At 38.9% G+C, this 57,671-nt stretch carries 55 protein-coding genes, 1 pseudogene and 1 riboswitch (2 of these 57 only partly in view); of the genes and pseudogenes, 32 read left to right on the forward strand and 24 right to left on the reverse strand.

Going from position 1 to position 57,671, the window contains the following annotated elements; translation table 11 throughout:
• From ACZ5OK_RS06555 to ACZ5OK_RS06575, 5 genes are all read left to right on the forward strand, one after another.
• Positions 1-76: the final stretch of an LLM class flavin-dependent oxidoreductase gene (locus ACZ5OK_RS06555; protein WP_343843572.1), read on the forward strand. 974 nt of this gene lie to the left of the window's left edge; only the last 76 of its 1,050 coding nucleotides appear in the window; its start codon lies off the left edge, out of view; the stop codon is at positions 74-76.
• Positions 77-93: 17 nt separating this feature from the next.
• Positions 94-1,047, forward strand: coding sequence for an ATP-grasp domain-containing protein (locus tag ACZ5OK_RS06560; protein ID WP_343843575.1), 954 nt, complete (start codon positions 94-96; stop codon positions 1,045-1,047).
• A 140-nt stretch (positions 1,048-1,187) separates the two neighbouring features.
• Positions 1,188-2,699 carry a spore germination protein gene (locus ACZ5OK_RS06565; RefSeq protein WP_343843675.1) on the forward strand — a complete coding sequence of 504 codons (1,512 nt, stop codon included), beginning with the start codon at positions 1,188-1,190 and terminating at the stop codon, positions 2,697-2,699.
• 20 nt (positions 2,700-2,719) lie between these two features.
• A complete protein-coding gene (locus ACZ5OK_RS06570; protein ID WP_343843578.1) occupies positions 2,720-3,808 on the forward strand; it encodes a GerAB/ArcD/ProY family transporter in 1,089 nt (362 codons plus the stop codon).
• Positions 3,805-4,878 carry a Ger(x)C family spore germination protein gene (locus ACZ5OK_RS06575; RefSeq protein ID WP_343843580.1) on the forward strand — a complete coding sequence of 358 codons (1,074 nt, stop codon included), beginning with the start codon at positions 3,805-3,807 and terminating at the stop codon, positions 4,876-4,878. Before ACZ5OK_RS06570 ends, ACZ5OK_RS06575 begins: the two co-directional genes overlap by 4 nt.
• 74 nt (positions 4,879-4,952) lie before the next feature.
• Here ACZ5OK_RS06575 and ACZ5OK_RS06580 read toward each other — a convergent pair whose 3' ends face one another.
• Positions 4,953-6,191 carry an aminopeptidase gene (locus ACZ5OK_RS06580; protein WP_343843582.1) on the reverse strand — a complete coding sequence of 413 codons (1,239 nt, stop codon included), beginning with the start codon at positions 6,189-6,191 and terminating at the stop codon, positions 4,953-4,955.
• Between the two features lie 318 nt (positions 6,192-6,509).
• Complete coding sequence (zupT, locus tag ACZ5OK_RS06585) at positions 6,510-7,322, reverse strand: zinc transporter ZupT (protein WP_343843585.1); 813 nt, start codon at positions 7,320-7,322, stop codon at positions 6,510-6,512.
• Positions 7,323-7,745: 423 nt separating this feature from the next.
• On the opposite strand from zupT, the gene mntR reads away from it, so the two are divergent.
• The 4 genes from mntR (at position 7,746) to ACZ5OK_RS06605 (ending at position 10,558) form a co-directional block, all read left to right on the forward strand.
• A complete protein-coding gene (gene mntR / locus ACZ5OK_RS06590; RefSeq protein ID WP_343843587.1) occupies positions 7,746-8,177 on the forward strand; it encodes a transcriptional regulator MntR in 432 nt (143 codons plus the stop codon).
• Between the two features lie 140 nt (positions 8,178-8,317).
• On the forward strand, positions 8,318-9,313 hold the full coding sequence (locus ACZ5OK_RS06595; RefSeq protein ID WP_343843678.1) for an NADPH:quinone oxidoreductase family protein: 996 nt from the start codon (positions 8,318-8,320) through the stop codon (positions 9,311-9,313).
• Between the two features lie 106 nt (positions 9,314-9,419).
• Positions 9,420-10,016 carry a histidine phosphatase family protein gene (locus ACZ5OK_RS06600; RefSeq protein WP_343843590.1) on the forward strand — a complete coding sequence of 199 codons (597 nt, stop codon included), beginning with the start codon at positions 9,420-9,422 and terminating at the stop codon, positions 10,014-10,016.
• A gap of 89 nt (positions 10,017-10,105) precedes the next feature.
• Entirely contained in the window at positions 10,106-10,558 is a 453-nt protein-coding gene (locus tag ACZ5OK_RS06605; protein WP_343843593.1) for a DUF2269 family protein, read from the forward strand.
• A gap of 124 nt (positions 10,559-10,682) precedes the next feature.
• Here ACZ5OK_RS06605 and ACZ5OK_RS06610 read toward each other — a convergent pair whose 3' ends face one another.
• Entirely contained in the window at positions 10,683-11,186 is a 504-nt protein-coding gene (locus tag ACZ5OK_RS06610; protein WP_343843596.1) for a DUF6843 domain-containing protein, read from the reverse strand.
• A gap of 191 nt (positions 11,187-11,377) precedes the next feature.
• Here ACZ5OK_RS06610 and ACZ5OK_RS06615 point away from each other — a divergent pair, with 191 nt between their 5' ends.
• Entirely contained in the window at positions 11,378-12,700 is a 1,323-nt protein-coding gene (locus ACZ5OK_RS06615) for an alpha/beta hydrolase (RefSeq protein ID WP_343843599.1), read from the forward strand.
• A gap of 67 nt (positions 12,701-12,767) precedes the next feature.
• Here ACZ5OK_RS06615 and ACZ5OK_RS06620 read toward each other — a convergent pair whose 3' ends face one another.
• Entirely contained in the window at positions 12,768-12,965 is a 198-nt protein-coding gene (locus ACZ5OK_RS06620; protein ID WP_464758600.1) for a flavodoxin family protein, read from the reverse strand.
• Between the two features lie 60 nt (positions 12,966-13,025).
• Positions 13,026-13,361: a hypothetical protein gene (locus tag ACZ5OK_RS06625; protein WP_343843605.1), complete on the reverse strand. Its 336-nt coding sequence runs from the start codon at positions 13,359-13,361 to the stop codon at positions 13,026-13,028.
• A gap of 157 nt (positions 13,362-13,518) precedes the next feature.
• Between ACZ5OK_RS06625 and ACZ5OK_RS06630 the strand changes: the two genes are divergently transcribed.
• Both ACZ5OK_RS06630 and ACZ5OK_RS06635 read left to right on the forward strand, forming a co-directional pair.
• A complete protein-coding gene (locus tag ACZ5OK_RS06630) occupies positions 13,519-13,920 on the forward strand; it encodes a carboxymuconolactone decarboxylase family protein (protein WP_343843608.1) in 402 nt (133 codons plus the stop codon).
• Positions 13,921-14,163: 243 nt separating this feature from the next.
• Positions 14,164-14,670: a hypothetical protein gene (locus ACZ5OK_RS06635; RefSeq protein WP_343843610.1), complete on the forward strand. Its 507-nt coding sequence runs from the start codon at positions 14,164-14,166 to the stop codon at positions 14,668-14,670.
• 210 nt (positions 14,671-14,880) lie between these two features.
• On the opposite strand, the gene ACZ5OK_RS06640 is transcribed toward ACZ5OK_RS06635, so the two are convergent.
• From ACZ5OK_RS06640 to ACZ5OK_RS06660, 5 genes are all read right to left on the reverse strand, one after another.
• Positions 14,881-15,888 carry a DUF3231 family protein gene (locus ACZ5OK_RS06640; RefSeq protein ID WP_343843612.1) on the reverse strand — a complete coding sequence of 336 codons (1,008 nt, stop codon included), beginning with the start codon at positions 15,886-15,888 and terminating at the stop codon, positions 14,881-14,883.
• A gap of 114 nt (positions 15,889-16,002) precedes the next feature.
• Positions 16,003-16,998 carry a zinc-binding dehydrogenase gene (locus ACZ5OK_RS06645; RefSeq protein ID WP_343843614.1) on the reverse strand — a complete coding sequence of 332 codons (996 nt, stop codon included), beginning with the start codon at positions 16,996-16,998 and terminating at the stop codon, positions 16,003-16,005.
• On the reverse strand, positions 16,979-17,950 hold the full coding sequence (locus ACZ5OK_RS06650) for an ArsA family ATPase (RefSeq protein ID WP_343843616.1): 972 nt from the start codon (positions 17,948-17,950) through the stop codon (positions 16,979-16,981). Before ACZ5OK_RS06650 ends, ACZ5OK_RS06645 begins: the two co-directional genes overlap by 20 nt.
• A gap of 39 nt (positions 17,951-17,989) precedes the next feature.
• The gene (locus ACZ5OK_RS06655; protein ID WP_343843618.1) at positions 17,990-18,244 is read right to left on the reverse strand and encodes a cory-CC-star protein; all 255 of its coding nucleotides are present in this window, start codon (positions 18,242-18,244) and stop codon (positions 17,990-17,992) included.
• 258 nt (positions 18,245-18,502) lie between these two features.
• Positions 18,503-20,239: a carbon starvation CstA family protein gene (locus ACZ5OK_RS06660; protein WP_343843620.1), complete on the reverse strand. Its 1,737-nt coding sequence runs from the start codon at positions 20,237-20,239 to the stop codon at positions 18,503-18,505.
• Positions 20,240-20,503: 264 nt separating this feature from the next.
• On the opposite strand from ACZ5OK_RS06660, the gene ACZ5OK_RS06665 reads away from it, so the two are divergent.
• Positions 20,504-20,614 (forward strand): YjcZ family sporulation protein, encoded by a 111-nt coding sequence (locus ACZ5OK_RS06665; protein ID WP_304952207.1) that lies wholly within the window; start codon positions 20,504-20,506, stop codon positions 20,612-20,614.
• A 151-nt stretch (positions 20,615-20,765) separates the two neighbouring features.
• On the opposite strand, the gene ACZ5OK_RS06670 is transcribed toward ACZ5OK_RS06665, so the two are convergent.
• Entirely contained in the window at positions 20,766-20,978 is a 213-nt protein-coding gene (locus ACZ5OK_RS06670; protein ID WP_343843624.1) for a methionine aminopeptidase, read from the reverse strand.
• A 287-nt stretch (positions 20,979-21,265) separates the two neighbouring features.
• Between ACZ5OK_RS06670 and ACZ5OK_RS06675 the strand changes: the two genes are divergently transcribed.
• On the forward strand, positions 21,266-21,475 hold the full coding sequence (locus tag ACZ5OK_RS06675) for a heavy-metal-associated domain-containing protein (protein WP_343843626.1): 210 nt from the start codon (positions 21,266-21,268) through the stop codon (positions 21,473-21,475).
• Positions 21,476-21,543: 68 nt separating this feature from the next.
• Here ACZ5OK_RS06675 and ACZ5OK_RS06680 read toward each other — a convergent pair whose 3' ends face one another.
• Positions 21,544-21,711 (reverse strand): hypothetical protein, encoded by a 168-nt coding sequence (locus ACZ5OK_RS06680; protein ID WP_343843627.1) that lies wholly within the window; start codon positions 21,709-21,711, stop codon positions 21,544-21,546.
• A gap of 186 nt (positions 21,712-21,897) precedes the next feature.
• Between ACZ5OK_RS06680 and ACZ5OK_RS06685 the strand changes: the two genes are divergently transcribed.
• Positions 21,898-22,323, forward strand: coding sequence for an OsmC family protein (locus tag ACZ5OK_RS06685; protein ID WP_343843628.1), 426 nt, complete (start codon positions 21,898-21,900; stop codon positions 22,321-22,323).
• Between the two features lie 175 nt (positions 22,324-22,498).
• Here the strand turns inward: ACZ5OK_RS06685 and ACZ5OK_RS06690 are convergent, their stop codons facing one another.
• Complete coding sequence (locus ACZ5OK_RS06690) at positions 22,499-23,794, reverse strand: NCS2 family permease (RefSeq protein WP_343843629.1); 1,296 nt, start codon at positions 23,792-23,794, stop codon at positions 22,499-22,501.
• A gap of 97 nt (positions 23,795-23,891) precedes the next feature.
• Positions 23,892-23,993, reverse strand: a riboswitch (purine riboswitch).
• Positions 23,994-24,183: 190 nt separating this feature from the next.
• On the opposite strand from ACZ5OK_RS06690, the gene ACZ5OK_RS06695 reads away from it, so the two are divergent.
• From ACZ5OK_RS06695 to ACZ5OK_RS06715, 5 genes are all read left to right on the forward strand, one after another.
• Complete coding sequence (locus ACZ5OK_RS06695) at positions 24,184-26,244, forward strand: thioredoxin domain-containing protein (RefSeq protein ID WP_343843632.1); 2,061 nt, start codon at positions 24,184-24,186, stop codon at positions 26,242-26,244.
• A gap of 297 nt (positions 26,245-26,541) precedes the next feature.
• Positions 26,542-26,808 carry an AbrB/MazE/SpoVT family DNA-binding domain-containing protein gene (locus tag ACZ5OK_RS06700; protein ID WP_343843634.1) on the forward strand — a complete coding sequence of 89 codons (267 nt, stop codon included), beginning with the start codon at positions 26,542-26,544 and terminating at the stop codon, positions 26,806-26,808.
• A 181-nt stretch (positions 26,809-26,989) separates the two neighbouring features.
• Entirely contained in the window at positions 26,990-27,853 is an 864-nt protein-coding gene (locus tag ACZ5OK_RS06705; protein ID WP_343843636.1) for an MBL fold metallo-hydrolase, read from the forward strand.
• Positions 27,854-28,255: 402 nt separating this feature from the next.
• Positions 28,256-28,627 (forward strand): RidA family protein, encoded by a 372-nt coding sequence (locus ACZ5OK_RS06710; RefSeq protein WP_343843638.1) that lies wholly within the window; start codon positions 28,256-28,258, stop codon positions 28,625-28,627.
• Positions 28,628-28,747: 120 nt separating this feature from the next.
• Positions 28,748-29,041, forward strand: coding sequence for a DUF5658 family protein (locus ACZ5OK_RS06715; RefSeq protein ID WP_343843640.1), 294 nt, complete (start codon positions 28,748-28,750; stop codon positions 29,039-29,041).
• Between the two features lie 194 nt (positions 29,042-29,235).
• Here the strand turns inward: ACZ5OK_RS06715 and ACZ5OK_RS06720 are convergent.
• A pseudogene (locus tag ACZ5OK_RS06720) lies at positions 29,236-29,654 on the reverse strand (MFS transporter); the annotation flags it as partial.
• A 222-nt stretch (positions 29,655-29,876) separates the two neighbouring features.
• Between ACZ5OK_RS06720 and mobB the strand changes: the two are divergent.
• From mobB to dptH, 7 genes are all read left to right on the forward strand, one after another.
• Positions 29,877-30,374, forward strand: coding sequence for a molybdopterin-guanine dinucleotide biosynthesis protein B (mobB, locus tag ACZ5OK_RS06725; protein WP_343843642.1), 498 nt, complete (start codon positions 29,877-29,879; stop codon positions 30,372-30,374).
• Between the two features lies 1 nt (position 30,375).
• Positions 30,376-30,864: a molybdenum cofactor biosynthesis protein MoaE gene (locus ACZ5OK_RS06730; protein WP_044156920.1), complete on the forward strand. Its 489-nt coding sequence runs from the start codon at positions 30,376-30,378 to the stop codon at positions 30,862-30,864.
• The gene (moaD, locus tag ACZ5OK_RS06735) at positions 30,857-31,099 is read left to right on the forward strand and encodes a molybdopterin converting factor subunit 1 (RefSeq protein ID WP_343843644.1); all 243 of its coding nucleotides are present in this window, start codon (positions 30,857-30,859) and stop codon (positions 31,097-31,099) included. The genes ACZ5OK_RS06730 and moaD overlap by 8 nt, the downstream gene beginning before the upstream one ends.
• A gap of 115 nt (positions 31,100-31,214) precedes the next feature.
• A complete protein-coding gene (gene moaC / locus ACZ5OK_RS06740) occupies positions 31,215-31,688 on the forward strand; it encodes a cyclic pyranopterin monophosphate synthase MoaC (RefSeq protein WP_343843646.1) in 474 nt (157 codons plus the stop codon).
• A gap of 511 nt (positions 31,689-32,199) precedes the next feature.
• Entirely contained in the window at positions 32,200-34,497 is a 2,298-nt protein-coding gene (gene dptF / locus ACZ5OK_RS06745; protein WP_343843649.1) for a DNA phosphorothioation-dependent restriction protein DptF, read from the forward strand.
• Positions 34,498-34,502: 5 nt separating this feature from the next.
• Complete coding sequence (dptG, locus tag ACZ5OK_RS06750; protein WP_343843651.1) at positions 34,503-35,915, forward strand: DNA phosphorothioation-dependent restriction protein DptG; 1,413 nt, start codon at positions 34,503-34,505, stop codon at positions 35,913-35,915.
• Positions 35,896-41,148, forward strand: coding sequence for a DNA phosphorothioation-dependent restriction protein DptH (dptH, locus tag ACZ5OK_RS06755; protein ID WP_343843653.1), 5,253 nt, complete (start codon positions 35,896-35,898; stop codon positions 41,146-41,148). Before dptG ends, dptH begins: the two co-directional genes overlap by 20 nt.
• A 35-nt stretch (positions 41,149-41,183) precedes the next feature.
• Here the strand turns inward: dptH and ACZ5OK_RS06760 are convergent, their stop codons facing one another.
• Genes ACZ5OK_RS06760 through ACZ5OK_RS06770 form a run of 3 tightly spaced genes read right to left on the reverse strand, consistent with a single transcriptional unit; the run spans position 41,184 to position 43,757 of the window.
• The gene (locus ACZ5OK_RS06760; RefSeq protein ID WP_343843655.1) at positions 41,184-41,552 is read right to left on the reverse strand and encodes a hypothetical protein; all 369 of its coding nucleotides are present in this window, start codon (positions 41,550-41,552) and stop codon (positions 41,184-41,186) included.
• A gap of 4 nt (positions 41,553-41,556) precedes the next feature.
• Positions 41,557-43,566 carry a DNA sulfur modification protein DndD gene (gene dndD, locus ACZ5OK_RS06765; RefSeq protein WP_343843657.1) on the reverse strand — a complete coding sequence of 670 codons (2,010 nt, stop codon included), beginning with the start codon at positions 43,564-43,566 and terminating at the stop codon, positions 41,557-41,559.
• Between the two features lie 8 nt (positions 43,567-43,574).
• Positions 43,575-43,757, reverse strand: coding sequence for a DNA modification system-associated small protein (locus tag ACZ5OK_RS06770; protein ID WP_343843659.1), 183 nt, complete (start codon positions 43,755-43,757; stop codon positions 43,575-43,577).
• Positions 43,758-44,056: 299 nt separating this feature from the next.
• On the opposite strand from ACZ5OK_RS06770, the gene ACZ5OK_RS06775 reads away from it, so the two are divergent.
• Positions 44,057-45,286, forward strand: coding sequence for an ISL3 family transposase (locus tag ACZ5OK_RS06775; RefSeq protein ID WP_464758607.1), 1,230 nt, complete (start codon positions 44,057-44,059; stop codon positions 45,284-45,286).
• Between the two features lie 51 nt (positions 45,287-45,337).
• On the opposite strand, the gene ACZ5OK_RS06780 is transcribed toward ACZ5OK_RS06775, so the two are convergent.
• From ACZ5OK_RS06780 to dndB, 5 genes are read right to left on the reverse strand one after another with little or no spacing between them, the layout of a single operon-like run.
• The gene (locus ACZ5OK_RS06780) at positions 45,338-46,456 is read right to left on the reverse strand and encodes a cysteine desulfurase family protein (protein WP_464758609.1); all 1,119 of its coding nucleotides are present in this window, start codon (positions 46,454-46,456) and stop codon (positions 45,338-45,340) included.
• Positions 46,456-46,851 (reverse strand): DNA sulfur modification protein DndE, encoded by a 396-nt coding sequence (gene dndE / locus ACZ5OK_RS06785; RefSeq protein WP_343840362.1) that lies wholly within the window; start codon positions 46,849-46,851, stop codon positions 46,456-46,458. Before dndE ends, ACZ5OK_RS06780 begins: the two co-directional genes overlap by 1 nt.
• Entirely contained in the window at positions 46,848-48,854 is a 2,007-nt protein-coding gene (gene dndD / locus ACZ5OK_RS06790) for a DNA sulfur modification protein DndD (protein ID WP_464758611.1), read from the reverse strand. Before dndD (ACZ5OK_RS06790) ends, dndE begins: the two co-directional genes overlap by 4 nt.
• A gap of 7 nt (positions 48,855-48,861) precedes the next feature.
• Positions 48,862-50,448 (reverse strand): DNA phosphorothioation system sulfurtransferase DndC, encoded by a 1,587-nt coding sequence (dndC, locus tag ACZ5OK_RS06795; protein ID WP_343840366.1) that lies wholly within the window; start codon positions 50,446-50,448, stop codon positions 48,862-48,864.
• Positions 50,445-51,542 (reverse strand): DNA sulfur modification protein DndB, encoded by a 1,098-nt coding sequence (dndB, locus tag ACZ5OK_RS06800; protein ID WP_343840369.1) that lies wholly within the window; start codon positions 51,540-51,542, stop codon positions 50,445-50,447. The genes dndC and dndB overlap by 4 nt, the downstream gene beginning before the upstream one ends.
• A 461-nt stretch (positions 51,543-52,003) precedes the next feature.
• Between dndB and ACZ5OK_RS06805 the strand changes: the two genes are divergently transcribed.
• Positions 52,004-52,198, forward strand: a complete 195-nt coding sequence (locus tag ACZ5OK_RS06805) for a hypothetical protein (protein ID WP_343840371.1) — start codon at positions 52,004-52,006, stop codon at positions 52,196-52,198.
• A gap of 457 nt (positions 52,199-52,655) precedes the next feature.
• Here the strand turns inward: ACZ5OK_RS06805 and ACZ5OK_RS06810 are convergent, their stop codons facing one another.
• Positions 52,656-53,303, reverse strand: coding sequence for an SDR family oxidoreductase (locus ACZ5OK_RS06810; protein ID WP_343840374.1), 648 nt, complete (start codon positions 53,301-53,303; stop codon positions 52,656-52,658).
• Between the two features lie 92 nt (positions 53,304-53,395).
• Positions 53,396-55,534: a sigma 54-interacting transcriptional regulator gene (locus tag ACZ5OK_RS06815; RefSeq protein ID WP_343840375.1), complete on the reverse strand. Its 2,139-nt coding sequence runs from the start codon at positions 55,532-55,534 to the stop codon at positions 53,396-53,398.
• Positions 55,535-55,843: 309 nt separating this feature from the next.
• Between ACZ5OK_RS06815 and ACZ5OK_RS06820 the strand changes: the two genes are divergently transcribed.
• The 3 genes in view from ACZ5OK_RS06820 to ACZ5OK_RS06830 are tightly spaced (at most 22 nt apart) and all read left to right on the forward strand, a layout consistent with a single transcriptional unit that may run on beyond the window.
• Entirely contained in the window at positions 55,844-56,629 is a 786-nt protein-coding gene (locus ACZ5OK_RS06820; RefSeq protein WP_343840378.1) for an enoyl-CoA hydratase/isomerase family protein, read from the forward strand.
• A gap of 22 nt (positions 56,630-56,651) precedes the next feature.
• On the forward strand, positions 56,652-56,873 hold the full coding sequence (locus ACZ5OK_RS06825; RefSeq protein ID WP_343840381.1) for a biotin/lipoyl-binding carrier protein: 222 nt from the start codon (positions 56,652-56,654) through the stop codon (positions 56,871-56,873).
• Positions 56,860-57,671, forward strand: the 5' portion of a protein-coding gene (locus ACZ5OK_RS06830; protein ID WP_343840383.1) for an acyclic terpene utilization AtuA family protein. It continues 598 nt past the right edge of the window; 812 of the gene's 1,410 nt are visible here — the first part of the coding sequence; the start codon lies at positions 56,860-56,862; its stop codon lies beyond the right edge, outside the window. Before ACZ5OK_RS06825 ends, ACZ5OK_RS06830 begins: the two co-directional genes overlap by 14 nt.

Raw genomic sequence — 57,671 nt, forward strand, 5'->3', positions numbered from 1 at the left:
ATTAGAGGAACTGAAGCGATTTTCCAATCAGGTTATGCCACTGGTAGAAGAATTACGGGCAAAGGTTCAAAACTAATCTTAAGGAGTGTTTAGATGAGTAAGGTGTATGTCATCCATGAAAATGAAGAATGGACGGAGCATTTATTTAAGAGATTGGAAGAGTTGGAGATTCCCTATGAAGACTGGCTGCTTGATCACGGGTCCATTGATTTGACCGAGGAACCCCCTGAGGGCATCTTTTATAACCGGATGAGTGCTTCCTCGCATACGAGAGGAAATCGTTATTCACCTGAACTGGCCAGCGCGGTGATAGGATGGCTTGAAGCCTATGGACGCACGGTCATAAATGGGAGTCGTGCCTTACAATTAGAGGTTAGCAAGGTGCTTCAGTATTTGGAGCTTGAAAAACACGGGGTTCGAACACCCAAAACCATCGCAGCGGTTGGAAAAGAAGAGTTAATCAGGAAGGCGGAGGCATTTGAAGGACAGAAATTCATTACCAAGCATAACCGTGCCGGAAAGGGTCTTGGCGTCCAGCTCTTTCAATCTGTGGATGCATTGAAAGAATATGTGGAAGGTGAGGATTTTGAGGAGCCAGTGGACGGTATTACACTGATTCAGGAATATATCGAATCACCAGAATCCTTTATTACCCGCTGTGAATTTGTTGGTGGCAGGTTTTTATATGCGGTACGTGTCGATACTTCAGAGGGCTTTGAGCTTTGTCCGGCCGATGCCTGCACGATTGATGATTTATTCTGTCCGGCAGGGGAAGAACCGGCATCCCCGACGAAGTTCCAAATTCAAAAGGGCTTCGATCACCCTGTTTTGCAGCAATATGAGCAGGTGCTTTCAGCCAACAATATACAGGTAGCAGGTATTGAGTTTATTAAAGATAAAAGCGGAAATCTGTATACCTATGATATCAATACCAATACCAATTACAACAGTGATGCAGAGTCCGTTGCAGAGCAATATGGAATGCTGGAAGTGGCGAAATATTTGGGAGAAAAACTGAATCAGGCCAGGCAAAAGGCTTACGCGTAAAAGAAAAAGGCTATCTTCAAAAATTGAAGGTGGCCTTTTCTTTTTGTCATTTACCATTGAAGAATAAATCTGCCATGTTCAGGCAAAATATGAAGAGCAACCCACTGCAGAATTCTGATGGAAAATGTGAGGATTGGCCAATGAAACTATTCGGGAAAAAGAAATCAGCACAGAAAAAACAATCCAATACACTCCTGGAGCCTTCAAATATTATTGAACTCATAGATATCTGCAATACATCGAATGATTTTTTGCACTTTAAGGAGCCAATAAAAAAACAGAAGATTTGGATTTCCTTTTATAAATCATTGATTGATACAGAAATTCTTCACAGAGATATTTTGGAAAATATACAGGAGTATAAGCATTATTCCCTGGAAGAGATTAAAGAATCCATTCCAGTGGAAAAGGTACTGACAACAAAAGATGTTAAAAAAATGCAAACGAAATTGTTAAGAGGTTATATTCTGATCCGGCTGGATGAGTATGATCAGCAGGGTCTGCTCATCAATGCCCCTTTAAAGAAGACGAGAAATGTATCGGTACCAGAAGTTGAATTTTCTGTTATTGGACCAAAGGAAGCATTTATCGAATCCATTGACACGAATTTAAATCTGGTCCGTCATCATTTACCGATCCCGGAGTTAATGATCAAGGAAGTAAAGGTTGGAAGATTGACCAAGTCAAAGGTGGCGGTGCTATATATTGAAGGAATAGCCAATGAGGAAAACATCAACACAGTCATGCAGCGTGTAGAAGATATCGATATTGACCACCTTATTGATAGTTCCTACATTACACAAATCATTGCCGACAATCCAAAATCTCCATTTCCACAGTTGCTGGATACAGAAAGACCTGATCGCACTGCAGCTGTTTTGGCTGAGGGCAAAATCGTCATCATGGCTGACGGGTCTCCCCATGTCTTAATTGCACCAGCCAATCTTACTGAGTTTTTTATATCATTTGAGGACTACTTTTTAAATCCTTTTATTGCCTCTGCTTTTCGAATTATCCGTTTCTTTTCAGTTATCTTCTCCATTCTGGTGACACCGATATATGTTGCTGCTTTGACGTATCATTATGAGTTAATCCCGAAAGATTTAATGGGTACGTTAATTACCTCCAGGGAAGTAGTTCCGCTTCCGCCTATACTGGAAGCGGTCTTCTTGGAATTAACGATTGAATTGTTACGTGAGGCCGGGGCAAGACTGCCTACGAAGGTCGGGCAAACCATTGGTATTGTGGGTGGTATTGTGATTGGAACAGCGTCAGTTGAAGCCGGATTAACAAGTAACGTCCTGTTAATCCTTATTGCGCTTGCGGCCTTGGCTTCCTTTACAACGCCGGTCTATCAAATGAGCAATACCATTCGTCTGATTCGGTTTCCATTTCTTATCTTTGCTTATTTATTTGGCATGCTGGGGGTTGTTCTCGGCTTCTGTTTTTTAATCACTCACTTGCTGCGACTTTCATCCTTAGGGAGACCTTTTTTAGAACCGATTTATCCTCCTCGTCTAAAAGATATGAAGGATGCGATTATCCGCCTTCCGTTTTCAAGAAATACGAAGCGGCCGGTACAGCTTCAGACACAGCAAACAGAGAAGTACAGCTATAAAAAAGCAACGAAAAAGAAGGATATTGATGAATAATAGACAAGGAGGTGAGGAGGTTGGGTAAACCCGTTTCAGATACCCTGAAAGTATCGTCCTTTTTAGTTTTCTTTTTAGTTCATTCGGTTCAGGTGGGGATCGGAATTTTAAGCTTTGAAAGTGCCGTCATTGAATATGCCAGTTATGATGCATGGATTTCGGTAATCATCGCTGGAATTGCAGTCCATGTCGTTGTCTGGATGTGCTTTAAAATGCTGAAACAGGATGAGGACATTTTTGATATTCATAATACCCTTTTTGGAAAATATGCTGGCGGGGTGCTTGGATTTCTCATTTCAATTTATTTTCTGATTTTGTCGGCAGTTACACTTCGGCTTTATATTGAGATTATTCAAGTGTGGATGTTTCCTCATATAAGTGTACTCTATCTTGGGGTTGTATTTATCATACTTTTTTATTATGTGATTAACGGGGGATTTCGGGTTGTGGCGGGCATATGCTTCCTGGGAACGGTGATCCCGCTTTATCTTCTGCTTACGCTGCTGTTCCCTTTGGAATTTGCCTATTTTCATAATTTAATGCCTGTATTAAATCATTCGGTTAAAGATTTATTGCTGTCTACAAAGGAAATGACGTTAAGCTTTTTAGGTTTTTCTACTCTGCTCATCTATTATCCTTTTATTAAACATCCTGAGAAAGCTCATAAATGGGCGCACTTTGGGGTGATGTTTACGATTTTTATCTACGTAGCTTTAACCATTGTGGCCTTCGTTTTTTATGATGAAGAGCAGCTTAGCACGGTTATTTGGCCGACGCTTGGAATTTGGAAAATTATCGAGATGCCCTTTGTGGAACGTTTTGAATATATCGGAATCAGCTCATGGGCAATGGTTATCCTTCCTAATATGACCCTTACACTGTGGGCAGCCACCCGGGGAATGAAACGTATTTTTCATGTGAATCAAAGAAAAACCGTAATTGTTTTCCTCCTCATCGTACTTATTGCCAATACATTGATTAATGGACATGAACGTATTATGAAATTAAGTGATTACGTATCGCGAATGGGTTTTTATACGGTTTTTGTCTATATTCCATTTCTATTTATTGCTTACACTATTTATCAAAAAGTGAGGAAATCCAAATGAGAGCACTGGCTTTGGGAATCGTCCTTTCTACGGTTGTATTGCTTACAGCAGGATGTGGAATCGAACGGCAAATTGTTGATGACATTTCTCTTGTCACCGCTGTGGGTTATGATCCAGCAGAAGGAAATAAAATTCAGGGGACCATAGCGGTTCCAAATTTTCAGGCTGAAGGAACCGTGATGACAGAGATATTTAGTGATACAGCCATGCTGATGCGCGAAAATTCGGCTAAGTTAAACACAGAAGCCAACCGCCCACTGGCTACAGGGAAACTCGAGGTTATTTTATTTAATCAGGAATTGGCGAAGGAGGGGATTCAAAAGCTGAAGGATGTTTTTGTACGTGATCCGAGTATCGGTTCCAGAGCCAGATTGGCCATAACAGAAGGCCCCACACAGGAGGTTTTAACTCGTCAATACTGGGATAATGATGCAGGTATGTACCTGTCTGATATGCTGGAGCAGAATATTGACAGAGGAACGATTCCTGAAACGAATCTGCATCTTTTTGTGTATGCCCTGTATTCAAAGGGAGCAGATCCCTATTTACCTTATTTGTCTGTGGAGGACATGGTCAGTATTGATGGCATTGCTTTATTGGATCATGACCGTTATGTTGGAAAAATCCCCTATGAGCAAACCTACACCTTCAATTCACTGGTTGGAGATTTTCAGAACGCTACCTTTCCCATTCATCGTGGGGATAAAAAAAGTGCAACGGTTAGTAATATAAGCTCGGATAGAACAATTCAATTTAAAGGGTCTGGGAAGAATATGGAATTAATTATTGATGTGAAACAGAAAGGGATTCTCAGGGAGTATCGTGGAGGTAAGATTACGAAAAAAGTATTGAAAAATATAGAAGAAAGTATGGAAAAACAGATGAAGAAACAGGCGAAGGACATTCTTAAGAAACTGAAGGAACTGAATATAGATCCACTCGCCCTGGGTAATGAATACCACAGTGAACATAGGAACTTCAGCTGGAAAGAATGGGAGAAGATGTATCCGGAATTAAAATTTACCCCAAAGATAGATGTGAAGATTATGGAGTATGGAATTCGGAGGTAAATAAAGACCACGCGTCCTTAATGTTGGACACGTGGTTTCTTTGTGGCTTGGGGCAGGATGGAGCTTATGATCTTTTACAGGTTAATCGCCCATGAACCTTGGTTCAGAATGGGCTCTTCTTTGCCATCTTTAGTGACACCGTAAACATCGAGCTTGTCTGATCCCATCATAAAGTCTACATGGACCAGGCTGTTGTTGACGCCGCTTTGATCGAGGGTGTCGTCATCCATGTTTGATCCACCTTTAATATTGGTAGGATAGGCCTTTCCAAATGCGAGGTGGCAGGATGCGTTTTCGTCATAAAGGGTGTTGAAGAAAATTAAGCCTGACTGGGAAATCGGTGATTCGTGCGGAACGAGAGCAACCTCCCCGAGTCTTTTCGCGCCTTCATCTGTTTCCAGCAGATGTTTCAGGGTTTCATAGCCCTCACCTGCAGAAAAATCAACGGCTTTGCCATCTTTAAATGTAATGGAGAAGTCGTCAATCACATTGCCACCATAATTGAGAGGCTTCGTATTGCGAACCGTTCCATTTACACCATATTTATGAGGCATGGTAAAGACTTCTTCAGACGGAATGTTGGCGTTGAAAATGGTTCCCTTTTCAGTCGGTGATGCTCCGCCTTTCCAGACATGGCCTTCAGGTAAAGCAATTTCAAGATTGGTACCAGGTGCTTTGTAGACAAGCTTTTCGTATTGTTTTTCATTTAGATAATCTCTGACTGATGCCAATGTCTGATTATGCTGGTTCCAGGCATCGATTGGGTCCTCCTGATCAGCCCGAGTAATCTTAAAGATTTGCTCCCACAGCTTTTCAACAGCGGTTTCTGGTGATTCACCAGGGAAGACCTTCTGCGCCCATGCCTGGCCGGGAACAGCTGCTACACACCAGGTTATGCGGTCGTTCATCGTATAGCTGCGGAAGTTTTGCATCGCATTTCCGGATGCTTTATTGGCAGCTGCAATACGGCTTGGGTCAATTCCTTTCAGTAAGTCAGGATTGGATGGTTTAATGGAAAGAACAGCGGCTCCATCCTCAGCATAGTAATCATACATGTCCACGCGCCATTGCGGAACAGTTTCAAGAGTTTCCATTGGTGCATGCTCAAATTTAAGCCGGGTGAGCGTTTCATCCGTCCAATTCATATGTATATCCTTTGCACCGATCTCATACGCTTTTTTCGCAACGACACGGACAAATTCGACCGCTTCCGTTGGGGCATTGACCATCAGTGCTTGATTTTTCTGAAGGTTTACCCCTTTACGCAGCACTAATTCTGCATATTTTTCCATATTTTTTTGAAAATCTGACATATGTTCATCCTCCTTTTTAACTACTCTATTATTTCATACATTGAATTTTTGCACAAAGCCTGGGCGTGGCTTTTCCTGAATATCCATCATGACTGCATATTATAATGGATAGAATACAAAAAAGATGCGACTCTATCGTTATGAGTCGCATCCTGAGCTTTAAGTTATCACGTATTAACTGGCCGTAATACCCCCACTTCAAGTTTTGAGGGTAACCCAACAAGACAAAGTGGGGGATAAACGGCCAGTAAAAACCTGATAAGTTCAACTAACCATCCGTGGGGAATGGAGAAAACCCCCACTGATGGAAGTTTCACTTTATAAGACTAACAGCAGACTGACAGCCATAACAGCCATTCCAGCGATTAATCCATATATGGAAAGGTGGGCTTCATCGTACTTTTTGGCAGCAGGCAAGAGTTCATCAAGAGAGATGAAAACCATAATTCCGGCAACGGCAGCAAAGATGATCCCGAACATCATATCATTTAAATAAGGCATTAAAATTAGGTAAGCAGCGATGGCTCCCAAGGGTTCAGATAAACCTGACAGAAAGGATAACTTAAATGCCTTTTTCTTACTTCCTGTTGCGAAATAAACCGGAACGGAAACGGCAATGCCTTCAGGGATATTATGAATGGCAACCGCAATAGCAATCGCAATGCCTAAGCCGGGGTCCTGGAGTGCGGATGTGAATGTGGCGATCCCTTCAGGAAAGTTATGAATCGTAATGGCTAAGGCCGTAAAAGATCCCATTTTGAGTAAGGAAGATTGGTCATTTATGATTTTCGGTTCCTTTTTCATATCTTCTACTTTTCTTATTTCATGGGGATTTCCCTGCTGAGGAATAAATTTGTCAATCAACGCGATTAGAAGAATTCCCCCAAAAAAGCCTCCCACCGTGATCCAATTTCCTAACGTTTCCCCCTGGGCTTCAATCAATGCTTCCTGCGCTTTTACAAAAATTTCAACAAAGGAAACATAAATCATCACCCCTGCAGAGAAACCAAGGGCAAAGGATAAAAATTTAGTATTCGTGTCTGATGTAAAAAAAGCTAAGACACTTCCGATACCCGTAGACAGCCCAGCCATCAATGTCAAGCTGAGGGCTAGAAGGACATTCTCTGTCATATGCATCTCTCCCTTACTGTCGGTGTTTTATTTTTACAGTTCGTCATATTAAATTTGTTAAACAAGTCTTTCCTTAGGGAAACTTCTAGCTAAAAAAATAATTCACAATGAATATATATGAATCAGGTTAGGTAATTGTGCGTAAAACTTTTACAGCTATAAAAAAGTTTCCTGAGACTAAAATATAGCAAGTTGCCAAAATTGTCAATCAAATAAATCGCTGGTATGGTTATATTAAAATTTCCAAATCTGATTAAGGTTATGCAATTCGGCCCTAAGCAGTTCATCGTTTTTCTTTGTTCATACTTGCTTATTTAGTTTATGCCGTATGGCCAAACCGCTCTCCCCACCTTTTCCCGGTTGTTATCATGGTTGTTTTCATCTATAATTTAGGTAAAGGTATGATGTAAGGGGCTTTGTGAAATGGGTGGAACGACTCCGAGTATGGAAGATTATATGGAACAGATTTATTTATTGATACATAGAAAAGGATATGCCAGAGTATCTGAAATAGCGGAAAACTTATCCGTTCAGCCGTCATCGGTTACGAAAATGGTGCAAAAGCTCGGCGATGATGGCTATCTAGTTTATGAACGCTATCGAGGCTTGAATTTAACCTCCAAAGGGGAAAAGTTTGGTCATCTTCTTGTCTATCGCCATGATCTGCTGGAGGAATTTTTGGAAATCATTGGGGTACATAAGGATAAGATTTATGATGATGTAGAAGGGATTGAACATCATTTGAGCTGGGAAGCGATTGATAAGATTGCGAATCTGGTTCAGTACTTTAAAGATGACCATAGCAGAGTACAAGTTTTACAAGCCATTAATAATGAAAATGATTTGATGGATTAAGTTTTAACACTTATTAACTGGCCGTAATAAGCCCACCTCAAGTTTTGGGGGTAACCCAACAAGACTACACTTTATAAAAAAAGCTTCTGGAAGGATTGTCTCCAGAAGCTTTTATTGTAATAAAAAGGAGGAGATTCATGATGACCATTACGTTTCAATCATTAGTTGCAGATAAGCAGGGGGATGAATTTTCTTTAACCGTTAAAAATCAGGCAATCGAGGATCTGCCTGAGGGAGAAGTGCTTATCCGTGTGCATTATTCGGGGGTGAATTACAAGGATAGCCTGGCAGGTATACCTAATGGGAACATCATTCGAAACTATCCCATGGTGCCGGGGATTGACATGGCTGGTGTGGTTGAATCATCCATGGATTCCCGCTTTCAGAAAGGGGATGAAGTCATTGCCACCAGCTATGAAATTGGTGTCTCACATGCCGGGGGATACAGTGAGTATGCGCGGATACCTGCTGACTGGATTGTGCCCCTTCCTCAAGGCCTTTCTCTCAAAGAAGCGATGATTTTAGGAACGGCAGGGTTTACGGCAGGTCTGTCTGTAAAGCGTCTTTTGGAGAACCAGGTTACCCCTGAAAAAGGAAAGGTACTGGTAACAGGAGCTACAGGAGGAGTGGGGAGCTTTGCCATTTCCATTTTACAATCCCTGGGCTTTGAAGTGGAGGCAAGTACAGGCAAGGATTCTGAGCATGAGTATTTAAAGCAAATAGGGGCAGATCAGGTGATTTCCCGCACCGATGTGTTTGACGGGAAAATAAAGGCATTAGGCAAACAGACGTGGCAGGCTGCTGTTGACCCTGTGGGCGGCGAGCCTCTGGCATCCGTGTTAAGTCAGATTCAATACGGTGGTGCGGTTGCCGTCAGTGGATTAACGGCAGGGACAAAAGTACCCACAGCAGTTTTTCCTTTCATTCTCAGAGGCGTAAACCTGCTGGGGATTGATTCGGTTTACTGTCCAATGGAAATAAGGCGACAGATATGGGCGCATCTGGCTGCAGACTTTAAACCAGATACGTTTGAGCCTTTTGTTCAGCAGGAAGTTACACTTGAGGAGCTACCGGATGTTCTGCCTGATTTATTGGAAGGGAAGGCCAGAGGAAGGACCCTTGTGAAATTAATATAGACCTTATCGTCGGCAGAAAATTCAGGTATGTTCCTATTTTTCTTTCACCGGAAATATCGTATAATAATAACATTCATATTTTTTCATGATAGGGGAGAGGGGCCATATGACAACGATTGGACTGATAAGGCATGGATTGACAGATTGGAATGTGGAGCGGAAAGCGCAGGGGCAAACCGATGTGCAATTAAATGAAGTGGGACAGAGACAGGCTGAGGTACTGGCCACCCGTTTTCAAAAAGGGGAGTGGGACCTTATTGTGACAAGTCCGCTGTCCCGGGCCGCTGATACAGCAAATGCTGTGGCTCGCCATACAGGGCTTTCCGTCATAAAAGATGCTCGACTTCAGGAACGAGGCTTTGGAGAAATCGAGGGCACAACGGAATTGGAAAGAGTGAAAAAGTACGGTGAAAATTGGCGGGAGCTGGACCTGGGGCGTGAAGGAACAGAAGCGGTAACCCAGAGAAGTGTTGCGTGTGTCGAGGAGTTTTGCCAGGCCTATGAGGGAAAACGTATCTTGTTTGTCAGTCATGGAGCGACCTTGAATATGCTTATTAAAGGTTTACTGGATAATCCACATTTTGATGAACGCTTCGAAAATACAGCCTTCTCCATATTTGAGAGAACGGAAGGCGAGTGGGAGTGTCAGCTGTTAAACTGCACAAAACACTTGGATCATCAGAAGGAACTGGAGGCAAAGTAAGCAGCCTTGATCGCGTGATGCATATCACCCCTTATTAAACCTATATTGCGATATAATAATGTCGTAGTTTAATAAGGGGAGGCATCACGATGTCATTCTATATGCTATTGGTGACCATTCACGTATTTTCAGCAATACTTGGTATGGGGCCGGGATTTGTTATGATCCGTGTCGTGTCCAGTGCGAAAAACATGACCGAATTAAGACACGCTTATGCTATACGGAATCGATTACATACTTTTGTGATGATTGGAGGTACGTTGCTTTTAATTACAGGTCTTGCCATGGGCTTTATGAATACGTCCTTGTTTGAAAAAGCCTGGTACTGGCTCAGCCTCATACTCTTTTTAATTGCCCTGGCCTTTGGTCCGCTGCTGCTGTCGCCGAGATCCAAGCCAATAAAACAGTGGCTGGTTGAATATGATGGAGAAGAGATTCCAAGTGATTATTATCGTATGGAAAAAGAGTTGTTTCGATATGAAAGATTGGAAAATTTTATCTTTTTAATCGTCATTGCACTTATGATTTTAAAGCCGTTTTAAAAGTACACGCATGACGTGAAAATCAATCATCGACTATATATGAAGACGACACAGGTAAACGCTTGGGGTTCCAGGCGTTTATTAAGTCAGATCATCTGCGTAAACAATCTTAATGATGCCGGGCCTATTTATCTAATACTTGTTCCAATTCTTTATCTGTACGAAAGCAGCCTTTGAAAGAGTAATTATCCGGTTTTTTTCCTACATAAAAGTGACTGAATGATAAATTAATGTGAGTTCCATCTGGTAATGTTCTGCTGGTGCTTGCATTACCTCCATAATGAATATACTTTTCGTGATTTAACTGTTTCCGATTACCCTGATTGTCCACATAGTAATAATCGACTTGACGAAAACCGGAATGATCCTCATAAGCCCAGCCTAAATTCTCAGGAGAAGAAGTTTTTATTATCCCGTCATCAGGGACTTGATACGTAATCGTGTTATTTTCTATTTGTAATGGTTCCTGGTTTTTAAAATCATAAAAAATGCCTATACAGCCTTCATATCCATCCGGAATGAGATATACTTCATCTGCTGGATCTTTCACAACGAAAAATTTATACAAAGAGATAGATAAGATCAGGATTAAAATAATTGTAACAATACTAAATATAAGTTTTTTCATAAATTCTACCCTTTCTTCCAGTATAACCTTTCCTGGTTTAGGTTTGGAAAATGCAATGAGTCTACAGGAGACATGGAAGGCCTCCTCTATTAATTTCTATATGGCTTCTCCTAACTCCTTGTCTGACGTATCGAAAGGATGATGGGCTCACATACTAATAATCAGGTTTTTAACATGATGGAGGCAAGCATATGAAAAGGAAAATATTTATCGGCTTCGTGTTAATTATAACATCATTTTTTATAACAGGCTGTAAAGATCAAAAAGAAGAGGATTCGAATGAAAAGAAACAGGAAAAGGAATTGGAGGGGACCTGGGATGGACAAATCCAGATTCCTGACCGGCCTTTACCGATTGTCATTACATTTTCCAATGAAGATGATTGGACGGGAACGATCAGCATCCCTGTGCAAGGGGTTAAGGATTATCCGCTATCCAATATTTCAATTGATTTGCCCCAGGTATTTTTTCAAATGGAGCTGCAGGGACAGAAGATTACTTTTGATGGAGAGAAAAACGCAGAGTCTATTGAAGGCACCTTTAGTCAGAATGGGCAGTCGTTTCTTTTTACTTTAGAAAAGACGGAAGACAGGAAAGAAGAGACCGCAGAAGATGAGGGACAATTCATGAGCGTGGATACCCCGAATGGAGAGTTAAATGGGGAATTACTGCTTCCGGATGGTGCAAAGGGTCCGCACCCGGTCGTTCTGATTATTCCAGGATCCGGGCCAACAGATCGTAACGGAAACACACCGACCATTCCGGGGAAAAATAATAGCCTGAAAATGCTTGCGGAGGGTCTGGCTGAAAATGGGATAGCAAGTCTGCGTTACGACAAACGTGGTGTGGGCAAGAATCAGGATTCACTGATAGCAGAAGAGGACTTGCGATTCGAGGACTTTGTGACTGATGCAAGGGCCTGGATTCAAAAGCTGAGCCAGGATGAACAGTTCTCAAATGTCTGTGTCATCGGGCATAGTCAGGGGTCATTAGTGGGCATGCTGGCTGCTGCCGATACAGATGTGGATACCTTCATCTCTATTGCCGGTGCAAGCCGGAGCATTGATGAAGTGCTCTATGATCAGCTACAGGATGGGTTAAGCGATGACTTAGTGAAGGAAAGCGAAAAAATTCTTGAACAGTTAAAGCAGGGAGAAAAAGTGGAGGATATTCCACAGGCACTCCAGAGCACCTTCCGTCCATCTGTTCAGGCTTTCATGTCTTCGTGGATGCAATACAATCCGGTTGAAGAAATACAAAAGCTTCCTATGCCTGTGCTCGTGATAAATGGTGAGCATGATGTTCAGGTAGCGAAAAAAGAAGCGGAGAACCTGCATGAGGCCCACAAAAATTCAAAGCTTCTGATCATTAATGAAATGAATCATGTGCTGAAAAGAGCGCCTGAGGAACGGGCAGAAAACCTGGATACGTACTCGAATCCTGATTTACCGCTGGCTGAGGGATTAATGGACGGGATCATTTCCTTTTTGAAGAACCATCAATTTGTAAAATAAAGCAACAAAAGGGCAAAAGCCGGGGTTGGCTTTTGCCCTTTGTTTTTGCCGGAACCGTGCCGCCCCTCTATGTATAGCTGCCAATCAGAATTCCGTCGTATTGACTGAGGTTTTCCGGTTCCTCATCTATAATATCCATGAAGGTCAGGTTAATGTCCTTATGCTTTTTGAGTGTGTCGGCAATTGTATCTGCCATTTCTTCCGTATTTCCTGCCATACTCGTGTAGACGAGAAGAATGTTTAACATGTTCATCACCCTTTTCATTAGGATTTGTTCAGGAAAATGCCTTGATGTTATGGGGGGAATACTTCCTGATTACCCCTATTACCAGGCTTCCGTTTTGTCTTGTAATTGATCTATATCAATAATTTTAATTTTTCGTTGTCCGGTTTGTTCGATCATTCTCTTGTCCTGTAAAGCGTTCTCCACATCCTGTGAGCTTAGCTGTTCCACGAGATGCTCTGTATGGTCGAGACGTCTGCTGAATTCCTCAGTATTTTTAACGAAATGGCCGGGTGCTTCACCATTAATTCCTGAATGTCTGAACGATGCATATATAGAGAAAATCGACATTTCTCCAAAAAAGTCTCCTTGGTCAAGGATGCGAATCAGCTGCTCCTTACCATTTGGAGCGTCATTCAATTTCTTCCCTACCTTCATTATGCTTGAGATGATAACGGTTTGTAATGATATGCATCACACTTGGGACTGTCCCCACATCCTTTAAAGCGCTAAAGGATTAGCAGGGGAATGCATGGATTGGGTGAAGATTAGGTATGCTAAGAGTGTACAAACATTTACATATGAGGTGATCGATATGAGTGAACATACGCATGATCATGAGCATCATCATGACCATGATCACGAGGAAATTGATTATATTGAGGAGCTTATTGTGGATTTTAAGGAGGGCGCGACCCGCCTGCAGAAGGGTCTGCCTGAAATGACGAAAGGCTTTTTCGATTTTACCGAAGCCTGCTTTAAAGAAGGAGCGTTGTCTGAAAAGCACAAACAGCTCATGGCCCTTGGCATCAGTATTTATTCCCAGGATGAGTATTGTATCATGTACCACGCTAAAGGAGCTGTGGAGCATGGGGCAAGTGAGAAAGAGGTTATGGAAACCATTGCCGTAAGTGCGGCACTTGGGGGAGGGGCATCCTTCTCTCAGGGGGTTACCCTTGCGCTTGATACATTTGATCATTATCAGGCTAAGCATTAAATCATCAAAAGTCAGCATTCGATAAGAAAGTAGTTCAGTTCAGGAGGACAAAACGAATTTGTATCCCCTGACTGAACTACTTTTTTTATTATCATGTATTAACTAGTCGTAATCCTCCCGCTTCAAGTCCTGGGATTACGTCAACAATCGGTATAAAATTCCAGTAAGATTAGTACAGAAAGGAAACTTATTGCTGCCTGTGTTCGTATAACTAAACAAATCATAAAAGGAGGAGGGATGGCTTTGAAACAAACTCTAACCTTTGTAATCATGATCGTTATTGGAATTCTGTCAGCTTGCTCCAGTGACTCCAATCCATCTCAGGAGACAATTTCTAATTATCCTGAGAAGGTTCAGGATAAAGTTGCAGAGTTACCTGAAGAAATTAGAGAGACTTTAGTAGTCCCTGCAGAATTACCCGAGAATATGCGCGTTGTTGATTTTGATTATACAAGTGAACCTGTAAATGACCCTGACGGCAAAATCATTTTGACGACTTTCACATATGCAGGAGACAGCTCAAACTTATTACTGAACACGAAGTATGGAAATGTATCGTATGCGAATGAAAAAAGTAGTAAAACCGTTACTTTGGAAAATGGAATGGAGGCTAACGTATCTGAATCAAGTGTGAGATGGGAAAACGAAAATGGTCATCATCATGAATTATCACTGATAGAACCCCCTGATGGAACTGGTTCTGACGTAACAATGGATGATTTAATCGAAATAGCCAATTCGATGGAGTAAAGTGCTTTAGGAGATAGTGAGGTCGGGAAGTAAGACCATATAATGGGTTGGGAAGATGAGACAACTAACGAAGAAATGAGCGTTAAATGGCTACCCTTCAACGCTCATTTCATAAGACGTTTTTATTGATTAACCTCTTTGCAGGTAAGAGATCAAAAACCTCATCCGGCTACAGTGCGGGAGCTTCCGTCTATATTCGAAAGGGATCTGTCATTTTTTCTTAGCAATCTTTTCCCGGTCTGTCGCCATGGGCGGCTGCTCCAACCATCCATTTTTAATCATCAGATTCGCACAATCCTCAGCAAATGCCACTAATTCAGCGGTTAAGCGAGTATAATGAGCCCCTAAATCTCTTCTTGCATTCACGCTCATGGCTGTTCCGTAGAAAGCTATGGCAATCTGAGTGGAATACTGAATCTGATACATCATGTATTTATCAGAGAATGGAGCTTCGGTTGAATCAGTCACGAGTGCCTGTAATGATATAGGAGAGTTCAGTTTTTCTTCATTAAATATACTTTTAAACACTTCCGTATGTTTGTTGGAAATCTGCATTCCCCGCTCAATGATTTTTCGAACGTGCTTATCCGTACAGGTCTGGGCAAAGGCGATTTTTAATGCGATATGCAGGTTCATTTTATACATATTAAATGTTATGTCCCCGATTTCGAGGGAAGTAAGGGGGCGACGGTGACCAAACCAGCCCGTTAAAAAGCCCTGATCCGTTACAAAGGAGACCTGTTCTGCCTGGTTTACCACTGGTGGACGACTATACAGGCCCTTCGTAAGCATCGCTTGTGTAGTCTGGTCAAACAGCTCCATCGTCTCTGTATTACACTGGATAAAATAGCTTCGTAAATCAGACCGAATCGACGTACCTACAGACAACCCATACCCTGTAAGTCCCTGAAGACACATAATATATAAATAGTGGAGGTAAAAAGGCTCCTGGAATAGGGGGGGTACTTTTTTATTTACATCAGCTTCTGTAAATGCCTGAGGAGTAGGGTGATTTTCCTGTCTAAAAAACTCCGATACATGTGCCAGGTGTTTTTCAGACAAGGCTAAAGCTTTTTTATATAAACTTCGGATATCCTCGTCCTCAATATGTTCCAGGGCATACTCGAAAAAGCGCTGGGACATACTGTCAAACATATATTGTGTCCATAAACCGGATATTTCCGGTGCGGTTAATCGGACATGATGTTCGGTTTCCATCGGTCTTCCCCCTATAAGGATAGTCATGTTCTTATAATCTCAAACTTTTTCCCAAAATATACGGGGCAGCCAAAAAGAAAACCGGACCACATGGATTTGGGTCCGGTTTTATACTTATGAATGAATATCAAAGGCGATTTTTCCAAAGTTTTTTGAATCACGTAAATAGCTGAAGGCCTCTTTATAATCAGGGAGTGAAAAAATTCGGTCTACAACAGGTCTGATTTGATGCTTTTCCACAAAGGCCAGCATTTCTTTAAACTCTTCATGACTGCCCATTGTAGAGCCAAGCAGGTTAAATTGCCCGTAGAAAAATTTGCGGATGTCGATGTTTACTTCATCCTCAGTCGTCGCACCAAAGGTTACAATCGTCCCGCCTTTGCGAATGATACCAAGGGATTTGTTAAAGGTGGCCCGGCCAATGCTTTCAATCAAGAGATCGACCCGTTCATCCTTGAGTTCTTCCTTCCAATCAGATTCTGTTGGAATAGCGACATCCGCTCCAAGCTCCAGTGCCTTTTGCCGCTTCTCTTCACTTCTGGAAGTAACGATGACTCTGGCTCCGGCTGCTTTTGCAAACATTAAAATATAAGTCAGCACGCCACTTCCTATACCGGGAAGCATCACTGTGTCGCCTGATTGTACCTTACCCCGTGTAAAGAGGGCACGATAACCGGTTAGAGCTGCCAGTGGAAGCACACCAGCCTCTGTCCATGATAAATGTTCCGGTTTTTTTTCCACGTTTTCAGCCGGAATCGTGATATACTCGGCAAACGTTCCGTGATCAGGCATATTGAGAATTTTAAATCCTTCAGGTGGGGCCTCGCTTTTCTTCTGCCAGCCCAAGGAAGGATCGATAACCACTTCGTCACCGGCTTTTACATTTTTGACACCCTCACCGACGGCCTCTACAACACCTGCACCATCCGAGCCCATAATGAGTGGAGGCTGATCCGGTTTATGCCGGTGGAGCAGGGCGACATCGCGACGGTTCATGCCCCCGGTTTTCAGTTTGATTTTGACTTGTCCGGTGTTTACTTCCGGCTCATCCATGTCCTCATAAAACAGACCGTTGAGACCTTCCTGTTCTTTATGAACGATTGCTTTCATGATAAGCTTCCCCCTTTAGTTCCTGCCATAGCTGATTGGCGAATTGTGTTAATTTGTCCATATCAGAGACATCCTCTTCGTATAAAGGAATATGTAATAGATCCTGTTTTTTGAATGTCTTCCTGATTTCCTGTAAATAGGTTTCTTCCTGCTGTCTTCTCTTCCTTAAAAAGTCTCCATCGGCATGTTCAGGCAGTACTTTATTGACGATGAGTGTACGTACGTGCAGATGGTAGGAATCCAGCTGTTTTACCGCTGTTTGGGTTTCGAGTATGGGCAGACGTTCAGGAATCAGGACAAAGGTAAAACCGGTTTTTGAAGGATCTAAGAGGATGTCCCGTGCGTTGATAAATTTTTCCTTCCTTGTTTGTAAAACGTCAAAAATGGGATCCTCCACCGGTTCTCCATCATTAAGCAACTGAGTATAATTATCATTGATTTTCTTTCGTCTGTCTACCATGCCCTCCATCCATACGGTCATAAGCTCAGGCAGACTCAGCAGACGAATGGTGTGGCCGGTCGGTGCAGTGTCAAAAATAATTTTATCAAAATGATCGACTTCATTTAAAATAATGGACACGATCCGATCAAACAGAGCAGCTTCATCGGCACCTGGAGAAGCACTGGCCATATCAATTTGCCGGTGAACCTCTTCAACCATTCTTGATTTGACCAGTCCTTTAAGGTTGTCCTTCACCGATTCAATATATCTCTTTGACTCCTTTTCCGGATGAATCTCCATGCCCCAGAGATGTTCCCGAATTTTGACCGGCTGATCGTCTATTTTTTTATAGAAGATATCTCCAAGATTATGAGCAGGATCGGTGGATACAATTAAGGTTTTTTCCTCTTTCTTAGAGAAGGCCAGAGCAAGGGCGGCAGAGGCAGTGGATTTACCGACACCACCTTTGCCACCGACAAAAATGATCCGTTTTTTCAGCAATTCATTCATGTGATCCCCTCCAATGAACGTATGCGGATTAAATCCTTATTAGCAGCAGCGAATCCCCTCAAAAGGTGATTTTTCCATACCCATGCGTAAATGCCAATCATGAAAGCGATCAATGATGTAAGGGTATAACTCAAGTGTGTAATAAAAGGCTGGATTCGGGATTCCTAACATATCTGAATAAAGCAGCAGTAAAAAGAGATCATCCTCATCACGGAGCTCCCGTGCAACCTCCTGTTTGTGAGGGAGACGCAGGATTTCGTCGTACAGTTCAAATATTCGCTTCAGTGATTTCATCGTCAGTCTCCTTTCGATAAAGTGAAACTTCCATCAGTGGGGAGGGGTTTTCCATCCCCCCACTGATGGTTAGTTGAACGTATCAGGAATTTACTGGCCGTTTATCCCCCCCTTAGCCCTGATGGTTACTCTTAAGACTTGAAGAAGGGGTATTACGGCCGGTTAATGCGTGAATAAGTTCGGGCTGCCTTCCCTCCTGAAACCTGTTAGAACAAAGAGGGAAAAGCCGCACATCGACTGCGCGGCTTTGCTCTGGTATTAATCATTCGGTATTCCTGTGTTATGGTTCCTGGAAAGAACCGATATGGCGGTCAGGATAATCCAAATGGCAAAGATCAGAATAATGGCTCCGAATACAAACAGCAGCATATTTGCCTCTCCTCCGCCATAACCTGACCAGTCGAAAATTACCTGCTGGGCCATCGCCCATAAGGTCATAAACATGAGGAAGACCATTGGAATAATGGCTGGCCAGTAATTGCGGCCCTGTCGTTTCAGCCAAATCGCAATTAACAGTAAACTGATGCCGGCAAGCAGCTGATTAGATGTTCCGAATAACGGCCAGAGTAAGTATCCACCTGAACCAAATCCTCTTGATCCCTCAGGAAGCAGGGTCAAGACCGTACTGGATACAACAGCAATCGAGGTAGCTACATGCATTTTTGTCATTGGGCGGATGTTGTACTCTTCCCCTAATTCAGAAATGATATACCGCATGAGACGAACAGATGAGTCCAGTGTAGTCGCGGCAAAACTTACGACAATGACGGAAACAATGGTGGCTGCTACGGTTTCCGGTATACCTATGCCGGTTGCCAGTTGGGCTGCCCCGGCGACAAAGTTCCCAAGGCCTGTTTCACTTGCTGCTTCAAATCCGCTATAGGTGGCAGAAAAATCACTTAAGGTAGGGAAGAAGGTAACCACGGCAATAATGGAAATGAGCGCAAGAGCCCCTTCGCCAATGGCTCCTAAGTAACCCACCTGTCGTGCATCGGTTTCTTTATTAAGCTGTTTGGAGGTTGTACCTGAAGAGACTAATCCATGGAAACCTGAAATTGCCCCGCATGCAATCGTTATAAACAGCAGAGGAAACCAAGGTGTATCAGGATTGGCATTCGTAGCAGGTGCAGTTACCTGCGGAAGGGTAAACAGCAACCCTAAGTATAAGATGGATAAACCAACGACCAGCTGGTGGGAGTTAATATAATCTCTAGGCTGCAAAAGCTTCCAGACCGGTAACGTTGAAGCAATATACACATAAACCATCAGGATAACAATCCATACCAGAAAGGCCAAGGAGGTTGCATTCATGCCAAATAGGCCAGTCGCTCCCTCACCGCCAAAGTATCTGACAAGATCAATTTGCAGAGCAGGGACATAGCTTGCCAGTACAGCCGCTGCATACATTGCAGCAAGCGCAAATAAGGATGGAATCAACATACCGCCTTTTCTTTTATACACACGATAACCGATCCATATAGCTAAAGGAATTTGAATAAAGACAGAAAGTACACTGGATGGATTGGATATAAAGAGATTGGCGATTACCCAGGCAAACACGGCATTCACCATGAGAACCAGTAAGAGAATAATAAACAGGAATAAGATTTTGGCCCGCTGACCAATTAGTTTGTTTGCCAGGGTTCCCACAGACTGCCCTTTATTTCTTACGGACAAAACAATAGTTCCAAAATCGTGAACACCTGCAGCAAACATCGTACCCAGAACTACCCATAATAAAGCCGGGAGCCAGCCCCAATATACGGCAATGGCAGGTCCTAAAATCGGTGCTGCACCTGCAACGGACGTAAAGTGGTGCCCCCACAGAACCCATTTGTTTGTGGGCACAAAGTCAACACCATCATTGTAGCGGTTCGCAGGTGTGACATAGTTGGGATTGAGTCGAAAAATTTTCTCAGCCAGATATTTAGAATAAATACGATAACCTAGAAAAAACATGATTAAGCCAAAAACAGCTAAGACAATCCCGTTCATTTTCATACCCCTCCTTTTAAAATATTATGAACCTGTGATCAAATCTAGTAAACGCTTACACTTCGATTTTACTAGATTTATATGTTGAGGAAAAGACAAACATGTATGAAAGTTTGGAATAATTTGAATAATTAGTAAGGTGGACAGAAAACTGTAATGAAAATTTTGGGATCTCTCATTCTAATTTCCATAAGTGTCCTATACAAGAAGAAATTCCAGTGCATAAGGTGTAGTGTCAAAGACATAATAAAAGGAGGCTAGATGATGAGTTACGGTGGTTATGGATATGGCGGAGGCTTTGCGTTAATCGTTGTGCTGTTTATTTTGCTGATTATTATTGGAGCTTCTGCAGGCTATGGATACGGTGGTTACTAAAGAAACAGCTGAGGCTTCAATTGTTCAGTTGTGATTTTCTGGTTTGGAGGATTCCGGAGCTCGCGAACTGAACTCAAAATATAAGGCTCCCTTCAGCAGGGAGCCTTATGTATAGGCTGGAATAAAAAAACGGGTGCAGACCCGTTCATTTTTATGTGTATTGATTTTTTTCCCAATCTGAATATAAACCACTTCCGTCACACCCCATGCAATCCAATGGCGGAATATAATAGGCCTCACTATAGGGGACTACATTGAACCCTCTGCCACGGCACTCAGGACAAAAGCCTTTCGCCTGCATAAGAGCCCGTTTCTTTTCCCTGCGATTTTTTCTCCACCCATTAATGGATTGGAAGATACCCATTGATCCTTCACCACCTTAGTGTTTGATTGCTTGTTCATAGTTTGTGGAAATTAATGAATTTTATACATCTAAGTCGGAACTCATATTTTATGGTATAAAAAGAAGATGTAATGAGTGAGTCATTCTTTTCATCCTTTTGCATACGATGAGGTTCATGGGAACTTTTATCACGCATAAACTGGCCGTAATACCCCCACTTATGGAAGTTTCACTTTATAATGATTTTTTAATATCAGGGTATGATAAAAGTGACTGGCGGATAAAGCAGAGAGAGAAAGGGGTGCATTATGCCTCATAATACGCTTTTCATTAAAGAAGCTACAGCCCATGAAAATATTCAGGAGCTGGAAGAGTTGCTAATGAATGTATCCGGAGTTGAACGGGTGCTGGTCGATCCGGATGACGGGGAAATTAAAGTCGAATATAATGAAGATGAAATTGAATTGCAGGAAATTGCATCCAATATTGTTTCTCAAGGCTTTCATATTGAGACGTAATTTTCTTTTGCAGCGAAGTGGTTCCGCAATTATGTAAAAATGCTGAACCACTTCGCTTTGTTGTTTATTTAGTTGTTATTGTTGTTGTTGTTACGGTTGTTACGGTTGTTACGATTCTGCATGTCACGTGCATCATTTTCATTTGCAAACTCTGTGTTTTCGTCCACATTCAATTCCTGGTTGTTATTGTTGTTGTTGTTGTTGTTGTTGCGATTTCGATTCCTGTTTTTTTCCATTTTATCACCTCCTGCTCCTTACTTTTCCCAAAATCTGTATTGTCATACAAAAAAACTGAAGAAGTGTTAACAAATGACACCTGCCAGCTCCATAACCCGTCAAAGTAGTCAGTGTTTGGGGGTAATGATAAAATACTGTATAAAGAAAATAGTAAGATGTAATTTTATACTTAAGAGGTGATTTCCATGAAAACAAGTATACAATGGACGGATCGCATGGCCTTTGCAGGGGTGACTCCGTCCGGTCATGAAATTAAAATGGATGCAGCAGAAGAGGTGGGAGGCGTCAATAGCGGAGCCCGTCCGACTGAACTCTTAATGAACGCTGTTGCCGGATGTACCGGTATTGATATTATTTCCATACTGAAGAAAATGCGACTCGAGCCTGAATCCTTTCAAATGGATGTAGAAGGGGAACGGGCAGATGATCATCCTAAAAAATTTACTGATATTCATATTCATTATTCACTGGAAGGTGATTTACCCGAGGATAAAGTGGTAAGAGCCATTCAGCTGTCCAAAGATAAGTATTGCTCTGTTTCCCATTCCCTGTCAGCGAATATTACGGCCAGCTATTCTATTAATGGACAAAAAGGGGAAAAGGAATTGTAAAACAGGCAGTCAGACCTTTTTAAAACAGGTAATAATCATGAAAATAACCCCGAACCACATAAAAAGCGGTACGGGGTTATTTTTTAATGAAGAGGAAAATTGGACGCTTTATCCTTTATATATATGGGCTAAGCCTGTCCTGTCGATAAACCAGTTTATAAAGTATCTTAATATCCTAGGCTAAAAAGATAAAGTAAAACGTAAATAATAAGCACAGCACATACATAATGGGATGAACTTCCTTAAAGCGTTTTTGTGCCACCATCGCTAATGGATAAAGGATAAAACCTAGGGCGATACCGGTCGCCACACTTGAAGTCAGAGGCATCATGATAATCGTAATAAAGGATGGGATGACCACCTCAAGCTGACTCCAATTGATTTTGCTGATTTCCATCGCCATGAGGGATCCTACAATAATAAGAGCAGGTGCTGTTACTTCCGATGTAATGACGGACAGAATGGGTGAGAAAAACAGCGCAATAGCAAAGCAGGCAGCAATGATGACGGATGTAAAGCCTGTCCGTCCTCCTACAGCAATTCCTGCTGAGGATTCGACGCTCGTTGCCGGTGTGGATGTCCCCAGGATGGCTCCTATAGCACCAGCAGATGAATCTGCAAGCAGGGCCCGTCCTGCATTTGGTATTTTATTATCCTTCATAATCCCTGCCTGACTGGTAAGGGCAATTAACGCACCGGCCGTATCGAAAAAGGCCACAAATAAAAAGGTGAAAATGACGGCCAGTAATTCAGGGGTGAGAATCTGATCTAAATGGCCGAACACAACCCCGAAAGTAGGCTCCAGACTGGGAACATCACCTACGATGGAGGAGGGCATGCTGATGATTCCGAACACCATCCCGACGACCGTTGTGATGACCATTCCGTAGAAAATCCCGCCATTGATGCCTCTTACAAGCATCCATATGGTTATAACAAGGCCCAGTACAGCTAAGGCTGTCATAGGGGAGGTTAAGTTCCCAAGCGTGACAAATGTATCCGGATCAGAAACAACCATTCCGGCATTTTTCAAACCGATAAAGGCAATAAAAAAACCGATCCCCGAGGCAACCGCATGCTTTAAATCCTGAGGAATGACATTAATAATTTTTTCCCGGATTTTCAGTAAGCTCAGGATCATAAAAATAATTCCGGCAATAAAAACCCCTGTTAACGCCACAGGCCACTCTATTCCCATTCCAATCGTAACGGAAAAGGTGAAGAAGGAATTCAGCCCCATACTAGGCGCAATCGCAATCGGATAGTTCGAAAGTAAACCGATAAGCAGTGAACCAATGATGGCTGTCAGGGCTGTAGCTGTAAAGACGGCTCCCTTATCCATTCCCGACTGACTCAGGATAAGCGGATTGACAACTAAAATATACGCAACAGACAAAAAGGTCGTAATTCCTGCCAGGGATTCCTGTTTAAATGAAGTGTTCCGTTCTGCAAATTGAAAAAAGCTTTTCATGATGTCTGCATCTCCCATTCCATTTCGTTTAGTATATGAAAAAACTTTGGCCGCTAACAGCCAAAGTTGTCTACAAGGAATAGAAGATTTCACTCCATCTTACGTTTCCATTCCTTGTAGACAAGCTATTTACGGCAGCTTGGTAGAGACGTTCAGGCCCTATTCCTGAACTTATACAAGGTTTATATTCTATTAAAATAATAGAAGAATCATAACAAGTTTATTAGAGTACGTCAATGGAAAAATTTTAAACCTTTAAGTGCGGCTATACTGGAGGAAAAACGTTGTTAAACAGTAAATGGAATCAGAATACAGAATGAATGGTTCGATTGTTTCGTGTCTTTTAGGGTAAACTGAAAACAGGGAAAAATATGAGGAGGTGATGCCGTATGACCGCTAACTCTAAAGTCAATCGATTAATTGATGAAAAATCTCCCTACTTACTTCAGCATGCCTATAACCCTGTGAACTGGTTTCCATGGGGAGAGGAGGCTTTTGAAAAGGCAAAAAAGGAAGGAAAGCCTGTGTTTTTAAGCATTGGCTATTCGACTTGCCACTGGTGTCATGTCATGGCGCATGAATCCTTTGAGGATGAGGAAATGGCAGCTCTGCTTAATGAGCGGTTTGTATCGATAAAAGTGGATCGGGAGGAGCGGCCCGATTTGGATTCCATTTACATGAAGGTCTGTCAGATGATGACCGGACACGGGGGCTGGCCGCTCAGTGTTTTCTTAACTCCGGATAAGATTCCATTTTATTCCGGTACATATTTTCCAAAAGAGAGCAAGTATGGCATGCCGGGTTTTAAAGAAGTGATCACACAGCTCTACCGGAAGTTCAAGGAAGATCCGGAACATATAGCGGAAGTAACGGACAGTGTAACGAATGCTTTCGAGAAATTGAAGCAGAAAAAGGCAAAGGAACGGCTCACGATTGATAACACACATAAAGCCTATAAACAGCTGGGGCGAATGTTTGATCCAGAGTATGGGGGTTTTGGGGCAGCACCAAAATTTCCGTCGGCTCATAACTTAATGTTTTTAATGAAGTATTATCACCTGACAGGTAAGATCCCGGCCAGGCAAATGGTCGAAAAAACGTTAAAATCAATGGCTGATGGGGGATTGTTTGACCATATCGGCTTTGGTTTCACCCGTTATTCAACCGATGAAAAATGGCTGGTTCCCCATTTTGAGAAGATGCTGTATGATCAGGCGACATTAATCATGGCATACACAGAAGGTTATCAGCTTACGGAGAGTCCCAGGTGGAAACAAATCAGTGAGCAAACCATTGAATTTGTGCTAAGAGAAATGAGGAATAAAGAGGGAGCCTTCTTATCGGCGATTGACGCTGATTCAGAAGGTGAGGAAGGAAAGTACTATACATGGACAGAGGAAGAAATTTTTGATGTGCTTGGAGATGACCTCGGGGATCGTTTTTCGCAAGTTTATAATATTACTCCAGCCGGTAATTTTGAGGGAAAAAATATTCCAAACCAGATTGGAGTAAACAGGAAGAGAATTGCAGCGAACCATAAGATGACGATGGAGGAACTGCAGGAAGAAATGGAAGGCGCCCGGTTGAAGCTGCTTGAGGAAAGAGAACAGCGAGTGTACCCACATGTGGATGACAAAATATTGACATCGTGGAATGCCCTCATGATTGCTGCTCTTGCACGGGCCGGAAAGGTATTTGAAAGAAAACAGTATATAGAAGCTGCTCAAACAGCCATGGAGTTTGCGGAGAAGAAGCTTTTTGCAGATGGCCGGTTAATGGTTCGTTATCGTGATGGAGAGGTACAGAATAAAGGGTTTCTTGATGATTATGCCTTTTTATTATGGGCTTATATTGAGCTTTATGAGGCCACCTTTGATTTAGCTTATCTGCAGAAGGGCAAAGATATCGTCCGGGATCTGTTTGAATACTTTTGGGATGACGAGGAAGGAGCGTTTTATTTTTCCGGCTATGATAGCGAGACCTTATTGACGAGGGAAAAAGAAGTATACGATGGAGCTATCCCGTCCGGAAATAGTGTAGCGGTAGTGATGCTGCAAAAAATGGCCTATCTGACAGGTGAAATCGAGTGGCTGGATCGAGTGGAGGAGATGTACTACAGTTTTAAGGATGACATTGAAGGGGCATCCACTGGGAGTACATATTTCCTGCAAAGCTTGTTATTATTTGAAACTCCAACGAAAGAGGTTGTCGTTATCGGGAACCAAGGAGATGAACACCGGGAGAGGCTTCTGTCTGAGCTGAATAAAGCGTTTTTGCCAGATGTGTCGGTCCTTGTTGGAGAATCACCTGAGGAAATCGGCGAAGTGGCCCCGTTTGCGAGGGAATACCAGCAAATTGAGGATAAGACGACCGTGTATGTATGTGAACATTTTGCCTGTCAGCAGCCGACAACCAATGTGGATGAGGCCTTACAATCGATATTATCCTGATGTTGGCGTACAAGTCATCTTGTACGCTTTTTTAACATGAAAATAATGACCGGTAATACCCCCACATCAAGTCATTCATTAAACGAAATGTATAGGTAGAGGAAAATCTTCATGGATGAATTCTCGGTTGTTAGGCGAATTTAACTAGGTAAATGGCTTTAATTTACAATTGTAATCAAACTGTTAATGGAAAAGTTTGAATTTTTTGATAAACTATGTAATTAGTGGTTTACTCTTATAAAGAAATGGGTAAATATACAGAAAAAAATTACTTAATATGGGAGGAATTTGAAAAAGATGAAAGCTTCTGGATTGGTAAGAAAGGTTGATGAGCTGGGACGTATCGTGATCCCTATTGAATTAAGGAGGACCATGGATATTAACATTAAGGATCCGATCGAAATTTTTGTGGATGACGATATGATTGTTCTGAAGAAATTCCGCTCACATGAATCCTGCGTCATATGTGATAATGTGAAGGACACGGTTGATATTAAAGGAAAGAAAGTATGCTATGAATGTGCGGAAGAGATTCAGAATGCAGGAGAACTTCAGAAAATTTAATTTTATTGTATGGAAACAGGGCCGGAGAATGGGTTCCTGTTTATTTTTTTGCCATTGAAAACGAGAAATGATTTATACTTTTTTCCTCAATAGAAAAACTATAAATAGTCCTTGATCACGCATTAACTGTCGGTAATACCCCGCTGATGGAAGTTTCACTTTATAAAAGGAGGGAAATGTAATGAAGGATGAAATGGAATATAGTGATGACCATCGTTTTATTCCGGTTACCTCGCTTACAAGTGGGATCGGACAGGCAGTTACTTCCGATATTTACTGCTTTCCGATTCAAGTAGTGAATGTGGTGTTTCTGGGTGAGCCTGATACAGACAATTGGATGCTTGTAGATGCCGGCATGCCGAGGTCGGCAGATGATATTATTAAAGAAGTGGAAAATCGCTTCGGTGAGGATAAAGCTCCCCGTGGAATCATTCTGACGCATGGGCATTTTGATCACGTGGGTGCGATAGTGGAGCTGGTGGAGCATTGGGATGTGCCGGTTTATGCCCATGAAGCTGAGATTCCATATTTAACAGGAGAGAAAAGCTATCCTGAGCCTGATCCTACAGTTGAAGGCGGAATGGTGGCGAAAATGTCCCCTTATTTTCCAAATGAACCCGTGAATCTGGGGAATCATGTGCAGGCCTTACCAGCTGATGGCAGTGTTCCTCATCTTGAAGAGTGGAAATGGGTACATACACCGGGACATAGCCCGGGCCATGTATCATTTTTCCGTGAACAGGACCGCTCATTAATTGCTGGTGATGCATTTGTTACGGTAAAACAGGAAAATCTCTTTAAGGTTATGGTTCAGGAGCAGGAAATCAGTGGTCCTCCTCGTTATTTAACTCCGGATTGGCAGGCAGCCCGTGAGTCTGTACGAAAGCTTGAAGAGTTAAAACCGAATGTGGCTGTTACCGGACATGGGATTCCGATGTCCGGCGAGGAGCTTTCCTCACAGCTGAAATATCTGGTTGAACATTTTGATCGTATAGCTGTGCCGGATTACGGACGGTATGTAGATGGTCAGGATAAGGAGCATTAGGATTGGTCTTGAGATTGAATCATTTGTGATGATTATGCCTGGATAAGTTTTTATCCAGGCTTTAGTTATTGAATGTTGTGTTCATATGCTTCCTGATGTATATCAGGAATTTTGGGTTTTGAAGAATCAGGAATCGATAAAGTGAAACTTCCATCCGTGGGGGTTTTGTCCATCCCCCACGGATGGTTAGTTGAACTTATCAGGAATTTACTGGCCGTTTATCCCCCACTTAGTCTTCTTGGGGTACCCTCAAGACTTGAAGTGGGCGTATTACGGCCAGTTAATACGTGATAAATTTAAAATATATAGACGCAAAAATCCCTTTTATCCATACAGGGGGGTTCACAATTTTCAAAATTAGCGTTATAACTGGAATAATACCAGTTTTAGGAGAGTGATAGAATGAAGGCAATTCAAACGAATCAGGCACCGCAGGCCATTGGACCATACTCACAGGCAGTGGAGGCTGGAGGTTTTCTGTATGTTTCCGGGCAAATCCCGATAAATCCGGAAAATGGGGAAATTGCCACCGGGATTGTCAATCAGACCGAGCAGGTGATGAAAAATATCAAAGCGATCCTGTCAGAGGCTGGTCTTAGCTTTTCCAATGTTGTGAAGTTTACCATCTACACAACGTCCATGGAAGACTTCCCAACCATCAACGATACATACGCCAAATTTCTGGAAGAGCCCTATCCGGCCAGAGCTACTGTAGAAGTCAGTAAGCTGCCTAAAGATGTTCTCGTGGAAATCGATGCGGTAGCGTTTAAATAATCTGGGGACTGTCCCCACATGCTTTAAAGTGTTAAAGTCACCTCGTCATCATCGGGTATGCCAGGTTTATTTACTGGTCTTTTTTCCCATACTTCCTTATATGATGATAGGGGTGATTTTTTGGGTCTTTTATATGGGATCGCCATTTTAAATATTCTGGATGGGGGTTTTACGTCTCTTGGGTTGTACGCTGGTGTTATTGAAGAGCAAAATCCACTCATGAAGGCACTGTGGACTACTCATCCGCTCTATTTCGCAGGGGTGAAGCTTGGGCTATCCTTATTACTAATTCTCATTGGGCATCGAATGACGAAAGCTATTTTAAAGAAATGGCGGCTTTTATATCTATCTGTTCTCCTTCTATACAGCTCAGTCTTAGGTATGCACCTCTTTTGGATTCATCATTTTATTTAAAGAAAAGAAAAACATGAATCATTGCCTCCTGACCCTTTTCAAAGGACTGTGAGACAACAATTCATGCCTGGATAGTGCTTCCGTTCTTATTGATTTTTCGGGATTTCCGTAAACATTCCTGCATAGTAATTCTCTTTACCAGTTTCATCCTTAATGGTACTGATGGTTAACCACTCTCGGTAAATCTCACCATTTTTACGCTTGTTCCAGATTTCTCCCTGCCAGAAGCCATTTTCCCGAATGTCTTCCCACATATCCTTATAAAAGTTCTCACGCATACCTGCATCCACTTCGGTTAATCCAAAATGGGAAACAAGGAAGTTTGGTAAATAAACGGTAAACGCCACAAATGAACCAAATGTCAGGAAGTAGAGATACTCAGGAACCAAAGTGTACTATTGCGGTAAACATTCTTAATCTGCTCCATTAAAGGCGTTACATTTTTTTCTTACTTACGATCTCCGAATAAGAAGACTAGTAATGCAAATACAATTAACAGGATTAAATAAAATCGAATGGTCATGCGCCAGCCAAAGGCTTCAGCTATAATTGGAGCGGCAAAGGTTGAAATAGCCGTTCCCACGTTACCTACCCCATAAATTCCGTTTACAAAAGATTTTTAAGAAACGATAGTTAGTGAAAAAAAAGTGAACATTCTCGTAATTTTTTATGTCGAACTCTTTTGTAATACATGGTGTTTTGCAGGAATAAATATGTCGGCATAGATGCTCGGGCTGTACATACAATTCCGTACTTTTTTATGTATTTCTAACTTTATTCCTTTTTCCTGTTTAAATCGATTCAATCGTAATGTGTCCTGTTAGGAGGGGGAGCCTTGACCAAGGTTATTCAGGTAGTCGGCTACAAAAATGCCGGAAAAACGACCATGATGGAGTTATTTGTGGATTATTTTGTACAGAAAGGCTACCGGGTGGGAACGATTAAGCATGATGGACATGAGTTTGAAATGGATCATGAATATACGGATACATGGCGGCACAGCAAGGCCGGCGCTCATGTAACAGCTATCACATCCCGGCAAAAATCCGCGATCGTAAAGCAGCAACCAATGAGCCTAGATGAAATGATTCAGCAAATGGATCAGGATGTGGACCTTATTTTTGTGGAAGGGTTTAAGAAAGCAGATTTTCCTAAAGTTGTGATGCTTAAAGAGAGACAGGATCTTTCTTTACTTCAAAGCCTTACGAATGTAGTGGCCTGCATCACCTGGTTTTCGGACTGCTTATGGGAAGACGAGACGTTTTCGATAGAAGAAAAGCAGAAGGTATGTTATTTTCTGAATAAGAAAGTGATTCAAAAGGGAGGACATTAGGATGACCACGGACGTTTTTCAAAAGCCTTTTGTCGTAACAGAAACACCTTTATCTATAGATCGAGCTATGCAGCAGGTGACAAATCCAAAGGCCGGTGCTGTGAATCTTTTTGTTGGCACGGTCAGAGAATGGACAGGAGATAAACAGACACAGTATTTGGAATATGAAGCTTATGTGGAAATGGCGGAAAAGATGCTGCAGAAGATTGGCACGGAAATACAGGAGAAATGGCCGGGGGCACGGGTGACGATTCAGCACCGGATTGGAAGGATGGAAATTTCAGATATTGCTGTGATTGTGGCCGTATCCACCCCGCACCGCAATGAATCCTACGAGGCTTCCCGTCATGGTATTGAGCGGATTAAACAGATGGTTCCGATCTGGAAAAAGGAGTTCTGGACGGATGGAGAGTCATGGGTCGGCAACCAGCAGGAAACCGTTGCTTATCCTGAAGGGAAACCTGAGAATGGAGGGGAGACGAATGGTTAAAATCTTATTTTTTGCCGGACTTGCTGAGAAAACAGGCAAACGGGAAATGCAAATCGATGAAGGAACCAACTGGCAGGTAGGACAGCTGCGGGAATGGCTTCAGGAACAGTATCCACAGGCCAAAAGTGAACTGTCTCATTCCATGATTGCGGTTAATGAGGAATATGCAACGAAGGACGAATGGATAAATGACCAGGATGTTGTTGCCTTTATTCCTCCTGTTAGTGGCGGTTAATGGGATTTAGGGTCGACTGTACTTTTAACTGATGATAGCGACAAGATATGCCACAAAACGCTGGGAAAACAGACCGGTAATAGATGGGGAAATATACATACAGGAGGTTTTTCGCTTGGAAGGTTTTACACACTTTAATAAACAGGGCCGTGCGAATATGGTCGATATTTCGGAAAAACAAGAAACCGGACGCACAGCCGTTGCGTTTTCACAGGTAAAAATGAACGAAGAGGTATGGGCGGCAGTTCAGGAAGGCAATATGAAAAAAGGGGATGTGCTGGCGGTGGCCCAGACTGCCGGCATTATGGGAGGAAAGAAAACTTCAGATCTCATCCCAATGTGCCATCCGTTGATGCTGACCAAACTGGACATCCAATTTGAATTTCCGGAAACAGGACTGATTGAAATTTATGTAACGGTCAAAACCAAAGGCTCCACAGGCGTTGAAATGGAGGCATTAACAGCTGCCAGCGTGACTGGATTAACCATTTATGATATGTGTAAAGCGATGGATAAAGGCATGGAATTGGGACCCACCTATTTATTGGAAAAAGAGGGCGGGAAGAGCGGTCATTATCAGAGGGGATAGGGTCTTCTGGATAACTTTTGTACAAAAAATCGTACAGATAAAATCAGAACATTTTGGGAATAGTCAATCTATTGAGAAACATACGATATAGCATACTAACCAGGAGACTAAATCGCACATGATTTGGTCTCTTATTTTTTCTTTGTACATGAGTGAATTTTGGTATTAATGCAAGAATTAGCATACAAAAACAGATCTAAATCAGCATAATTGAAATAGCTATGATAAAGGTATTATAAAGCTTTGTGATGTAATGATCTTAAATTAACGGACAGAAGATTTTTTAAAATTTTTACTTAGGTTAACCTTAATTATATATAGGAAATCCTGTCTCCTATTTATCATGATTATACGAAATTTAGTATGTAGCTCTTTTTCAGACATATGTTATGAAATCAATTGTTTTAGTTAATGTTATAAGTAGAAAGTATCTTAATGTTAAGACCAGTCTAAAAAGTAAAATAAATTTATGATAAAATAGTATTCAAATTATTAATTTCGGAGTGGTATTATGAGTAAATTTATAGATTTTTTAGAGAAAATCAATACAAAAGCTGCTCAATATGCAAATGATATGGAAAAAATATTATATGATTCTCCTAGCAGTGCCATTGTGGAAGCAAGAAAATTTGCTGAAATTATCGTAAATGACGTTTTTGAAAAAGAAGATGACATTGATGCTCCCTATAAATCAAGTTTATTTGAAAAAATATCATATCTATCTAAGGATGGTACTTTAGATAGAAACATTCAAAAATCTTTAGACACTGTGAGAATTACTGGGAATAAAGCAGCTCATCCAGGAGAGAACAATGAACTTGCAGATGCATTTAAATTACATAAAGAAATGTACAATATTGCAATTTGGTATTACGAAGTGTACACGACTAATCAATTAACAATACCAGTTTATGAAAGACCAAAACCTCCAAACAATCAAGAAAATGTACAAGAATTAGTAAAAAAACAATTACAACAATTAATTGCTAGTGGTGGATTAGAGTTTGTCAATAATGAACGAGAAAATAATGTTCCTGAGAATAGCGATACTCCTGAGGAACAAAATGAAGAAGACAATACTAACAATATGCAGGTATTAAGAAAAGACTTACCTCAAGGACATAGTTACTTATTAAGGGAAATCCGTAGACTTAAGGATTCTTCACAGGAAGCTATTGAAAATGCGAATCATTTTAGTCACTTCAAAGATTATTTACATGTTGATCGTAAAGTTCAATTAGACCTTGAAAAAATCTTAGAAAAAAACCTTGAAAGTAAAAAAGGCAAATTGATCCTCTTATGCGGAAATGTGGGGGATGGTAAATCACACTTATTGGCTTATTTAAAACAGAAAAAACCAGATTTAGTAAAAAATTATAAAATATTCAATGATGCAACTGAAAGTTTTTCCCCGAATAAAGATGCAATGGAAACACTTTCTGAAGTCCTAAGCGGTTTTTCGGATCAATTCATTGATGAAACTAATGATCATATAATCTTGGCAATAAACATGGGTGTGTTACATAACTTTATAACATCAAATCATTCAGGATATACCTATGAAAGACTTAAAGAATTTATATTTAAAAGTAATTTGTTTTCTCAGAGCATTTCTGCTCATTTCAGTAATGAGAACTTTGATATACTAAGTTTTGGTGACTACCAATCATTTGAATTAACTAATAATGGACCCATATCGACTTTCTATTCAACGTTAATGGAAAGGGTTACAATGAAGAATGAAGATAATCCATTTTATCTGGCCCTAAAAGAAGATGAAAAGAATGGTATTCACACTATGGTTCATGAAAATTACAAATTACTTCAAAATGAAATAGTGCAAAACCAGGTTGTATGGCTAATTATAGAAAGTATAGTTAAAGAAAAGCTGGTTATATCTGCAAGAGCATTCTTGAATTTTATCGCTGATGTTGTGATACCTGACAAAATCGACCAGGTAGATTTAATGTCTGAGTTTGACGTCCTAAACTATTCTTTACCGAATTTACTATTTGATAGAAGTGAACGTTCTGATGTATTGAATGCAATTTCTAAACTTGACCCAATTCACTATAGGTCAATATATATTGATGACCTTGTTATCAATTTAAATACGTTAAGCAATTGGTATTCCATTATTGACGAAAATATTAAAACAGATATAGCTAAAAAATGGTTAACTCCTCTAGTTGGTAAAGATACATTAATTGGATATTCATTTACCATTTTTATAAAATCCTTTATTCGATTAACATATTTAACAAATGCGACATTCGCAAAAAATGTTTCGGATAAAACCTATATAGAATTTTTACAAAACCTATATTATTTTAATAAAGGACAAATGAAGAAGATAAAAGAATTTTATGAAGAAGTTAAAACGGCCATTTTTAAATGGAAAGGTTCCCCTAAAAAGGATTATGTTTATATAAATAAAGAATCAGATAAATTTAGATTAGCTCAAAAAATGAATTTAAAGCCAACTATTGACCATATAAATCCAAATGAAAATGAAGTGCTTGAAACATTTAAACCGACTATAATATTGGCATATCAAGATATAAATAATAAAAATACAATTCAGCTAGATATTGATTTTCCATTATACAATCTTTTGACTAGAGTCCAAGAAGGGTATAGACCGAACAAAAAGGATGAAGAGGACGCAATTAAGTTTATGGAGTTTCTCGATAAGCTTATGTCATTTGGTCAAAAGAAGGATGAAATGCTTGTTTATTTCAAAGCTGACCAAAGATATTATTCAATAAGTAAGGATGATTTTGGATCTTTCGTTTTTGAAAGGGAGTAATAGGGATGCCTGAATTATATAAAGATTATTTGAATAAGCAATTAAGAGAAAAAAAGAAGCATGATGTTCTATTAGCAATGGATGTTTTACCCTTTTTGTCGAAGAGAACAAGAGCACTAAGAGGTAGGTTCAATAAAGTATTAGGGGAATATATACGTAAAATTTGTGATTTGGAATTAGACTCTTCAGCTCTAAAAAGTCATGAATTTTTTATGTCTGAAGAACAGAATGTGTTTAGTGAACATATAGCCCGTAGTGTGGAATTTGATTCTGATGAGGAACAATACGATTTTATTCGTTTCTTGGATCAATACTTATTCAATAAGGAAGACATAAAACTTATCCACCCTTTTCTTTTTAATTTAATTACAGTTGATAAGCAAAACAAAAACGAATTTAATAAATATGGTCAATTTATGAAAGATACAATGTTATTAAATAAGGAAGAGGTTAAAGGTATTTTTAACCAAAAAGAATCAGAGGATATATTAACAGAATTAATTCTAAGTCAATTGGATTTACTAAAAGACTCACCTGCTAAAAAAAGAGAATATAAGCCATTATTAAAACCATTAGCCAATCTTTATCAAGAAGATATTATTTATTTAAGCAAATATAAAGACTACTTTTTAACTTCTTTTCCTTTACTTACACATTTTTATGTCTTTATGTATGCTAACCAGTTAGTTTTCAAATTCGAACAATATAATGAGGCCAATTATAATGAATTACAACCTCTATATTTCAGCTTAGAGTGGGAAAGTTTAAGTAAAAGGCGAAAATCAGCAAGTGGTGATATAGATAGTTTTAAATATATAAAGGCAAAACTTGATAATCTATTCCCACACATACATACAATGTCACAATTGAGTCATAATGCAGCTAATGTAAGTGAAAATGAAATAAAAAATGAAGAAACAATAGATCTTTTAACTTATACAGAAATATATAATTTAATACAACAAGGTAAATTAGATGAACGAAGGTTTCTCGTAGAACTAAAAGAATGGATTCATGAGTATATGGCGTGGAGAGGAAATGAATATAACAGTTCATCTACAACCATACGAGAAGCATTTGAAGAGTTACATGATTGTTTAAAACTAGGTATGAGTTCAACCGTTATTTCAAAATATGGTGGAAATGTTGAAGATCTAGGTGCAAACCAATTTATAAAAAATAGAGGTAGTCTTGGTCAAGTACTTAATATTAAACATGATTTTCTTCTTTTGATTACAGCAGTTTCTGTTAAGAATGAAAGGATTCCATTAAATGACTTATTTATTGAGTTTGAAAAAAGAGGGATAGCCTTAGATCGTTATTCAAAAAAGGAAGTTATAAAATTATTTGATAAACAAAATATTTTAGATAAAAAAAGTGATAGTGGTGATGCACAGTATGTCAAACCAATTTTATAGTTATATCTCAACGTTATTAATTGATTACTTTGAGAAAAATGGTATTGGTCCTGGAGACCGTTTTTATCTACAACTTGACCAATCATCTGAAGTAGAACACTTAACAAACGCACTACGTAATGTAAGAAATGTTATTCCATTTAAATACAAGCATGAACTTGGAGAAGAATATGAAACTTTTGCAATACCTTTTGGTGAGCATCGATTAGTTGTTTCTTTTACATCAGATAATGTTAAACCTGACTTCTTGGTTACACTACGGAATTTAGTAGGTGAACAGAAAGGTGATTGGGAAAACACTTCATTAATCAGTATTGTATCAGAACAATTAGATTCAATACAGGGAGGTAGTAGTGATCTTCAAAAAGAAGGGATGCCATTACATCCTAATTCCTTATATAACAATTTAAAAATTGAAATTGAAAATAGTCAATTAGATAAAGTGGATCAAATTATTCTAATAGATAATTTAGAAAACTTAATGAGTGAACAACCTTATCAACAAGTTACTTTTTTTGAATTTGAGGATATTTTTACAACGCTTGAGAAGGGCGGAATTGAAGATGATGAATTCCATAAGTTTGGCCTATTCAAAGACCCGGACCTCGCAACTTTCTCAGGTAAAGATCAGCATAAGAGAATTAATCTTAACAGGGAGTTATTTAGCTACGTTAATAACATACATGAGTTTGGACTTGATAAAGAGGACTTAGAAAATAAGTTCTCACCTGAAGGAGCGAAAGTATTAGAGAAAGAAGATTGGAAAGATAATTTATTTGCGAAAGTAGATAAATTTCATACAGATTATAAAGAAATAAATAAAAGGTTAAAAGTAGAGTTTGAATCTTTGAAGATTGCTCAAAAGTTGAAGTACTGGGATAAGCCATCAAAAGAGACTACGGCAGGTAAAAGAAAAAGACATATTGTCATTTTCAATCCAGATCACGTAGAAGAAATTACTGTTCAAGCTACGTTTAATTTGGTTGGAAATATTAAAAGTTTATCATCTAATTTTTTAAAGGTTTCAAAAGCTCATGAGAAACTTGCTGATATTGAAGTTAAGCAAAAAAATATTCAAGCTAATATCAAGACAAATAATAATAAACCATTATTTTTCAAGTTTTCATATAAACATGATAATAAAGCGTCCCAAGGAGCCGAATTTTTTATATCAGTACTACCGATACATCCTGATATTTTGGATAACTACAAATCAAAATATCTTGTAAACACAAAATTAGAGGCTTTAGAAATTAATTATGAGGATGAAAAGTTAACCTTAGGTTATGGTCTGGAACAAAAGCGTATTGAGCTTGAAGAACAATACCAGGAGATATTATTTACTGATGACCATAAGTTATCAATAATTCCATCCCTAGAAGCATTTAATGATCATGATGAATTGTTTTTTAATTTAAAATATCTAGATGTTACAGTACCTATTCTTTTAAAGAATGAGATACCTGAGTCTACACCAATTAATGGTCAAAAAATCTGGAATCTAATAAGAGAAACTGGCGAGGATATCCAATGGATAAAAGAAAACAATCGATTAGTTCTAGGAAATAGGGAGTTTTATTTTCATTCAGAATACCAAACATATTTTGAATGGGAAAATCAAATTGTTGAACAAGGGTTAAAAGCTGCATGGTTTGAATCTGATCAACTAACTCCAGTTGATTTGGATTTAAGTGAGGAATTGAGAGAAGCTTTCAGTCGCTTTCTTAACTACTTTAAGATCAACAATTCCATTCCAAGCCTATGTACTGTTACTGAGGATTATAAAAAGCGTGCAAATGAGTATATTGTAGAGTTTCAGAAAGAAATTAAAGGTTTTGAAAATGGTGTTGCTGCTGGGAAAAGGGGACTAGATCTCTTCAAATTAGGTACTGTTCAAGCAAAAGATAATATATTCTTTACACCATTTCATCCACTTATGATTGCTTTTAAACTTAAGTATTATGAATTAACTGGAAATGAAGAGCTTGATAGTAGTATTGTCAATCGATTAAGCCCTGATGCCTTAGTCCCATTTATATATGATGAACACGAAAACTTATTTAAGCCAGAACACCAACATGCTGCTATGGAATGGTTAACATTTAAACCAGTTAATCAAGTATCCATCTCAGATGCAAATCAATACTTAGCTAAAGTTGTAAATGATAAAATTAAACAGTTTGAAAATCATTTTTCCTACTTATTTATCGAAAATTCAAAGGCTCCATTAAAATTAAATGTGATAAACATTGCCAATGACCGTGAGGTTATAAGAGGTATTCTTGAATGGTTAATTTCTAAAGTCGACAAGGAAGGAATTGACTATTTAAAGCCAATAGAAGTTACTCTGTATAAAGACAAATATTCAGAGAGTGCTTTCGACTTATTTGCACGTACTGAAACTGTTGATCAATTTGAAGAAACATTTAATATCAAATTAGCAACGAAGAAATATGATTCTGAAGATATTTTAAGAATTATAAGGGAGAAACTTTACTTTTTTAAACAAGAGCCAGGCTCAGAGTATCGGTATGCGCATATATCTTTTTATAAAATGGAGGCGCAAGAGAAAAAAGCTGTTCAACCTATGGAGGACATGAAATCTGGTATAGCTATTGAAGGTCTTTACTCGAGCTTACCTTCAATGAAAGATGAGAATAACTATAGAAGTGGGTTTGGTACAAAAGCCTATTTTATTGAAGAACAAAATGTGTTAACACATACAGCTTACTATGTAAATGAGTTAGCAGCTAATTTAAGAAATGGGGGAAATGACAGTTATCGTAAGGGTGAAGCTATTTATTCCAGAACAACAACAGCTGATGAACGAACTCTAGAGGCCATTTTTCAGTCATCTTATTGGGTTACTTTTGTAGACCCTACAATTGATTTAGAGTATTTTAACAATTATGAAGGTAATCTTGTTGTAATTCATTATAGTGACCAATATTCATCTTCAAGTAGGTACGACGCTATAACAGTTACAGACAAATCTGATCAGTATTTTGCTGTAATAAAAGAGTTTCTTAAAAAGAAGGATGTTGAAGGTTCAGATGAAAATGTCTTAAACACAATAAAAGCTTTTAATACATTTAACGGTGAATGGTTATTAAGAATAATCGGCAGTAAGGGATATTTAGATCGCGAAAAATTAAGCATAATATCAGCAATAAAATATTCATTGTCTTACCTTGACCATCCAGATATTTTATGGATTCCAATATCTTTAGAAGAAATTTTAAGGGTTGCTGGTGCTGTTAGTCTCAATAAATCAGGCGGTGTATTTACTGCTAAGAATTTAGGGGTAACAGGTAGCCATAGCGATGATTTATTATTAATAGGCATCGAAAATAACGATGGAAACCTAGCTCTACACTTTTATCCTGTAGAAGTCAAAATAGGCATCAATAAGGGAGATGTTCTTGAAAAGGCAAGAAAGCAAGTTGTTAAAACAAAAACACTATTGATGGATACCTTAACTGGTGAATCTGGTGAAAGTTTTCAAGGAAGATTTTACAGGAATTTCTTTGCTCAATTAATCATCTCAAATTGCCAGAAATTAGACCAAAGTGACTTTTGGAATGAAAAAGACTATGAATTAAAAGATGAAGTGATAGAAAAAATCCTAAAAGATAAATTCACGATATCAAATAGTTTGAATCATTATATAGGTCAAGGAGCAATTCTTTCTTTCCAAAAGGATGCCTATCACAGAAGTGCTTTATTAGACAACGATATTTTATTAATTAATTTGACTGAACAGGATGGTTTTGAAGGTTTAGTCCAGGATATTCAAAAAATGCAGAATTGGATTCAGCATAAACCAAATGATTTTATAAAAGAGAAGATGTTATCTTATCAATATCAGGCTGATGGATCTAAAGGTTATATGTACTCTGAAAATGATGACCAAGATCCAGAGAAGTTAGATCAACGAAGTACGCAGACAGTCCAAACAGAATATGACGAAGAAGCCCATGAACAGACTCATGAAGAAACTAAAAGTAAAGATATAACTGATGTTCATCATATTATTGAAAATAATGATATTACTGAAGCCGATGCAGATGAGAATAGGGGAGGGGAGGAAGAGTCCTCTGCTAAATTTAACTTAGAGGACGTCCGTATTCTTCTGGGGAATGCAGAAAATTCTAATCAGAAAATATATTGGGAGTATGGAAATAAGGGCTTAGCAAATAGACACTTATTAATTTCAGGTAAGTCAGGACAAGGAAAAACATATTTTATGCAATGCTTATTACTTGAGAAATCCAAAGTTGGTATACCAAGCATTGTCATTGATTATACTGAAGGTTTTCTACCTAATCAGTTAGAACCTGAATTTGTAGAATACTTAGGTGACAGAATTCAGCAAAAAATTGTTTACAGTGAAAAGTTCCCTATCAATCCGTTTATTAAAAATACTCGTGATATAGGTGGAATTGAGCTACCAGAGTCAAATACAGATGTTGCTGAAAGAATAAAGAGTGTATTTTCTGCTGTATACAGCTCATTAGGTATTCAACAATTGAATGCAATTTATGATGCTACCTTAAAAGGATTAGAATCGTATGATAGTGAAATGGATTTAGTAAAATTAAAAGAGTTATTAGAAGAGGAAGGATCAAATTATTCAAAAACAGCTCTATCCCAGATTAGACCTTTAATTGATCGAAATCCATTTAGTAATAAAGATACAATTAACTGGAAAGATATCGTTCAAAGTAACGGTGAAATCTTTGTTATTCAGTTAACCGGTTTCCCAAGGGATGTTCAATTAATGATTACAGAATTTATTCTTTGGGATTTATGGAATTATTCCGTTCAGTACGGTAACAAAGACCAACCTATGCCGGTAATAATGGACGAAGCTCAAAATCTCGATCATACTGAAAAGTCTCCATCAGCAAGAATTTTAACCGAGGGTAGAAAGTTTGGATGGTCAGGATGGTATGCAACTCAATTTCTTAAATCTCAGTTAAGTACAGATGAGTTAGCAAGACTGCAAAATTCATCCCAGAAAGTTTACTTTTCACCACCTGAACAAGAATTGTCTAATATTGCTTCCAGTTTGTCTAAAGATGCCCAAGAAAAGAAATATTGGGAAAATAAGCTGGCAAATCTAAAAAAGGGACAATGCATCGTACACGGACCAGTATTAAAGCCAAACGGAGCGCTATCTACTCCTACTATAACAGTTGTAGATATTAGTTCATTATCAGAAAGAATTTAAAGTGAAAAATCCCCACTTCAAAGTGGGGATTTTAATTATAAAATTGCTATACGTAGGTCTTCTAGTGAAGATTTATTATTTATAATTTGTTCAATCTCTCTAAGTCCTTTTTCTATATAAGCTAGCATGTGGTTATTAATTTGATCTTCGGCTAAATGACTACCAATTTCGTTTATAATTAAATGCTTAAATAATAAATATTCCTTATCCTTTATGATGTTATCAGGTATAGTCCATTTATTTTTATCTTGTGAATAGTCTTCTAAAATAGGACCATTTGAAATGGAAAGCCCTTTAGCAAGCGCTATTTTTACTGCCTGTGGACGTTCAACTTCTATATTCTCCGATAAAAGGTCCAAAATTTCTTTACCTTTTGCAGATAGGTGCATTCTTTTATTAGACATTTTATCAATCCTTTACAAATTCAAAGTAACCATCTCTGATTACTGTGTATTTCTTTTCTTCATTATAGTCCAACATATATTGTTTATAGGAGTGCTCCTCCATAAGTTTGACATATTCTTCAGTTATTTCTGTGTCGGTTGATAAAATTATTACTTGATCACTAAGTTCCTTGTAATAATGGTTGATTAGATGATTCCTATGATAGCTATCCAATCTCCCCAATGGTGTATCTACTACCATAGGTAAGGAAAGATCCGATGCTTTTGTTAATGCCCATATCAAAGCAGAAGAAATCATCTGCATTTCACCAGCTGAACGTTCCTGAATGCTTATTTCTTGCATACGATCGTTATATAAACGAATGGTATATGTGTCAATGTCAAATTCTATTTTACCAAATTCATCCTGTTTTCTAAATAATTGCTTTAGCATCTTTGAGAATTCTTCTTTGATGTATTGTGCTTTCATGTTTGTAACGTCTGTTAAATATTGACCCATTGTAGTAATTGTTTTTTGTGTTAGTTCGTACTGCTTTTGCAGATCCTCTAAATTCACGTCTTTACCGGATAAACGAGTCAATTTATTCATTATATTTGATTTCTTAGACTCCTCATTCTTTATCCTTTTATTAATGGTTTTCAGTCTAAGTTTAAACTCTCCAATTTGCTGTGTTAGAGAATCAATTTTCTTATTTTCTTCCTCAATATCAACAGTTTCTGGTGCATCACGAATCTCTATTTCAAGATTTCTAAGTTGTTCTTCAATTTTTTCAATTTTATTTAACAAGTTCGTTAAGTGAACTTTATCCTTTATAGCCAAATTCGTCAAATAAGCATAGTCTTTATTTGAAAGGTCATGTATTTCTTCAGTATTATCAGGGGTGCTATCTACGTTGTTCTCTCTAATCCAAATTTCCTCGCCAATTTTTTTGATCTGATCCAGCTGAGAATTCGTTAAAGGGGGGTCAATTTCCTCACTTAATAATTGACTCATAAAATCTCTGTAAGGAGTTAACGAGTTTTCCTGTAAGATTCTTTTATTATTCATTTCATTTTCAAGTTTTATTTGCTTCTTTAACTTGTTGATTTTATTTCCTAAAATAATATTAAGTACGTTTTCTTTATAATAGGTAGAAAACTCCTCTTTAGCCATATTTAATTCCATTTCTAATTTGGATTGTCTTTTAACGATTGTTTCACGGGATTTGGAATTTTGAAGAACTTTTTCGTTTCGTTCCTTTTTCACGTTATTAAGTATTTCTTCAAATTCTTTATATTTAGAAAGGACTTTGTTTCTTTTGCTTTCCATTCTTTCTAAGGTACTATCAATTTCCTTCAATTCTTCATTGTATTTATTGAGCTTAGTATGACTCACGGAATTAGATAATTTTCTTTCATATGAAGATTTGAGCGATTTTAAATCACTTAATAATTGCGTATAAGCTTCCATACCAGTTATTTTGTGAATAGCATCTCTCATATCCTTACTGTTTTGTCTTAAAATAATATCCTTTATTTCTTCACCATCAAAGATAAAGAAGGGGGCAGCATGATAGGGGATTACTTTGTCAATAAACTTGTTATAAGATTCCAGATTTAAGATTCTGGCACGTTTGTTAACACTAGAGCCAGGCTTTCTAACGAATAAATCACGTTCTTCATGAGAAACTCTTTTCCTGGAATCAAAATACCACTTAACCTTTAGTTGCCATTCCTCACCGTCATCTCTTTCTAAAATAAGTGTAACAGCACTTTCTCGACCACCTTCATCAAAAAAGGTGTTATTGATGATATTAGATTGAAGCTGTTTATACTCGCGTTCATTCATACCACGTTCTCCAAACAATACGTAAAGAATTGATTTAAGTATTGTTGTTTTGCCAGCGCCGTTCAAGCCACCAAGAAGAATTATGTTTTTACCTTCCTCACGTACTTCTTTAGGAATATATAAATCAACTTCTTGAATACCATAATAAGTTTTATAATTTTCAAAAATTATTTTTTTGAATAGCATAATATCACCTAATTTCTGGAATGAAAATAAATTAAATCTTGATATTCCTTCACACGACTTCCTTGTGTGTGATTTTCATATGAAAGCTTTTCAGCGGTCTTAAGTAAGTCCTTTGCTAGCTTTAGCGGTACGTCATTATCATAGGCAGTTTTAGCTAATAATTCAATTTCTCGCCTCTTAACTTCCTTCATATTAATCACCTTTTATAAACATAATTTATTATAATTTTACTATAAAATCGACAATTTAAACAGGTCTTATACGAAGAATTGACTATAAGAGGGGGGAGGGGCATAAAGAAACAGCTGCCAAGAAAATTCTTAACAGCCAGCTGTTTCTTTAAATGTATACGTTGAAAAATATTGGCTCTAAAATATATGTTGGGATGCCAATAATTTTCTGATAACTTTTCGGGGCATAAGAAAACACGCAATCTCCTAATTTTGTTAAACTTTGTTTAGACCAATAAACAACCACAAAAAGGAGATGCGTGCAATTGAATTCTAACATTTCTTTACCAGGATTAGAAGGGTTTATCATTACCAAATCATTCGAGAAAGATGGATATTACCAACTTCATGTGGAACTGGAGCGTGTACCTCACTTATGTCCTTCTTGTAAAGAGGTAACGGATCGAGTTCATGATTATCGTATACAAAAGATTAAACATAATCAAATCTTTGGTAGACGAACAGCCTTATTTTACCGGAAACGTCGGTATGCTTGTGAAAATGAAAACTGCGGTAAACGATTTTATGAAGATAATTCGATTGTGGAGCGTTATCAAAGGCAGTCCCTAGAGTTTAACCAGGCGATAGGTATTGAGTTAATCAATGGTAAGAACTTTAAGGATGTAGCGGAACGCTTCGACACCTCTCCTACAACGGTTATGCGCCGTTTTGATCAGGTTAGTGCTTCGATGTTAAGCGAAACAAAGAAGTTACCTGAGGTTATTGCGATAGATGAATATAAGGGGGATGCAGGTGGTGAAAAGTATCAAACGATTATTGCCGATCCGGTTGAAAGAAAACCATTAGAGATCTTGAAAGACCGCAAAAAAGAGACGCTAATGGCTTATTTACGGGAACATGGAGATAACGTAGAGGTTGTGGTCATGGACATGAGTCATTCCTTCAAAGCAGCTGTTGATCAAGCCTTGGGACGACCGGTTGTAGTAGCTGATCGATTTCACTTTAGCCGGTATATCTATTGGGCTCTAGAAAGAGTGCGAAGGAAGGTACAAAATGAGTTTGATGATTACGATCGTAAGAAGTGCAAACGAATGCGCCACGTGTTTTATAAGCATTATGAAAACTTAACAGACAAGCAGTTATGGTACTTAAATTACTACAGGGGAAAATCAAGTGAGTTAAATAGGGCTTATCAACTAAAGGAAGCTTATCGCTTGTGGTTTGAAACAGCGAAACAGTTGGCCCCTGGAGGATTAAAAGAAATAAAAGAGCACTTATACCAATTTTATGATCTGGTCAGGACTTCAGAGATGAAGGAATTTGAAAAATCAATTGAAACCTTTCAAAACTGGCAGAAAGAGATTATGAACAGTTTTGCGTATGATCTACATAATGGCTTCGTAGAAGGCATTAATAATCAAACCAAAGTCATTAAACGAAATGCATTTGGTTTTAGACGGTTTAGTCGCTTTAGATTAAAGGTGTTATTACATCATCAGTACAAAAATATAAAAGTTCGGGTCGCATAAATTAGGAGTGAGCGAAGTGCTCACCCCAACATTTGACTTGGAACCAAAATATTATAGCTCTTTAAAGATATCAACATCTTCAACAGAAGTATATGGAGAAAATGAAAATCTTACTGACTCTCTCACTTCATCTATGTTTAGGCCAATTTCCTGTAAAACATGAGACGGCTTTGTACTACTACAGGCAGAACCTGAGGAAGCAGCAATAATTGGCGATAATTTCTTTAACAGTATTTCATTATTTAAACCTTTGAATCTAACATTCACAATTCCTGGTATTTTGTTTTCAGAATCTGAATTATAGGCTATTCTATTGCCAAATTTTTCATTTAACAGTTGTAGCAATTTTGCTTCAAGCTGTTCCAAGGCGTATATATTGCGTTCAAAGTTCTCCTTAGCTATTCTTGCAGCTTCACCAAATCCAGCTATATTATGGACGGAATAAGTTCCACTTCTTATTCCTTCTTCCTGACCACCACCATGAAATAGGGGAGTGAGGGGTGTTAATTTTCCATATTCATCACTTCGAATGAATAATGCTCCAACACCTTTTGGACCGTGCATCTTGTGTGCTGAGCAGGATAGAAATGTAACACCATCCAAGAACTGCAAATCAATATTTAACTTACCTAATACTTGAGTAGCATCAGTATGAAAAAAAACGTCTCTTTCTAGGCAAATTTCAGAAATCCTCTTGATGTCATTAAGGGAGCCTATTTCATTATTACCCCACATAATACTAACTAAAATTGTATCTTGTCGAATAGAGTCTTTCAGATTTGACGGATTGATTCTGCCGTAATGATCGACGTCCAGGTACGTTACTTCAAAACCTTTTGTCTTAAGAAACTCACACACGTCTAAAACTGCGTTATGTTCTGTCTTTGTTGTGATAATGTGTTTACCTTTATCTGAGTAGTAGTCTGCTACACCTTTTATAACAATATTATTACTCTCAGTGGCTCCACTAGTAAAGATTACCTCATGTTCTTTAGATTGAATGAGATTAGCAACGTGTGTTCTTGCTTCTTTTACTGCTATTTTTGCATTTTCAGCTAATTCATAATACTTTCCTGAAGGATTACCAAATTCTTCTGATAAATAAGTAACCATTTTATCCTTAACTTGCGGAAGTATTGCGGTCGTAGCACTATTATCTAAATAGAGCATTAAACTTCCTCCTTAAAATGATCTTCAGACAGTTTGATTAAATTATTTAGTAGCTTTTGATAGTTACCAGCATGTTTATATTCATGTTCTAACAATTTTACCCCACGTTCCAAATGAGCATTAAATACAGCCGGAAAATAGGCTTCTTCAGGAATATTTCTTCTTGCATGCTGCCTAATTAAAGCCTTATAAAAGTAATCTCTTTCACCAGTTAAGGTGTTTCGATTAAATTCTAACCCGCTACTATCGGCTTGTACTTCTTCGGGCTCTGATGGGTCTAGAATTGATAATGAAATAGATATTCTTGCTAATAGATTAGGAGTTAAGCCTGTTGCACTTTGTAAGTTTTTAAGTGAATTGGCTGTGCTTGCTGTTGTTTTTAGACGGAAATTCAATTAACTCCCACCTTTACGTTATGATTAAAGAAATGTGATTCAATTTCTGTTTTCTTTTCTAAATTGTTGTAGTTCAAAGTATATTCATTTGAAATAAATGGAGACAATTTTTCATATAACTCCTCACTAATTTCAGAATCGGTAGACAAGATCATTATTTGATCACTAAATTTAGGTATTAGTTTCGTGATAATCGACTGTTTATGTTCTTTATCAAGTCTTCCTAGCAAAGTATCCAGAATAAATGGTAGTTGCTTTTTAGAAGAGGTTATAGTACCCCATATAACTGACAAGACAAGTAGTTCTTTCTCACCAGCGGAAAGTATCTCTTTGTCTATTTCTTCATTTTCATAACCTACAAGAGATAATTGGAAAGTCTTAAAGTCAATCTTGATTTGATTAATAAATAAATCTTTTCTTAATAATTCATTAATCATTTTAGAGGAGAAGTACTCAACATCTTTTAACTTCTTTCTTAATTGATTTTCTTGGAACTTTTTACTTATATTAATGACTTTCTGAGATTCATTGTAAGAAGACTTCGTTTTGTACAGGTTATGAAGATCATTTTTAACTTTCTCATACTTTTTATTAAGAGACTCAATCTCATCCTGTAGAGGAACAATTTGACCTTGTAATTGGCTAATCTCATTTTCTAATTTTGCGATCTCATGAGTATAACGCTCCATAGCAATAATCATCTCCGAAAATTCGGAAGATGTTTCGTTATCTTTTAATTTACGTCTAAGTTGTTGGAGTTCTTCTAGGTCATTTTTGTTTTTACTAATTAAATTGGATATTTCGTGTAATTTATTAATGTTGGTTTCAGATAACAAGGAAAAAACTGATTGTGCCTCAGTCTTTGAGGCATTGTGAATGATATCAACATCTTTATTTTCAGCTAAATGCCCCATTAAAGTATTCTTTAATTTTGCTTCCTTTTCATTGTTCTGTTGAATTCCTAATTCATTAACAATTTCACTTAATGGGAGATTGCTAATTTTATCTTTTAAAATATTTGATATATGATACTCTTCCTCATCTTTTAATTGTTGAACAAGATTAACTAAATTCGGGATAGCAATATAAAATGGTAGATCGGTAGCAATAAACTCTTTTATTTTGTCATTGACATGCTTTCTCTCCGTCTCTAATGCCGAAATTCTGTTTTCTACTTTTGTTCTTTCTTCATAAATTAATCCGCCATGAAGGGAGAACTCCTTTTTAGTTTCATCAAATTTTTGCTTATTGATTTCAAGCTCTTCTTTTTTTGTATTAAGGTCATCATTTAACTCCTTCAATAATTCAAGCTTAGAAGTTAAGTCTTCTTCAATTACTTCCTTGTCATTTTCTAAACTGGCTTCCTTACTCGTTTTAGAACTTTGAGAAATATAATTCTCTAGATCTTTTTCAAGGTTATGAAAAAGATCTAGATTGAATAAATGAGATGACAGATCCTTAATATATTTCGAAAGAGTATCTTCACTTGTCAATCTTGATATATCTTCCCCGTCAAATAGACAAAGTTCAAGAAGGGAAGGGGGAAATGTCGTTCTTAACGATTCAAAGAATTCATCTTTTTGTACTTCGTTTAAATGTTCATCATCTTTTATAACGGCTACTTTTTCTTTAATCGACTTTTCAGTAACATTCCAGCTTCTAACTATTGATACATTTATATTTTTGAAATTCTCAACTGTTTTAAAATCAATACGAATCTTAAAATGATTGTTAGAGTATGCTTCTAACGCATTAGAATTTAGCAACCCTCTTACTTTTTTTAAATATTCATTAGATTCTGTTTTGTACCCATAAGCAAGAGGTCCATAAAGAGCTAAACGAACACTATTTAAAAATGTTGTTTTACCTGAGCCGTTTTTCCCGCCTATTATAATAGTATTTTTATCATCTTTTGTGTCAAAAGAGAAGCGGTTTACTCCTAGATACGGGCCAATATTTGTTAAAACTAATTTCTTAAGATCATCTCTTGTTGGTCCTTTCATTTCAAAGTTATAGGTGTAAGTAATCCTGTTTTAAAGCAGATGATATTTTATCCATTAATCCTCTCTTAACTTTGAAACCAGAATAGTCTTTTTCGATTAAGAGTAATTTTTTCATAAGTTTAAAGTCCAAGCCTTCTTCGTGGCACATCATTTCTAGCTGTGATAATTCTTCTTCGTCAAAAATTAAGCTCTCATCTTGTTCCCATTCTAAGTCATGACCCATTATATCTTTATATAGTTTTGGTAGGCTATCCTCAAAGTCACCATGGTCAAACCATATTTTTCTAATTTCCTTTAATTCATCCAGCCTGATTAATTCGTATTCCTCGTCGTGTGGGTGTTTTAAGTTCTTTTGTACTTTTAGAAGTCTTTCTAATATTTCTCGTCTAGCTTCTAGGGTAAAAGGTCCAAGTCCTAATCTACATAAATTACCATCTTCATCTTTAATTAAAATATTCGGATCATCAGATGTGGAGAGGTCAATATTATGCTCTTTAATATAATCATTTAGTTGATTCTTATCTACGATGTCAAAGTCATCAATTGGGATCAATTCTTTTTTTCTGTATCCTTTTTTAGGCACTAAAATACACTCTTTACCTTCATGTTCTTTGATCTGCATTGGTCTGAAGTAGATTTGTCCGTTCATTCGATATTTCATACGCATTGTACGGTCATCTCTTATTGATGTTAACCAATTCCTAAAATTAAGGAGAGGTTTCATCCAATCATGGCCATTATCTATAAAACCTGTTAATGCTTTATCTTCATTAACAACTGTACAAACCCAACAACCAAAACGTGAATTACCACATGAACCGGCTGATTCTTTAACAGTTTTATCAACCACGAGAGGACACTCACCACTATTTGAATCGCTGTATAAACGATAGAGTTCCTGATTGTCATCCCCCCATGGAGAATTAAAGTTTAGTAAATATCCCCAAACATCGTCTAGATCAAACCGCTTAATAGGAGCATAAACATATGCGTTTGAAAGAGTGGAATGTCTCATTAGAACTTTTCCGTCAACAGAATGTGATTTAATAACATTAGCACGAGTAGCACTTTCTTGCTCTCGAACACCTAACACCATAATTACCTCACCAAATGTATTTACTTTGTCCTTTATAAACTGATTTGCTGGATCAATTTTTAATCGATCTGTACACCATCTAAATTGCTGGTTTGGAGAAGGATAGCCTTTACCAATAATATTTACCCAGAAGGATTGATCAACCATTGGTTTAACCTTATGGGTTTCAATAGGAAGCCCTAATTCGATCGCTTTTTCTTCAACTCGCCTTAGAGTAGTGTTAATAGATTGGATAATCAATGGCGTTTCAACTAGGGTGTCTGAAGAAATTACATACACTTTCTTCGTTAATTGATAAGTTTCTAATTCAGAAAGTGCCTCAAAAACTAGTTGAACTACAACAGTTGAGTCCTTTCCACCACTATATCCGAGAACCCATGGTCGATCATCGGAAAGATAAACCTCTTTAATTTCTTTTTTGGCTTGTTCTACGAGGGAATTATCTATATCATTATTTTCTTTTTCATTATACATCTCAGTTATGATACCCATACTCATTTTGATACTCCTTTCAGAAACTCATCTTCCATACTAGATTCTTGTTGTGTTAAAGGTAGTCCTAGCAGCTTTTTAATTTGAATAGCCGTCAACTTTATGGTTTGTGCATTTTTTTGAACACGCCCATTTTTAATAGAACGTCCTTCCCATAATTCTGAATTTGTTCTAGACCAATCAATATTTTTTAGTTTTTTAATGTAAGATTTCCATTCATCTGTATGGTATTTTCTTAAATAATTACCAACAAGCCCAATTGCTTCAAAGAAAACACCATGTCCAATAATATAATTCATTCTCAAATCTTTCGGAGAAATCTGTTTATTTAACACTTGGTTCCATTCATCAAGAGAACTTGTTAAGGTTTCCCAAAAGAGTTTTAAGAATTCTTCATCATTATCACTAATTGAATCTCCCTTCGCCACTCCTAAAATTTTCAGATTACTATTAAAAATATGATTCAAGGCTACAAGTTTTGGGGAATTTTTTGATAAGGAGACTTTTTCTTTGTCCGTGTATCTTTTTAATAAAGGAATGGAATCAACAATATCCTTTGTAACCATAGAAAGTTTATCTCGGTAATCATATAAAATACCGATTGATGAAGTGGTATTCACCGCATGTCTATTTAAATCTGAAAAGATTTGTTGAGATTTTTTTAAACCTGTATCAATAAAAAATACAACAGAAATCGTCTCACTACCTAATTCAGGGTTAATTTTCAGTGCTTCTTCAATCGCTGCACGACGATGCTGTCCATCGTTAATTAAAAATCTTGAATCCAGGGAAATTGCTAGCATACCCATGTCCTTAAACGTGTTATCCTTAGAGACTGGGGTGAAATCAACGTCACCATCAATAGAAGCAGTAAGTGAAGAAAAGACGTAATCATCAGGGTTATCAATTATGTAATTGGTAATATCAGGTATTCTGTTTTTATTTAAAATTCGTTGAGCTCTATGTTCAGGTGGAATTTCATCCTCGTCAAACAGGAATATTTTTGGTATCACACGTAGTGGACACATTGCAATATAGTAATCTTGACCAGCCTGAACCCCTTTAATAGCTGGGAAGTTATAACTGAAACCAAAATCCATCCAATCACTCCTAATTACGTACGTAATCTTATGTATTTATTATGTAATTAAATCAGCTAAAAATCAAATGAAATCACTCAAAAATCATATCAATTCTAGTAGAACATTTGAACCGCATTTTTCCATTCTCTTATACTCCTTTTTTTAACAGTTTAAAAGTCTCTTTTCATACTAATAGACAAATAGACGAGAGATTCTGTTGAAGAAAAGAAAGATTAGTTCAATCATTAAGATATGCGTTGTTTTCATGTTTTTTATTTTTATTTAAAATCTCAATATTTACATTCATTTGGTAAACGGCAGGAAAGGTTGTGAATGTTGACTAGAGGCGTTTCTGTACATGCCGTTGGAAAACACAATGGCTGTATTTGAAAAGCTTTTTATATGAAATCCGATTATACTGAGATAGGTGTGGATAATGACCAAGGATGGAGAAGTAATTACCATTTCATTATACAAAAGTGGACAGGACAACAACGGAATTTGTTGGTGATTTTACATTGAAGGAAATTCTGCAATTGGATGCAGAAAGCATTTTAGTTGAAGAATTTACAGGCGAAAAGGTTCTAGTTTATGAAATATCGTGGATACTGTTCGTGAGAAAAACTGGGATATTAATTGAATTGAAATCACCAGGCTATATCCTGGAATTGTAGAATAAATTGGGGATTTATTAATAAAGCGTAACAGGCATCTTTCGAATAACAATAAGTTGATCATCAAATGTTCAACCATGAGTTGATCCAAAGATCCAATGAACTGCAATTGAATATTCTGTTTGATGCAATTGCAGGAAATACCTGGGATGATGTAACAAACGAACAGCTATTTATGAGAACCTGTATATTCTAGTAAGTGGCATTCTCTTTTTTATAAAGGAAGCGCTCTTCATAAGTATCCTAGTCGATGCAAGTATAGAAAAAACTATGTACATAAAAATGTTGGGTTTACACTAAGTCGAAGTAGGATGGGACATGGGGACTTCCCCCCACATCCCATATTATAGTATTTGTTTCAATTATTGAGTAGTCGTAAATGATTAACTCATTTGTCATAGAAAGGATTATCTCTACGATAGGGTAATTACTTAAATTTGAGTCTTTACATAATCACCTATAATCCCTTCAAAGCTTCCTCAATCGTCTGATCCCCTGATAGTAAATCAAAGGACTTTTTATAGGTATTTTCCTCATCAAGACAGGCGAGAACCGTTTTGGCTACATCTTCACGGGGGATGGAACCGCCTTCTGTCATATTTTCCGCAACCTGAATGTGGCCTGTTCCTGCTTCATTTAACAGGCCGCCGGGGCGCACGATGGTGTAGTTTAATTCGCTGTCAATTAAAGCCCGATCTGCATAATGCTTAGCGACATAGTAGGCCTTGAGCGGTTCATACCAGTTTTCCCGGTTGTTTGCCTGAAATGCACTGACCATGACAAATCGTTTCACATCCGCCTGCTGGGCTGCTTCAATGGTTTTGATGGCCCCATCCAGATCGACAAGCAACGTTTTATCGGAACCGGTGCTGCCACCTGAACCAGCGGTAAAGACCACGGCATCACAATCACTGGCAGCATGCTGAATGTCCTCCACAGACCCTTCCAGGTCCGCAAGTACGGTTTCAATTCCTTCCTGTTTGAATGCTTCTGCCTGCTCTTCTTTTCGAACCATCGCTTTAACGGTGTGTTTGTCGCTATTATGTAATAACTGGACAAGCTGCTTTCCAATTTGACCATTCGCTCCTGCGACGAGTGTTTTCATTTCTTTGCTCCTTTCGTTTTGCATCGTACATTTTCAGTATTTCAAACTCGCATCAAATTATCAAATCTTGTGATACATCCGGGTGAATAGGTTCAGGACAAGGATGTGAAATCCAGTGTTTGCTGGATGTTGTATTGCTTCAGTTTTTTATATAAGGTTGTTCGGCTGACCCCTAAGAGCTGTGCCGTCCTGGTACGATTTCCGCCACATTCCTTAAGCGCTTTCAAAATAGCCTGCTTTTCTGAACTGTGTACTGATTTTTTTCGCTTGTCGGCCAGGTCAAAATCAGGTTGATCACGTTTTTTGTGTGAATCCTGATTTGCCTCGAGTAGATTCAGTTCATCAGGCAAATGATGGGGTTCGATCCAATTGGATGGGCAAAAGTGAACCGCTCGTTCTAAAACATTTTCCAGTTCGCGAATATTCCCCGGCCAGTGATATTGTTCAAATTTCTGAATGACGTCAGGGGAGACGCCAGCAATGGTTTTATTGGTTTTGGCATTAATTTTCGTTATGAAATGTTTACAGAGAAGGGGGATGTCATCCAGGTGTTCCCGTAATGGCGGAATTTTGAGACGAATGACGTGGATCCGGTAAAACAAATCCTCTCTGAAATCCCCATTTCGGACCAGCTTGGCTAAGTCTTTATTCGTAGCTGCCAGGATCCGGACATCTACTTTGGTGGGCTGGGTTGCTCCGATTTTCTCGAATTCCTGCTCCTGAAGAACACGCAGCAGTTTGGTCTGCAAAGTTAAAGGCATATCCCCGATTTCATCGAGAAAAAGGGTGCCTTTGTGAGCCAGTTCGAACTTTCCGGGTTTTCCTCCTTTTTTCGCTCCTGTAAACGCCCCGTCCACATAGCCAAAAAACTCTGATTCCAATAGCTCCTCCGGGATAGCGGCACAGTTGACTTTGATAAAGGACCCTTTTCGGCCGGAATGATGATGGATCCCCTCTGCAAAAAGCTCCTTTCCTGTTCCGCTTTCCCCTGTAATCAGGATATTTGAAAAGGACTTGGAGGCAATCATCGCTTCATCCTTTACTTTATTCATTTGATCATTGGAGGTAATGATGGGGGTGAAAGGGTTTGATTTTTTGGACATTCGCATGAGTTCTTTCCGGTAAAAGGACACTTCACTTTCCAGTTTCTCCATATGTAATAAAATGTCCCGCCAAGTGTCCAGCTGTTGGAAGATGATCTTAAATATAGTACCGATTTTCTGTCCATTTTGATAAATAGGCATACTGGTTGCGATGCATTTTTTTCGGTTGATTTCGATGAGTTCTCCTTCCACTTTCTCCTTGTTTTTCAAGGTTTGATTCGTATGAATTTCTGGAGCAATCGCAGACAGAGGCTCACCCATAACTTCTTCCTTCGTTTGAATTTGATAAAGATTTAGAAAGCCGCGGTTGGTTCTCGTAATTTTTCCATGGTTATCGGTAATGATGACGGCATCATAAGCCAGTTCCAAAGCGCTGTCCAACAGCTGCTTTAGGTGGGTTGTTGTCTCCAGTTCATCAGCAATTTTTTCATAAGAGGTGACATCCCGCAGTACAACCATGGCTCCTGATACCCGGTTGAGTTCCCGAATGGGGATAAAGGAAGCGATAACGGTCTGGTTGTAAATGGTCATTCGTTTTGCATCAATGATGGTCCCTTTCCGGATGGCTTCGGACAACCTTTTTCCCAGTTCAGGAAAGAGCCTTATGATGTGTTCAGGCTGAAGATCCTGTTTCTCGATTTTTAGAAGCTTAAGAGCGGTTTGATTATAAGCTGTTACATTAAGGGATGAATCAACAGAAATAACGGATTCCTGGAGGTTTTCAATAAGCGAGGTCATGCGGTTGATGGTATGTTCCAATGCCGTCATGTGAGAGGTGACTAGGTCTGATTTTGACATTATGCCGAAAATTTTTTCCTGATGATCAAGAACAACCGCCTGGCTTACATTGCCTTCCATCATTTTGTCTCTGGCTTCATAGAGGGTCTGATCCTTATGAATGGTAATGACTCTGGTTTTCATCAGGGGCTCGATACCATCATCCAGGGAGGACTGATTGAGCAGCGCCCGGTAAATGGAATATTTGTGGACGATTCCCAGTAATTGATCCTGATCGGTTACGCAGCCCATATCGACCTGATGATGAAGGAACGCTGACAGGGCTTCTCTTATTGTGCTATCCAGTGAGAGTTGAACATAGTTTACCGTCGTAAAATTTTTTACCTTCAAGTATGCTCCCCCTCCTAAATTATTAGAAAATTCAAACGAAACTAATTTTATTATAGCGTAAGTCAACCGAACTGACAATGAACAGTTGTAAAGGGGAGTACACAATTGTAAACCTTTCTTTACACATGTGTACAGTTGACGGCCGTGTCTGAAAAAGAATTCTCTGACACAAGAAAAATTTTTACCCGGGAGGATCATGGGCGTAAGGGAATGATTGGGTAAAAAATAATTGAATATTATGAATTTGGCATGAATTTTGCATGATACATGTAGTGAAGAGGAAAATTGATATTTTTGGGGAGGCAGTCAATGAAGTATGAAACGATTCTTTATGAAGTGAAGGACTATGTCGCAAAGCTTACCATTAACCTGCCGGATATGCGCAATCCGCTGACAGAGCAATCAGCCGGGGAGCTGCTGTCAGCCATAAGAGAGGCGGACCGGGACCCTGAGGTAAGGGCGATTGTCATCACCGGGGCTGGCAAGGCTTTTTCTGCCGGTGGAAATTTAAATGAATTTAAGAAAAATCTCGAAAAAACCGCACCTGAACTGTATTTTGAAGGGCGGGGGAGTACGGAGCTTTTTAAGGCCGGAGCCGAAGTAAGGACACCGCTGATCGCCAGTGTAAATGGGCCGGCACTTGGAGGAGGGACCGGTCTGGTGGCGATGTGTCACATTGCAATTTCCTCCAGTGAAGCGAAATTGGGGCTTACAGAGCTAAAGCTTGGTCTTGTGCCCTTTGTCATTATGCCCTGGGTACGAAGGGCAGTAGGGGAAAGAAAGTTTCTTGAAATGATGCTGACCGCTCAAGTTTTTAAAGCAGAAGAGGCGAAGGAATGGAATCTTGTCCATCAGGTGGTCGAACCGGAAATTCTTGAAGAAGAAACGATGAAACTGGCCCATCAGGTGGCATCCTTCAGTCCGCTGGCCGTTCAGTTAAGCCTGGATGCCTATTTTCAGTCGGAACAGATGGATCGAATGAAGTCCTTTGATTTCCTGTCAGATTTACGCCTTGTCTCGTTTATGAGTGAGGATCTGAAAGAGGGAGCCAGTGCATTTCTGGAAAAGCGCACCCCGCAGTGGAAGGGGAAATAAATTTTTAAAGGGGGAAATGGGGATGGGTGATATTCAGGCCACCATGGCAGCGAATGTCTGGAAGGTAGAAGTGGAGGAAAAGGACGTGGTAAAAGCGGGAGATATTGTCGTCATCCTGGAATCTATGAAAATGGAAATTCCGATTGAAGCAGAACAGGATGGAGTGGTCACCGCAGTAGAAACTGCAGAAGGCGACTTTGTTCAGGAGGGCCAGGTGCTGTTAACCATAAGTGAAGAATCATAGAAAGGAGACAGATACGGTTATGAAAAAGGTGAGAATCGGAGCTGCACAGGGCTTTTACGGGGATACCATTGAACCTGCTGTCGCCACGGCAAAAAAAGGGGATGTGCAATATATCTGCTTTGATGCCCTGGCAGAACTGACGATGGCAATTTTGAAGAAGGACCAGATGAAAAATGAAAAGGCCGGCTACACGAAGGATATTTCCCTGCAGATGAAGGCGCTTCTTCCTTATGTGAGAGAGAAAGGAATAAAGCTCCTGACCAATGCAGGCGGCATTAATCCTGAAGGGGCCCAGCAGGAGATAATCCGGGTGGCTGAAGAGCTTGGCATGGATGATTTAAAAGTGGCTGTCGTTACGGGGGACAATGTACTCCACCGTATAGATGAATTTCAGGATCGGGGAATTTCACTCAACCACCTGGAAACGGATCAGCCGATCGAAACGGTAAAAGATAAACTTGTTTTTGCAAACGCATACATTGGAGCCAGACCCATTGTGAAGGCGCTGGAATCCGGCGCAGATATTGTGGTGACAGGCCGCACAACGGACACCGCCCAATTTCTTGCTCCCTTAATCCATGAATTTGGCTGGGGAGAAGAGGAGTGGGATAGACTTGCAAGCGGTGTGTTTATGGGGCATTTACTGGAATGCTCGGCCCAATCTACAGGTGGAAATTTTAGTGGGAACTGGTGGGAGATTGAGGGCTTTGACCGGATTGGCTATCCGATTGCAGAGTTCAGCGAAAATGGAGATTTTACCGTAAGCAAAGTGGAAGACCGTGGTGGATTAGTAACAGT

It is taken from the genome of Salinibacillus aidingensis, assembly GCF_055393355.1.

What these genes read in the sequence shown, in the direction of transcription:
- dndB (WP_343840369.1), bottom strand. Translation starts at nt 51,542, where the DNA reads ATGGATTTTGGTTTCAGTTATAACTTCCCAGCTATTAAAGGGGTTCAG.
- ACZ5OK_RS06575 (WP_343843580.1), top strand. Translation starts at nt 3,805, where the DNA reads ATGAGAGCACTGGCTTTGGGAATCGTCCTTTCTACGGTTGTATTGCTT.
- ACZ5OK_RS06705 (WP_343843636.1), top strand. Translation starts at nt 26,990, where the DNA reads ATGAAGGATGAAATGGAATATAGTGATGACCATCGTTTTATTCCGGTT.
- ACZ5OK_RS06600 (WP_343843590.1), top strand. Translation starts at nt 9,420, where the DNA reads ATGACAACGATTGGACTGATAAGGCATGGATTGACAGATTGGAATGTG.
- ACZ5OK_RS06690 (WP_343843629.1), bottom strand. Translation starts at nt 23,794, where the DNA reads ATGAAAAGCTTTTTTCAATTTGCAGAACGGAACACTTCATTTAAACAG.
- ACZ5OK_RS06560 (WP_343843575.1), top strand. Translation starts at nt 94, where the DNA reads ATGAGTAAGGTGTATGTCATCCATGAAAATGAAGAATGGACGGAGCAT.
- ACZ5OK_RS06810 (WP_343840374.1), bottom strand. Translation starts at nt 53,303, where the DNA reads ATGAAAACACTCGTCGCAGGAGCGAATGGTCAAATTGGAAAGCAGCTT.
- ACZ5OK_RS06680 (WP_343843627.1), bottom strand. Translation starts at nt 21,711, where the DNA reads ATGGAAAAAAACAGGAATCGAAATCGCAACAACAACAACAACAACAAC.
- dptG (WP_343843651.1), top strand. Translation starts at nt 34,503, where the DNA reads ATGCCTGAATTATATAAAGATTATTTGAATAAGCAATTAAGAGAAAAA.
- ACZ5OK_RS06820 (WP_343840378.1), top strand. Translation starts at nt 55,844, where the DNA reads ATGAAGTATGAAACGATTCTTTATGAAGTGAAGGACTATGTCGCAAAG.
- dndC (WP_343840366.1), bottom strand. Translation starts at nt 50,448, where the DNA reads ATGAGTATGGGTATCATAACTGAGATGTATAATGAAAAAGAAAATAAT.
- ACZ5OK_RS06670 (WP_343843624.1), bottom strand. Translation starts at nt 20,978, where the DNA reads ATGGGTATCTTCCAATCCATTAATGGGTGGAGAAAAAATCGCAGGGAA.
- ACZ5OK_RS06730 (WP_044156920.1), top strand. Translation starts at nt 30,376, where the DNA reads ATGACCACGGACGTTTTTCAAAAGCCTTTTGTCGTAACAGAAACACCT.
- ACZ5OK_RS06650 (WP_343843616.1), bottom strand. Translation starts at nt 17,950, where the DNA reads ATGAATGAATTGCTGAAAAAACGGATCATTTTTGTCGGTGGCAAAGGT.
- dptF (WP_343843649.1), top strand. Translation starts at nt 32,200, where the DNA reads ATGAGTAAATTTATAGATTTTTTAGAGAAAATCAATACAAAAGCTGCT.
- dptH (WP_343843653.1), top strand. Translation starts at nt 35,896, where the DNA reads ATGTCAAACCAATTTTATAGTTATATCTCAACGTTATTAATTGATTAC.
- ACZ5OK_RS06645 (WP_343843614.1), bottom strand. Translation starts at nt 16,998, where the DNA reads ATGAAAGCAATCGTTCATAAAGAACAGGAAGGTCTCAACGGTCTGTTT.
- ACZ5OK_RS06770 (WP_343843659.1), bottom strand. Translation starts at nt 43,757, where the DNA reads ATGAAGGAAGTTAAGAGGCGAGAAATTGAATTATTAGCTAAAACTGCC.
- ACZ5OK_RS06605 (WP_343843593.1), top strand. Translation starts at nt 10,106, where the DNA reads ATGTCATTCTATATGCTATTGGTGACCATTCACGTATTTTCAGCAATA.
- dndD (WP_343843657.1), bottom strand. Translation starts at nt 43,566, where the DNA reads ATGCTATTCAAAAAAATAATTTTTGAAAATTATAAAACTTATTATGGT.
- ACZ5OK_RS06625 (WP_343843605.1), bottom strand. Translation starts at nt 13,361, where the DNA reads ATGAAGGTAGGGAAGAAATTGAATGACGCTCCAAATGGTAAGGAGCAG.
- ACZ5OK_RS06660 (WP_343843620.1), bottom strand. Translation starts at nt 20,239, where the DNA reads ATGAACGGGATTGTCTTAGCTGTTTTTGGCTTAATCATGTTTTTTCTA.
- ACZ5OK_RS06685 (WP_343843628.1), top strand. Translation starts at nt 21,898, where the DNA reads ATGAAAACAAGTATACAATGGACGGATCGCATGGCCTTTGCAGGGGTG.
- moaD (WP_343843644.1), top strand. Translation starts at nt 30,857, where the DNA reads ATGGTTAAAATCTTATTTTTTGCCGGACTTGCTGAGAAAACAGGCAAA.
- ACZ5OK_RS06610 (WP_343843596.1), bottom strand. Translation starts at nt 11,186, where the DNA reads ATGAAAAAACTTATATTTAGTATTGTTACAATTATTTTAATCCTGATC.
- ACZ5OK_RS06700 (WP_343843634.1), top strand. Translation starts at nt 26,542, where the DNA reads ATGAAAGCTTCTGGATTGGTAAGAAAGGTTGATGAGCTGGGACGTATC.
- ACZ5OK_RS06630 (WP_343843608.1), top strand. Translation starts at nt 13,519, where the DNA reads ATGAGTGAACATACGCATGATCATGAGCATCATCATGACCATGATCAC.
- ACZ5OK_RS06580 (WP_343843582.1), bottom strand. Translation starts at nt 6,191, where the DNA reads ATGTCAGATTTTCAAAAAAATATGGAAAAATATGCAGAATTAGTGCTG.
- mntR (WP_343843587.1), top strand. Translation starts at nt 7,746, where the DNA reads ATGGGTGGAACGACTCCGAGTATGGAAGATTATATGGAACAGATTTAT.
- ACZ5OK_RS06665 (WP_304952207.1), top strand. Translation starts at nt 20,504, where the DNA reads ATGAGTTACGGTGGTTATGGATATGGCGGAGGCTTTGCGTTAATCGTT.
- dndD (WP_464758611.1), bottom strand. Translation starts at nt 48,854, where the DNA reads ATGAAAGGACCAACAAGAGATGATCTTAAGAAATTAGTTTTAACAAAT.
- ACZ5OK_RS06615 (WP_343843599.1), top strand. Translation starts at nt 11,378, where the DNA reads ATGAAAAGGAAAATATTTATCGGCTTCGTGTTAATTATAACATCATTT.
- ACZ5OK_RS06655 (WP_343843618.1), bottom strand. Translation starts at nt 18,244, where the DNA reads ATGAAATCACTGAAGCGAATATTTGAACTGTACGACGAAATCCTGCGT.
- ACZ5OK_RS06675 (WP_343843626.1), top strand. Translation starts at nt 21,266, where the DNA reads ATGCCTCATAATACGCTTTTCATTAAAGAAGCTACAGCCCATGAAAAT.
- ACZ5OK_RS06710 (WP_343843638.1), top strand. Translation starts at nt 28,256, where the DNA reads ATGAAGGCAATTCAAACGAATCAGGCACCGCAGGCCATTGGACCATAC.
- ACZ5OK_RS06780 (WP_464758609.1), bottom strand. Translation starts at nt 46,456, where the DNA reads ATGCTCTATTTAGATAATAGTGCTACGACCGCAATACTTCCGCAAGTT.
- ACZ5OK_RS06640 (WP_343843612.1), bottom strand. Translation starts at nt 15,888, where the DNA reads ATGGAAACCGAACATCATGTCCGATTAACCGCACCGGAAATATCCGGT.
- ACZ5OK_RS06695 (WP_343843632.1), top strand. Translation starts at nt 24,184, where the DNA reads ATGACCGCTAACTCTAAAGTCAATCGATTAATTGATGAAAAATCTCCC.
- ACZ5OK_RS06565 (WP_343843675.1), top strand. Translation starts at nt 1,188, where the DNA reads ATGAAACTATTCGGGAAAAAGAAATCAGCACAGAAAAAACAATCCAAT.
- ACZ5OK_RS06620 (WP_464758600.1), bottom strand. Translation starts at nt 12,965, where the DNA reads ATGAAAAGGGTGATGAACATGTTAAACATTCTTCTCGTCTACACGAGT.
- zupT (WP_343843585.1), bottom strand. Translation starts at nt 7,322, where the DNA reads ATGACAGAGAATGTCCTTCTAGCCCTCAGCTTGACATTGATGGCTGGG.
- ACZ5OK_RS06595 (WP_343843678.1), top strand. Translation starts at nt 8,318, where the DNA reads ATGACCATTACGTTTCAATCATTAGTTGCAGATAAGCAGGGGGATGAA.
- ACZ5OK_RS06825 (WP_343840381.1), top strand. Translation starts at nt 56,652, where the DNA reads ATGGGTGATATTCAGGCCACCATGGCAGCGAATGTCTGGAAGGTAGAA.
- ACZ5OK_RS06760 (WP_343843655.1), bottom strand. Translation starts at nt 41,552, where the DNA reads ATGTCTAATAAAAGAATGCACCTATCTGCAAAAGGTAAAGAAATTTTG.